This window comes from Pollutimonas subterranea (assembly GCF_002849655.1).
In the GTDB taxonomy this organism is placed as follows: domain Bacteria; phylum Pseudomonadota; class Gammaproteobacteria; order Burkholderiales; family Burkholderiaceae_B; genus Pollutimonas; species Pollutimonas subterranea.
In genome coordinates this window covers 115054-160606 of record NZ_PDNW01000011.1, presented here as the reverse complement: position 1 = coordinate 160606, position 45553 = coordinate 115054, and the positions used below count along the sequence as shown (strand labels likewise).

Sequence of the window (45553 nt, the reverse complement as noted above, 5' to 3'; positions counted from 1 at the left end):
CGTCAATTGCTGGAAAAGTCGCTCTTGACATGCTTGTTCCTGGTTATATGAGAGCTGCCTATTCGGCTCTCTCATCTTCTCAGGATGAGGTAAAGGCTGCCGAATCTCAAGGATTAGCGACCCTTGATGCGTATTCCGGTGAAGATGACCGCTGATTCCGGTCTATCGTGACCGCTGCGCATTCGATGATGTTACGCGTTCAGATTGTATAGGTAGCGGTCACGATAGGTCGGTGGTTTTCTCCTTTTTGCTTAATTTAGGCGGTTCCGCTCGTAGAGAGTCACCGGTCAGTGTGAATCGGTGGTTGCGTTGCATGATGCGGTCCAGGATGGCGTCGGCAATGGTGGCGTCGCCAATCCAAGCATGCCAGTGTTCAACGGGAAGTTGGCTGGTGATGACTGTGGCTTTGTTGCCAGCCCGGTCGTCGATGATCTCCAGTAGATCCGAACGCGTCATGCTGTCGATAGCGCCCATCCCCCAATCGTCCAGGATAAGTACGTCGGTCTTGGCCAGCTGCAACAGCCATTTGCCGAACACCCCGCTGCCGTGGCGGATGCGAAGTTCTTCCTGCAAGCGGGGTACACGTTGATAGAGCGCTGAGTGACCCCGCCGGCAGGCGTACTGCGCCAGGGCACACGCCAGCCACGACTTACCGGCTCCGGTGGGGCCGGTGATCAGCACGCTGTGGCCGGCGGTGACCCAGTCGCCCAGGGCCAGGCTCATCACCTCGCGCCGCTCGATGCCACGACCCGCCCGCGCATCGATATCTTCGATGGCGGCCTGTCCGTATTTCAGGTGTGCGTTCTTTAGCAGGCGCACCAGCTTACGGTCGTTACGCGCGTTGACTTCGCGGTCAATCAACAGCGCCACGCGTTCCTCGAAGCTTAAGGTGCCCATGATGGGCTGTGCCATTTGGTCTTCCAGGCCGGCGGCCATGCCGTCCAGTTTCAGTATGCGCAGCTGCGCCAGTGTGGTGTGCATCATCATTGTTTTCTCTCTCTTTTCTTATTGGTAGTAGCCAGGGCCACGCACGTGGGCATGGTGGGGGCTGACCCAGTCGCCGGCGACGACCGGCGCACTCTTGTCACGGTTATTGATCAGGATGTCGCGCACGTGGCGGTACTGGCAGGCGCCGATCTGCAAGGCCAGCATGCAGGCCGCCTCAAGGCGGATCTTGCCGTAGCGCTTGGCCAGCGAGAGCAGCCCCAGACAGGCGCGATAGCCATGCTCGGGATGCCGGTTCTCGGCCATCAACCGGGTCACTGCTTCGGCGGTGGCGGGTCCGATGCTTTTGCCCCAGTGGATCAGGCGCGCCGGGGTCCATTCCATGTGGGCGCGGTGCGCGGCCGGCATGTGCGCCGCCGTGGTGGTGAACCCACCGTGGCGGCTGTTGCGGGCGTGGCTGGCGACGCGCTGGCCGCGATGCAGGATCTCGACCACGGCAGTGGTGATGCGCGCTTCGAGCATCTGTCCGACCAGCGCATGCGGCACGCTGTAGCGATGGCGCTCGACCTCGACGTGGTAGTCGATATGCACCCTGACGCTCTTGAAGTGCGCCATCTCATAGCGCTGTAGCGGCAGCGCCAGCAAGGCCGGCGCATCGATCTCGGCGAAGGTACTGGCCCGGCTGCCGGGCAGCTTCTGGAACGGCTTGTCATTCAGGCGCGTCAGCAACGGCGCCATCGCCGCGTTGACCTCGTGCACGTTGGCAAACCGCTGGTGGCGCAGTCTGGCCATGATCCAGCGTTCCACAACCTGTACCGCCGACTCCGCTTTGGCTTTGTCTTGCGGGTGACGGGGCCGCGCCGGCAGGATCGACGTACCATAGTGGCGTGCGAAGTCCAGCACCGTGTCGTTGCTGCGTGGCTCGTAGCGGTTCGCCTCCGCGATCATCGCCTTCGGGTTATCGGGCACAATCAACTGTGGCACACCACCGAAGAAGGCCAGCGCTCGTGCCGTGGATTCGAGCCAGTCGACCATCGTTTCACGCGGCGTGGCGCACGCGTAAGTATAGCTGGAAGCGCCAAGAGCGGCCACGAAGATGTGGGCACGGCTGCCATCGGTCAGGGCAATGGTGGGGCCCGCGTAGTCGATGAACAGCTTCTCGCCGGCCCGGTGAATCTGACGCATCGAGCGCTTGAGCTGCTTGGCGAAGCGACGGTAATTCTCGCAGAATTGCGAGTAGCTGTAGGTCTGGACATCGGCGTGGTCGGCGCGATGTTCCTCCCACAACAACATCAACGTCATGCCCTTGCGGCGTAACTCCTGGTGCAGACGACCGTAGTCGGGCTGCACGTGGTCGCGGGGCTGTTCCGGCGCCACCAGCAGGCGCCGCTCCAGGGCGGCTTCGTCCAATGCCAGCACGGTCGACCAGTCCAGGCCAGCCGCTGCGGCCAAGCCGACATACTTGGTGACAACACCCTTTGAGATGCCCAGCGCCGTGGCGATCTGTTGGTGCGAGAGCTTGGCGTCCAGCTTTAAACGCAATACGTCTTTGATCTTACGCATAGTGATCCTTGATACCGGCACGCTGTCTCCAAGCAAAGGCTGGCAGCGTACCCGGTTGGTTGCTATATGCGTAACATCATTTGGGCGCAGTACGACGTCATTCCGGTATCGTGACCAGTGATTCCGGCATCGTGACCGCCGATTCCGGTGGCCCCGAAAATCGGTCACGATAGACCGGAATGGGCGGTCACGATAGGCCAGAACAACCGGTCACGATAGACCGGAATCACTGGTCACGATAGGCCGGAATACCCAGCTGTGATTCGGAGACTCGGCCCTTCCCTTGGCCTAAGTCCAATAGAAATCGCCTCCGTCCGCGTTAACGCAAACCTCCGAAGAAGCCTCGGCAGCAAACGGCCAGAGCCATTTGTCCACTGGTCGCCTGAACGCATCGCTGACAGTGACCTTGAAATTTTGAGGTTTGCGTAAACCGCCATCTTCCTCTCGTGCATTACTATGTTACGAATGGAAGCGAATCGATCCATCCACAGCAACCTGATTGGACTGGATTGTCTTCTTATCTTAATTAGGCCGCTTAAGGAGAGTTCAATTGGTGGACACTACAATGATTGCGTCAATTGCTGGAAAAGTCGCTCTTGACATGCTTGTTCCTGGTTATATGAGAGCTGCCTATTCGGCTCTCTCATCTTCTCAGGATGAGGTAAAGGCTGCCGAATCTCAAGGATTAGCGACCCTTGAGGAGGAGGCCAAGAAGCAGAGGGTCGTCATGGAGTTCCAAGCCCATCAGGCTCGCGTAGCTCAAGAGCTTGCCATCGCTGAGCGCATCGCTGCGTCGCATGAAGTTGTTATCGAGGAGTATTACGACGGCTCCGGAAAAGGTCACGCCGGCCTCAAGGCGGATGAAAAAACGATGTCTTTAGGTGTTAGCGGTGAAGGTCGGCGTGTAACTAAACGCGTGATTCGGTTTAGCGGCTGGACCGAGCAGCTCCTTCCCACGAACGAGGCCTAAAAACTCATTCAAGCCCAACCCGCTTCGCCGGTCGGCTTAATTTATGCGTGACAGGCTGCTTTGGGTCGCATCGAGACGCTAGTGATAGACTCAAAACGGCCTAAAGAGCTCCATCCATTTTTAGAGACCTTGCCTGCCTGCCTGCGGCCCACGATGCATTTGGTGCTTACCGATGCAATTAAGGCCTACTACTTTTGAGGATCAGCATGTCCTACCCGATGCATATCCTAGTCAACGACTTCGCACTCAGAAGTTTCCGTGAGACCGCAGATAAGGACTACATCACTGCACGGATGGCTTATCGAGCACGGCTGATTCAGCCGTTCCGGTGGTCGGCCCTGCACTGCCTGGAGAAGTATGTCAAAGGCATCCTTTTACTTAATCGCGTAGATACCAGAAAGTTAAAACACACAGTGCTTCCAGGCATCGAGAGGATGAAGCAGCATGGCAAATTCGAACTCGAGCTCAGTGCTGGTACCACCAAGTTTATTCAAAGACTCGAAGATGATGGGGCAGAGGATCGGTACTACTTGGTCTCCTACGACATTGAGGCGTTCGACATTGCCCGACTCGACCGCGCAGTTTGGGAACTCAGAAGGTACTGCCAGCCGCTGGACTGCGAAACCGTTGACGTGAACGGCAAGATGGTCAACTTGCTGCCCCTTGAGCTTGATCGCGTTCATCGGGCGAAGGAGAGGGAAGAGAAAGGCACATGCATTACGGGAGGCATCCTGGAAAAGATCGTCGAAAAGAAGGATCACCCAGCGCGTGAAGCACTGATCTGGAACAACCTGTGCTTCGGTCCGTCACGACGCAAGGCCGTGAAGATGCGACCGGACTGGGAAGCAGGCAACTCGCCGTTCTTCCTGCATCCCGAGATTATCGATGAGGTGGCCAAGTACGTGACCCTCCCGAAGGGTATGGCCGAGGGCGTACGCCAGTTCGCGAATCAGAAAGCGGCCGAGAAGGCGAAGGCAGAAAATGTTGCAAGGAAGGCAGCAAAGTCCGCAGTCAGGCAGTAGGGAAATACTGATTAAAGGGAAGCCAGAACGGCCCCTTCAAGAACAGCAGTTTGACTTACGTACGACCGCTCAGGGTCGACAGCGGCTGTTCGAGCCTACCAAGAGCGTACCCGATTAAACATTCCCACGCGTCAACACCGTCTTATATGCTCCACGGCAAATCACAAAATTCTGCCGCCGCATGGAAGGCATGGATATCGCTTAGCATTAGAGCGCATACCCTTCGGTAATTTGAAGCAACATCTCTTCAGCCAGGCGTGTTCCCTGTAACGTGAGCAGCATGGCCATCGGCGTTTTGCCATTAAATCGCTCTTTGGGCTTGTTTAGCCAGCGTCTGGCTTTCTGTGGGTCACCAAAAATAGCTTCAGCCATCGAAATGATGTGAGCGGCACGAAATAAGCGATCGCTCTCGTCTACGGTGAGGGGTTGCTCGTTGCTAAGGCGGATTTCCAGCGTGTGTAGAGCGATAATTTGATCACGCCCAGTAGTTGAAATGTCGCCTCTTTCACACATCGCTATGAGGCATGAAACCGGAAAACCCGCCACAATTTGTTGGTGGACCTGATTTTCGGTGGCATGTTCGGGAATCCTGAGCAAGGCGTTAAGACGCGAACGGTACTCGGCGTACAACGCATCGCCCATAATTTCAGCAAACATGGTTACCTTCCGTGTAAAGCGTGGCATCGGATGGGAGTTTTCGGACCACTCCGAGGTTCGGTCAGCTGGGACCAAGCTCATCATAGACAAAGGCAGGTAACTGTCGAAGTTGAATGCCTGTAATGGGTCGACAGCGCCAATTCGAGCCTACCATAGGACGTACGTTATTGAGTATCGCAATCGTGACAAACAAGACCCCCTCGCTCGCGAGGGGGTGAGCTAACAGGCGGCCTGCCGCATTTAGTGGACGGACCACGACTCCTGCGCAGCAAACATGCGTTCTTGCCACTTTCGCACAGCGACTTCAGACCAGTAGACATATTTCCCCACTCGCACCGGCGGTGGAAAGATACCCGCCTTCACCATATTTTCGATGGTGCGGGGGGAAACCTGGAGGCGCTCACACAGCCGCTCTTTTCCCAGCAGCGGCGCGATGGACCCAGAAAATGCGCTGTTTGTTCCTTGTGACATACCTATTCCTTAAAAATGTGGACCAGAGAATAGGTATAGGCACGGCACGGTGGGCACGAAGGGCTTTATCGCTCCGCCTTAAAAGAATTGCCCAGTCTTCTAAAAGCCGGAAGGCACTGTGCGGGAAACTTTTTAATTGCCGGCGATGGCAGCGTGACTGGCATTGGCTCGTGCGACCGTCGCAGTAAGGCCTCTGCCTAGGGATATGCTCTCTCTCACCTTCGAAATACGAACCTACCGATGGCCCGGATGAATCGGATCCTTTAAGTCCTGAATAGCTCCTAGACCGGAAGTGAGGCCCACTGCGGCTCTTTGGAGCGGCCTCGGATGAGCCCCCACCCTTATGTGTTGGTCGAAAAGATGAGCTTGCGCGGCGACTCGCGAGACATATCGTCGGTCCTCCGGTACACTTTCCTAAGATGTAAATCGTCTGTCACTTTTCTGTCAGTGCGATAAGAAACCGATTGCGCGTGACTGCGCTTCGTTTCGGTTAAGCGTTTGATTTTATTTATGTTTGCGTTTGGCTGCGGCGCCATTCCGGCCCTGGATCGAATTGAAAATCCTTGTGTCGGCGGTTCGATTCCGCCCCAGGCCACCAAATACACTAGTCTCAGCGCCCGCTGAGAGTGTGCTGTTAAGCATAAAACTGCCATGCAGCAACGTTATGCTTTAAATCTCGATCGGCGACATTATGCTTTATCGTGATCTGGGGCTAAGCTCAGAAGTTTTGCCCAGAGCGTCGGAGAAAAGCCAGTCATTTGACTGGCTTTTTTGTTGGTGCAGGTGCTTGGGATAAGTGCGAAGGTCCTGATAGACTGAGCAACTAATGGCTCCACTTTGGTAGGGCCTTACTCAAGTCCAGACCTTATAGCCCGGTACGCATGAACTTTTGATGTGCGGCGTTATGCCGCTTTTGCAACTCTTTCAAAGCGCTAGATGTGAGGCAATGTACCTTTTGTCCTGCTTTCGCTAGCTGCTCCCAAGCAAAATGTTCGTACTCTGGTGTAACGCCCATGGGCAAGTGTCGAACTTCCATTGGTTGATCACAGAGTCCTAAATTGTGTTGCGCGTCGAAGAAATCCGCAAGTTTGTCCCCGCTCTTGTCGAAAAGCGTCTTCAGATCCTCCCGGTTCAATGGAAGTTTCATACATTCGTTGTCTATCATGGAGCGTAAAACTATATTTGTAGGGAATCCGAAATACTCGGGGTGTCCTCCGGTAATACCGATGTATTGCGCCAAAGTGAGATCATTGGGTTCACAATGACTTGCCCAAACTGACGACATATCGCGAGCGATACGTCCTGGCGGAACGTCCCGCATGACTGCAATAAAATCCCTCGCCGACAGCGTGCCTTCAGTCACATACCAATCGCGATAGACGCCTCTAAGAAATTTTGTCCGTTGCTCAGGTGGTGACTGCTTCGCCTTGACCACCATTTCGTCGATAGTGATTCCACCATCATCGAGCTTCTCGAGTATTTTCTCTTGGTTGTCCGAAATTGCAATCAGGCGAGCCTGGATATCGTGAAGAGCCGGTACATGGCTGGCTAAGTACCCTTGACCACCGCCTGACGTGACGTTCAAGTACCAACACGCCGAGAACACCACGGAAACCATGCCCACTAGAAGCAAGGTGCCCCACCTCCAAGACTCCTGATAAAACTCTCTCACAGAAGCAACACGGGAGAAAATCTTCTCACGGTCCGCTAATTCAGCGTAGGTGGGGTATTTCATCGCCAAATAACTGTAATAGGCGAGGAGCGCAATGCTAGCAATGAGCAGGTACTTGCTAAATGAGAGGACTGGCGTCGCCAAGTCTACGACCGCACTTACTAGGGCCGAGATGCTTAAGACCCCCAGCGTCAATTTACGGAATACCGTTCCAACCACTTGATGAGGTGCTCTCATGCCCGCCCCTGTCTTGATATAAATTGTTCCGAATATTAACTATCGATACAAAAAATGACAATGCCGCCGCCCCAGCGTAGCAGGTGGCAGGTCGGAACGATTGGAAGACTTATTCGTTAAAAAACAACGGTCGGCGATGATATGCTTTATCGGGGGCCGGCGAGCGGCAGTGCCCCCATTGAACATCGGAAGTCCTGGCAGCCTTATGCTTTAATTCGCGGCACATTTATGCTTACCGGCACAGAAGATCACTTCCTTGGGTTTTTTTGTGCCTGCAATTTATGGCGTCTGTGTGCGTGGATTTTTGAAAGGACGCCAGTCGCTGCGTAACGCATGCCCTTGTGGGCAACGATACTCGTTTGCCTGCTCATCCCAAGCGAAGTCACTGCTTGAGAAGGTGCCGTCCTTGCGTTCTGTCTTATCCCAAACAGGAACGTGCGGTTCGATGCCCTTTTCCTGAATCATCCATCGGAGCATGGGACCCGTTCCATAGGCCGTATCGCCCACCAATCGGCGAGGCTTCAGATCGAAGCGTTGTGCGACCCGGTCCACCATGATCTTGGTCGACTCCACCTCTTGAGTGCGATATGCCGGTCGTCTTGACGCCAGTCGATGGCTTCAGTGCCGGGAGTACCACGCGCTCGGTTGGCGTCGGCCTTAATGACGCTGGCATCAATAGCAAACCCTTCGCCCGCCACAAGGCCTTCGGTTATGCACCAGCGCAAGACCGATTCGAACACATGGCGTAGTGCCTCACTATCACGAAATCGACCGTGTCGATTCTTGGAAAAGGTGGAGTGGTTGGGCACGGCATCGTCGAGCTCCAGGCGACTAAACCAACGATACGCCAAGTTCAGGTGAACTTCTTCGCACAGCCGACGTTCAGAGCGTATGCCCAAGCAGTAACCCACGATCAGCATACGCACCATCAGTTCCGGATCAATCGATGGCGTACCAGTGTGGCTCTAGCGGACGTTCATTACACAGCGACGCGCCGGCCCCTCTGTCCATACCATGGGCTGTCACCAACGTGGCTCGCAAGCCCCACCAACTGACTGATCTCAGCACATGTCGTCCGGCTGGCGACCGCGCAAACGGATCAATTGCCGAGCACTTCTCTGCATGAGCGTCGTGGCTAGCTGCACGGTGTTTCGTGTGCCGAGGTCGTCATGCACTCACCACATCCGCTTGAGAGTCTCGTCACGCCGGACGAAATGGTGGTACAGCGCCGCCCCGGCATGAATGACCAATAACGCGATCATCAGACGCGCGCCAAGTCCGTGCGGCCGACGCGGCAGAACCTCGTGGAAGTCGGACATTACTGCACCGGGCGCTCCGAAGACAGCCGGACCCGCGCCAGCCTGCCTGCCACGGTGGCATGGACGCCAACGGCGCAGGCTTGTGGTCGAAGCGCCACCACCAGAGGATTCGAAACGCTGTCAGCAGCAGGACGGTGATTGCGGTCGGGATATGCACGCGCAGCAGCGCGGCCTTGGCATGTGTAGCACCCCTCAGCGCGCCGCCGGCGGCACGGACCGCTTCGGCGACAGCCGACCGGTGAGCCGCAGACCGTCGCGCATGTTGAGCAGGAGTAACGTGATATTCACGGCGCCGGCCAGCAGCTCCACGCCTTGCAGCGCGTAGAACGCGCCGTCGAACCGCCCGGCGTTCGCCCACGATGCCAGTACAAAAGCGCTGGGCAGCAGCACCAGCAGGCCGTTGGCCGCCACGCCCTTCATCCGTCTCATCTTGACGTCGACGAGGCGGCCGCGGCGCCCCTTCGCGAGCGAGAAACCACTGCCCCCGGTAGCAGCCATCGCGGGGATCAGCAGCCACATGCCGGTCAGCACCGCGTTCTTGACGGCCACGACGCCCGCCTGAGTCAGGAAGAGCTCCGACACGACCGTCGAGAGCCAGAACGTGGCAATGCACAGGAGCGCCACGGCTCCGAAGATTCCATGCAACTTCGATTTCATGATTCGACCTTTGAGGAAAGATTGGGGGTATGCAGTTCGTGCAGCATCGTTTCGAGCGTCCCGGTGGCCGCGTGGGCTTGTGCGAACGGAATCAGTGCGGCCAACTCGATCGCCTGGGCGGCCCACAAGGCATCGGCTTGCCGGTACAAGGCGAGGCCTTGGGGCGTCAGCACATAGAGCGGCGAGCGCCGGTGCGCCGGGTTCGGGCGCGCCTCCACCAGCCCCTGTTCCAGCAGCAGGTTGAGCTGCTTCTGCGCGCCCTGTCGCGTAACGCCCATCGCCTCTGCGATCTGCGGCGCTGTCAGCGGCGTGCCGGCGAGCGCGATAGCGCCAAGCATTTGCCAGCGTGCACTGGTCAGGCCGAGCGGCGCAACCAACTGGTCGCCCCAGTGCAGCAGCACGCCATTAAGGCGGAACACCCTCAACACCAGTTGGGTGACGGCTGCGGCTCCGGGTTCCGGTGTTGTCGGGATGGGGTCTCTACGGTTCATGACAACCAGTTTCCATCATTGGAAACTGGTTGTCAATAGAAATGTGGAATTGGATCAAGATCGTCACCACAAGGTCTCGGCAGGTGCGGGCTCGATGGCGGGAGGCCGCCGTTCATCCTCGTGCTGCTGGTCCATTTTTTTGGTAATTTTTCGGTTAAACCGCTATAGCCACCTGCGAACGTTACTCTTGTAAGACAGGAACTTCGCCTGGAATTTTTCCTCCAGCAGACGTTCTTCAGGAATGATCTGAAAGCGCGTGATGTAGGCAATAAAGATGAATGTGCCGAGTATCGACAGTAGATTGCCTAAATAAAACATCCATCCAACAAGCACGAGCAGCACACCGAGATACATGGGGTTTCGGCTGTAGCGATAGATGCCTGAACTGACCAGCGAGGAGGATTCTGCCGGGCGTTTTGGATCTATGGTGGTCCGGGCACGCTTGAATGTGGCAATGCCCGTCAGGCTGACGGCAGTGCCCAGCAGAGCTATGGCGACTGCCGCCGCGACATTATGAAGCCAGGCTATGGTCAGCGCCGGAAAGAGCTCGGATGCCAACCACATGAGCAGCGCGCTGAGCAGCATGACCAGGGGCGGCGGAATGAGTAATTCGAATCGTTTCATGGCTATCCCCAATCAGCGCTATTCAACAAGCAAGAGGGCATCAAGGTCAAGAATGGTGACCTTGCGCTGCCCGGTCTGCAAAATCCATCCTGCTGCTTCAAATTCACCAAGCCTGCGGCTCACGGTTTCAGGTGTCGTTCCCAGGAAGGATGCGAGATGCCTGCGGCTCATGGGCAGGCTGAAGTTAGTAGAGTTGTCTTGTTCTGCCAGGTCGGTCAGGTACTGCGCCAGGCGGGCATTGATGGATGCCGTGGCGATTGCCGCAGTTTGCTTCTCGCTGGTACTCAGACGTCTTGATAGCTCAGCCAGCACATGCAGGCTGATTTCAGGGTATTGAAGCAGAAGCTCGCGCACGTCAGCCCGATAGATGGCACAGATCTCCGATGGCTGCATGGCCTCGGCGTAAGCGTCGTGGTCGGTGGAGGAAAACAAGGCCATTTCCCCGGCAAAATCACCCGATTTCAGGATACGCACAAGCTGTTCCTTACCAGTATCGGAAAGTCGATACACCTTGACCTTTCCTTTGTGAACGATATAGAGCTTATCGGATGGATCGCCAGCACGATGAATGAATTGCCCGCGTTCATACGTACGCATGGCTGCTTTATCGGCGACAACGGCAAGCACCTCGGAAGGTAAATGGTTGAAGATCGGCACCCGTGAAACGCAGAGCACGGGTATATGCTCGCAGCTTGCATCAGACGGTGAGGAAAGGGGCTTAGGGCTCATGCTGGATTGCTCATTTGGGAAGTCGCGTTGTAACTGACGCTCCGGGCCGATAGGCTGGAGCGTCTCATTTCACTGCAGCCTTGCTGAGTTTCAGGCAGTTTGGCAGCGCGTGCTGTGGCTTGTGGGCCCTTGGGCTTCGTTTTCGGATTTCCCACGTGCCCGATAGCGGATGAGTCTAACGGCATTAAGCGTCACCAGTAGTACGCTCAGTTCATGGACGAGCATGCCCGAAGCCAGGAATATCTTGCCCAGCAGCACGCCAGCGAGCAACAGAACCACAGTGCCCACGGCCATTATCGTGTTTTGCTGCATATTGCGCACGGTGGCCTTGGCAAGGGAATAGGCATGTGCGAACTGATCCAGCCTGTCCGACATCAGGACGATATCGGCCGCTTCCATCGAAATATCAGTACCGCCAACCCCCATGGCCAGACCGACATCGGCCGTCGCGAGCGCAGGCGCATCGTTGATGCCGTCTCCTACCATGGCCACGCGATAGCCTTGGCTCTTCAGCTCGTTGACCCACTTCACCTTGTCTTGCGGCAGCAGTTCAGCGTGCACGGCATCCAGACCCAGCTCGTCGCCCACCAACTGCGCCGTATGTCGGTTGTCGCCCGTCAACATGATCGCCTGCTTCACACCCGCACGGCGTAGTTGCTGGACGGCGCGCTTGGCTTCTGGCTTGATCTGGTCCGCAATCGAAATCACACCAGCCAACTGCTTGTCGATGGCGATCAGCACAGCGGTATTGCCCGCCTTCTCGCGTTCGGTGGCGTAGGCATCGACCGGCTCCACGATAGATACGCCATGGTCTACCATGAGTTTGCGATTGCCAATGGCCAGATGCTGTCCCGCGACGGTGGCGACCATGCCACCGCCTTTGACGATGGCGACATCTTGCGGTGCTTCGCTCAGGGCCAGTTCACGCTTTCTGGCTTCAGCCACGATAGTCTGCCCCAGATGGTGTTCGGAAAACCTCTCGGCCTCGGCCACCAGGCGCAGCAGCGTATTTTCTTCCATGCCCCAGCTTTTCACTTCGGTGACTTCGGGCTTGCCTTTGGTCAGGGTGCCGGTCTTGTCGAAAATGACCAGGTCGATCTTGGAGAGCTTCTCCATGATTTCGCCGCCCTTGACCAATACCCCGTTGCGCGCCCCATTGCCTATGCCCGCCACCATGGAAACCGGTGCGGATATGACCAACGCACCAGGACAGGCGATGACCAGGAAGGTCAGTGCCAGTTCCACGTTGCGTGAAAAGGCATACACCAGGATGGAAAGGACGACGATGGTTGGCGTATAGATATTGGCGAACCGGTCCAGGAATTTTTGCGTGGTGGTCTTGGATTCCTGAGCCTCTTCCACCATCTCGATGATTTTGGCAAAAGTGGTGTCATCGCCCACACGGTCGGCGATGACTTCAATGTAGCCGTTATCGATGATGGTGCCGCTGAACACGCGGTCGCCCATGGACTTGCTGGCCGGGACGGATTCACCGGTAATGGCCGCCTCGACAATCAACGCCTGGCCTGAAACGATGGCGCCGTCCACGGCAACTTTCTCGCCGGAGCGGATCAGCACTCTATCGCCTTTGATGACTTCTTCGACGGGCAGCTTGATGTGGCCTTCGAGGCGAATCACCGTGGCTTCGGTCGGCGTCTGGTCGATGAGGTTGCGCAGGGATGAACGCGTCTTTTCCAGCGTGCGCGATTCCAGATAGGCGCCAAAGATAAATAGAAAAGTTACGACTGCCGACTCGACATACTCGCCGATGATCAAGGCGCCGATGACCGCGATGGTGACCAGCAGTTCAATGCTGAAGGCCTTCATGCGCAGCGCCTTGAAGGCTTTGATGGCAATAAAGTAGCCCGCAAACAGCGAGGACGCGATCAGGACATAGTCCTTCCATTGCGCATGCCCGGCCCAATGCAGGCCAAAGGCAATCAGCAGCATCAGGCCGGTGATGCCGGCAATCTGGGAATTTTTAAGGTTATTCATCTCATGCTCCAATGCGCCCAAATTCAGGTGACCGGACATGGATCGCCAATGACGACCCATATCCCAACGTGTTTACGAGACCTTCTTCGATAACACCGGATAGCCGAGTCGTACGATCGTGCTCTCCAACGTATCGGCATTCGTCTTGGACTCATCGAATTCGGCTCGAACACGGCCTGAGTTGAACAACACTTGGACGTCGCTTACGCCGTCGACTTTCCGGACTGTATTTTCGATTTTCTTCACACAGGAAGGGCAGGTGAAGGGCTCCATGTTGAAAACGACTTTTTTCATTTCTTGCTCCTGGTTGATGACGTGATGACTTCATCCTAAGCGAGCAAGACACTTTCAAGCATTGATGGGTGACAAGTTTCAGAATTGAAAAAATCAATAGTGACGCAGGTCAATTTCATTTATGGCAGCGTTATCCGAACCCATATCGTGCGGGCGGAATATAAAAACTTTTTCTAGTTAAAAAATGACAGCCGTCAATTTGTTTATCTTCGAGGCTGAGTAGCATGACTACTGTTGATCGAATGTGTTGTTGCTACACACACGAACGAGCACACCCTTTAATTCAGTCTGGAGTTAATCATGAAATTACCTGCACACCTCGTATTTGCTGCTCTGTTGGCATTTCCCCTCAGCACCATGGCCGGTACAGCCATCGCTGCAGATACCGCACATAGCCATGGCCATGAGGTGCATGGCGCTATGGAGCTGAACCAGGGGCAAAAATGGGAGACTGATGCAGCGTTACGCCAAGGTATGGGCGCGCTGCATCAGATTGTTTCGAGAGGTCTGGACACAGCACACAAAAATGCACTGAAACCAGATGACTATAAAAAAATGTCTGGGGGAATCATGACGCAGTTCACCTATATCGTCGAAAACTGCAAGCTAGAACCTGAAGCCGACGCTCAGCTTCACATTCTGCTTGGCAATATCAGTCAAGGCGTCGATGTCATTGAGGGCAAGGTGTCGGGCGAGCAACCGGAAGAGGGGCTAATCAAGATGGCTCAGGCGCTGAACAGTTACGGGTCGTATTTCGACCATCCGAACTGGAAAAATTTTGATGTGTCCCACTAAGTACGTATGAACGTGCGTTGGGCATTGCCAGCGCCATCACCCAACAGGCCCTGTGGCAGCTACACCGACATTTTTAACAATAGCTTTGCCGTTGTGGCGCCACCGGTAATCGCCAACTCAATCACTTTACGACAATTTGGTTTTATCCAGTGCACGCTGCAGCCAGCCAAAAGATATGCGTTCCTGTTCCAGCCGCACGCAGAAGTCATTCTGCAGCCGCTGCCAGCGTATATCGTCATACACGCTCCGTTCTTCCGGTGTCAGGCGAGTCAACTCCCGTAAGGTCGGCGAAGGTTCAACACCCCATTGCCCACGGTGGGCCGTCAGGGTTTCGTTGTCCATCAGGAACGACATGACGTGCGGCATATGGCTGCGCAACTGATCCAGGATGGCGAAACCGTGCGTATCGATGTCCCCCCAGTAATACATGACCTTATTTTCCAGCCATTTCGCTTGCGCCAGCATGTCGAAACCGTAGCCTGCGCCAAACACCACCATGCTGTCCGCCAAAGCGGGAAAGGCAAGGAAATTCACCTCGTTTTCAGTAATAAAGACTCGCGATGCCGCGGGATAAAGCCTGGCAAAGGCGTCCTGCGTAATGGTAATGTCTTGATCCGTACCGCCCGGAAACAGGGCTTGCCGTGGATCCAGCAAGCGAAACCGCACACGTAGTGGTCTTTCGCGAAAGCCGTAGCGCGACAGAAAATTGCTGGTCCCGGTCACCGATGTGTCGATAGCAGACGCGGGCAAAATAATATCCAGCAGCTCCGACAGCACTGGGCGACGCCCTTCAATGAATTTACTGTGCATGCCAGGCAGATCAACCTGCCGCAGGTAAATGCCGGGGCGCGGATGGGCATGCAGCCAAGTCGCAATGTCCAGCAGACCGGACCAATCGTCGGCCAGCGCCAATCCTCGCAAAGGATACCTGGCCAGCCACGGCAACAAAGACGGCATCCGGGTACGAGTTTCGTCCACGATATCCGCAAACCGCAAAACCTCACGCCCCCGGCCTATCAGTCCAAACGCATCTTCGGGAGTGTCGACCCAGGCTTCATCCGGTAGAGCATTGCTGCCGATCACACGATGCCGGATAGTGCGCCAAGTCAGCCGATAGCTTTTTTTGGAATCGATTTTGGCCTGCGACTGCAAATCGCGTACCCATTCACGCACCGCCTCGAACCGTTCTGACATGTCGGTTGAGCTAGGCCCTTTTAGCACCAAGCGCAATGGAAACAAATCGGCAGGCTCGACCAGGTTGCGCAATAGCACGCCCTGACTCCAGCGCTTCTGTACCTGGGCACGCAAGTCTGCCGGCGTAGTCCAACTCAAGGCAACGCCCTGTCAAGATCGCCATAAGCCTGTTTTTCCCTATGATATTCCTCGATGCTGAGGTTGCGCAGGCAGGAGGTTCGCCCATCCGTATTGTCAACAAAGCCGACGCTGGATACGAACGGTTCGATGATATGAATTTTCTGCAGAGGCGTCACGATAAGCAGTTGCAAGTTCAGTTGCCGAAAAAGGTTCAGCCCATACTGGGCCGATTCGTCCGACCCGCGGCCAAACGCTTCATCTATAACGACAAAGCGGAAGGAACGCGACCGCACGGCGCCCCACTCCAGGCCGAACTGATAGGCTAGGCTGGCGGCCAGAATAGTATATGCAAGCTTTTCTTTTTGACCACCTGATTTTCCTCCAGAGTCAGAATAGTGCTCATGCTCGCTATCGTCTTCGCGCCAACGTTCGCTGGCGGCAAAAACAAACCAATTGCGTACGTCGGTTACCTTGCTCGTCCAGCGGCGGTCGTGCTCGGTCGTTCCTTCCCGTCCGCGAAAGCGCTCGATAATGTGCTTGACCTGCAGGAATTTGGCCTCGGAATACTGGGCATCGTCGGAACCGGTAAGCGCCCCTTCGGTACACGCGCGCAAGTCGGTCTGGAAGTCACGAATATCTGTATCGGCGGCAAGCTGCGCCTCCAGCACAATGTAGCGACCGGTGTTGTAGTCAATCTGTGTCAGCGATTCATTGATGCGGGCAATTCGTTCACGGATGGTTTCTCGTTCGCGGTTAAGTTGCGACTGGAAATTGGCCACTTCACGTATTGTGTTCTCGTTTAGAAGTTCCTTGAAACGGGCTTCGAAACGCGGCAAGTCATCGGCATGAAGCTGATCCAGCATGGCGCGGTATTCGTGACTAGCCTCAAGGCTAATGTCGACCTCCTGGGTCTCCAACCTATAGGCCTCTGTATATTCGGTCATAGCCCGGATGATTCCCGCGGCCAGGCGAGCCAGCCGTTTGTCGTCGGCGTCGATGCGCTCTTGCAGCCAACGGCGCATTTCCTGCTCACGGGGGTCGCAGGACTCGACACTGGATGGCAATTCGATCGCGGCTTCAGCCAGCATCGGCTCAATGCGCTCGAAATGGGACGCCTGAACGGAAAAATCAGCAGTCTCGCACACGGCCCTGACCTGATTAAGCAACGCCAGGGCATCGGAATGCTTCTGTTGCGCCCTTGACTGCGCATCCTTGCGCTTATCCAACTGCAGATCCGTGTCAGCCAGCACCGCCAGCAGCTCTGTCAGACGGCCGCTGAGTATGGCCAGTACGTCGGAGGCGGCTTCAAGTTCGCGCTTTTCGTTTTGCAGGCGAGTAATATCAAGTGCCAACGGTTGCCAATCGAGTTCACGAAAGTCACGATACTCGTCCAGCTTGCCCAAGGTTCCCAACTGTTGCTTCAGCGCAGCCTGTTCCTTCTGCAGCAAAGCAATACTGCCGCCCAGCTTCGAAATTTGCGCCTGCAAAGACCGCGCCTGGTTCTCCAGCGCGGCAATCTTGGCTTCATTGCTCCAGCCGAGCACGTAACGGCTGCGGTCATCGATGCGATGGCGATCATCCTTTTCGTGCCGCTCCCCAGGCGCCTTGATTTGCCCGTTACGAGTGATGGCCCTGGTTTCGCGACGGAACTGTTCTTGATTAGCGCAGCAGGCCACATCAAAGCGGTGACCTATTTCTGATTCCAGCCATCGATAAAAGCTCGAATCAGGTTTGATCGAAAGCTTGCGCACCAGCGAATCCGGATGCAAAGCAGGTTGATCGCCACGGGGTGACGTCCGCGCGGCGCGCACACGAAAATAGACCAGGCGCCCCTTTAGCCGGGTACGATCCACCCACTCAGCCACCTGAGGATAATGCGTATCGGGCACCAGCAAGGACAAACCAAAACTGCGCAACAGCCGTTCGGCAGCACCTTCCCAGTCCTTTTCATCATCGCGCACCTGGATCAATTCTCCGGCAAACGGCATATCGGCCTCTGACAGGCTTAACGCGGAGCATAATGCAGCACGCATGGCAATCTGTTGAGTCTCAATATTGCTGCGCCGCGATTTCAGGCTGTCGATATCCTGCGTCAGAAGCTCGTATTCCCGCCGCATCTGAGCAAAGTCGACCCCGGCTTCGTTCAGCTCGTTTTGCACCGTCGCCTCGCGCGCGACGGTCGTTTCGTGCATGCCTTGGCGCAGTCCGGCCTGCGCCAGAAAATCATCCGCATTCTGCAAGGAAGGCAAACCCAGTACAAGACTTAGTTTTTCATACTGTTGCCGCTTGACCAAGCGGCGCATGCGCTCCGCTTCTTTCTGCGTCAATTCGATTTCAAGCCGCTCGATCCGGTCGCCGCCATTATCGGCAATGGCGCGTCGTAGATCGCGTTCTTGCGCTCGTTGTCCATCGCGCGTTTCAGCAAGCTGCGCGATCTGACCGGCAAGGCGCCCGGATTCCTGACCCAGGGCTTCCAGGCGATTTTCCAGTAGACTTGCTTTAAGCCCGGCAAAATACGATCCGAGCGCATCGCGGCAGGCTCGCGACTGCCCTATACCGTCCAGTAGCGCTGCATGCCGCTGACAATCCGCCACCAAAGGCGTTAACAGCTCAACTTGGCGCTTAGCCTTCAGAACCGCCTCATGAGCCCGGTGCAAGTCATCGAAATGTGCGATCAGCGCCTGAATGCGCGGCACAACGTCGAACGGCTCCAGCATGTGGCTGCGGACGAAGTCAGTCAGGTTGCCCACCGACTTCATCGACACGGTTTGATGAAACAGCTCCAGTGCCTGGTCGTTGGCTATGCCAAATCGGCGTCGGAACGCCGCGCTATATGGGGGGAAGGAATCTTCGACGTCTGCCCCGCCCGCCCGCAAACGCTTGCGCAACTGGACGATATCGGTACCGAACTCCGCAAAATCGCCGGCGATCGACAGTTCGTTATCCGCCACGACATAAAAGCGCACAGGCTGGCCTTGAGGTTCCTTGAACCAGAACACTTGCGCCAGCGTCACTGTCTGATCATATCCAGCGTTATGGAAAACGCCCAGAATCACCGAGTAACTATTCTGATCGCGCAGCGCAACCGGCCGGCCCGCTCCGCCGACCTCGTTGCGTTCCGACTTGTAATGGCCCAACACGTACGAGCGCAGCGTTCGCTCGCGTGCTTCCGCACCAGCCGCCTTGTTGTAGGCAATCCGCTGAGCAGGAACCAGCAACGTTGTTACCGCATCGACGAGCGTCGATTTGCCCGAGCCGATGTCGCCCGTCAGCAGCGCATTATGGCCGTCGGGACGAAGTTGCCACACGCGGCGGTCAAATGTCCCCCAATTGAAGACCTCCAGCCGGGCAAGCCGGAAGCCGGAGCGCCCGTCGTCTCCTAGAAAATCCAGGCCCGGCATGTCATTCATCATTGGGTCCTGTTGGAAGAATGGCGGCCTGAGTTTGCAATGATGCCCGATAAGCCGCCAGATTCCGATCGAACTGGGCAAGCCACTGGGCATCGACAAACGCCTTCAAAATACGCTGTACCTCAATCATGCCATCTTGCCCGCGCAATTTGCGTACAAAACCCAGCTCGGCCACTTTATTGATATGCGTGTCGATTTGATCCACCAAACGGGTTTCGTTACTGCCCGCCGGTAGAAAAACGCGCATCAAATCGACTACATCGCTACGTGCCAGAATCAACCGGGTGTCGCTGCCGCTAGCGTCGAATTCAGCCAGTTTTTTACGTAGCAGCGCCAGCAACAGGCTGACGGGAAATGATAATGGTCGGCGCGCGACCAGGCGCGGCAACTTTGAGTCGTCTGACTCTTGCGTGTCGGCTTGCATTCGCAAGAACGCGTAGCCTTCCGTTTCGTCCAGCATCAGCGTCAAGCCCAGTACGCCAATGAAGTCGCGCACACGGCCCTGCAGCGTTAACAATGCGGCCCATTGCGCCGCGTCTTCGCGATAGACAATTCCTTTAAGTAAAGGAATCAGCACCCGGGCCAATTCTGGATCGCCGGCGGCGCTGGTGTCGACCAGCGACTCGGCCGGACTAGTCATATCTTGCATTTTTTTCGCACAGCCTATTTGTCGTAAAGTCTATTTGATATACACCACCCGCGGCATCACGGCCCGCTTCCAGCTCCCGTCGATGGCCTGCCAGGTAATGCTATCGTTTGCATCGTCATCCAGCATTACCTTGCCGTCTCCCCGTTCGCTAGCCAGCTGCAAATAAGCAATAAGCTCGGCAAGCCCCTGCTGAAGAGGATACTCTGCCATCAATTCCGCCAGTGTGATTTGAGAGCGGTTCTGCAAAGCCCGGCGCACGCGTTGCGACAGCTCCGCGCTATCGACCGTAAACTGGGAAAACAACGCCGTCGCATCGATATCCGTATCGCCCACGTCAAGTTTGCTGCTGCTAATCAGCGGTTTAATGGGAAGCGTATGCAACGGTCGCTCCATCGGCAATGCAACATCGGCAGCCGTATCGTCAATCTGCATGAAACTGCCGGAAGGCGCCACGTCTCGCACCGCCATCGCCTGGCTTTCAATGCCCCGCAGCAAATCCATAATGCGACGATTCTCCAGATAGGCCTGATCGTCAAGGAATCGGCGCAACTGCTGCGACAACAGGGCGACCGTGCGCTGCGTATGCTCGCCCGCTTCGAGCCAATCGTAATGCACGCGGCGCGTGCGAACATCGGGCTTAAGCTCAACAATGGGCGGTAGTTGCAAGACTTTGTCCAGCAGTTGAGTCAGTTCTTCCTGCCGGTCGTGAGACATCAGGAAATCCCAAAATGCCCGGAAGCTTCGGCCTTGGTCGGAATCGACAATCAAATCGCGCTCGCCAATGATTTGTGCCAGCAATTCGCCTTTACTGCCCTCCCACAACGCGATGCGCTCGCGGACGTGCCGATCAAGGCCACGAAAATTTTGCTCTACCTCGCGAAAGTCTCCCAACAGCTCGCGCGCCAGTCCCATGAATTGTTGAAAGCGATCCCGGATCGCCGTATCGTCCAGCAACGATAACTGCCCCTGCGAAACCAAAGCGATTTCCTGGTCGATTTCAGCGCGCTGTTTTTGCAGCTCCAACAAGCGTACTTCAGGATCAGTTTCGCTGCCCTGGCTCATTTGCTTGAGTAAGTCGAACAATGTAAGCAGACGAGACTCGGTACCCACAAAGCTGCGCTCGGTGAGGCTGGTTAGCCAGCCTATGGCTTTTTCCGTGGCGGGCATTAGGTCAAAATGAGGCTCATCGGAGTCGTTAGGGTAAAACTTGCGCAACCAACTGCGCTCGTTCGCGGCCCAGTCGTTCAAATAATCTTGCGCTCGTTTTGGAAACACCTCGGGGCCCAACTGCTCTCGCAGAGCAAACAACGTGTCTTCCAGTGCTTCGATAAGATCGGCCTGGCTTATGACCCGTACATTGGGCGCAACGAAAACGCGATGTAGAAAACTGGCTACTAAAGGAGCAGAGTCGGCGAGTAACAGACGCCATGCCGGATGCCGCCGTTGCATCGCCTCAAGGGTTGCATAGTCCATGGCCTACTTCAGTCTAATGTTGCAAAAGGGCAATTCCAATCAACTGAATATTACCGTAACCGCCAGAACACAGTGAAGCGCCAAAACACGGTTTTATCACCCTCGTAGCCTATGACCTGCCCTGGGCCGGTCCCTTAGCATCAAGACGATGAACACCACGCCGGCGCCCGCGGTGAGGCAACCGAACCATGCCACAAGACCCATAGACCATAAGGGCTGGCGCAGCGCGACGGCCAACGAACCGCAGAGCAGGACCCATCCCGCAGTGCGCAGCAGCTTCGTAACGCGCGAACTCAACAGGCGTCCAAACATGTCTTCCTGATGGCGTTCCATGGCCAACGCAAGGCAAGCAAAGGCCAGCACTGATAGCAACAGCATGCCCAGATAAGTCATCAGAGGGGCCCCGTGGCGGTGACTGACGGCGCAAGATCCAGGGAGGCGCCCGAAGCAGCAGTTCCAGGCGCACGCCTGGACTTGCGCGCGACCGGCCGCACTGCGGCCTTATGGCGCTTCACACGCATGGCCAACAAGGCATGCAACCCTCCGAACGCCAGCAGCGTCAGGTCGAATCCTGCGAACAGCCAATCACCGGTGGCGATGCTGTGCATGAGATTGCGATCGGTAGTGAGACCATTGACCAGCGGCAACAAGACCAGCAGCGCGGCGGCCAACCAAAGCAGTTCTATCCAGGCCCGCTTTGCCGGGCGTGCCAGCGCATAGGTCAAGGTAGCCCCCCAGACGATGAAGAGCAGATCGACCTCCCACACCTTGCGATCGGCCATTGCGGCCGGCAGCAGCCGGTTACCCCAGAAGAATGCAGCCATCGCCACAGACAGCCCTGCGATGGCCGCGATGTTAAGCCTTTCAACCAGGCGGAATCCGAAGTAAGGTCGCGCCGGATCCGGCAACCTGGCGCGCCGTTTCACCGTCCACATTACCAACCCTGTGCCAACCATGGCCGTACCCGCGAGGCTTACCAGGAAATACAGCCAACGCAAGGGGTAATCGGAAAAGCGACCCAAGTGCAATGCGTACATGACGCCACGTGTTTCAGCCGCCGCACCGACACGGTCTTTGGTCTGCAGCAACTGCCCAGTGGCGCCGTCGAACATCATGAACTGCGGGCTGGTCGAGACGCGCGCATCGTCGGCCCGCACGACAATCACGCGCGCCGACGCATCGCCGGGGTTATTGACGTTAACGCTGCCGACGCCATTACGGCCCCATCGTGCCTGCGCCTGTTCGACCATCCCGCCAACCGGCGCGAGCGCAGCCTTCTGTCCGCTCGGCTGGCCGGGGCGCACAAACGCGCTGAGCTCGGTTTGCATAGCCTGGCGCTGCGAGGCTTCTTTGAACGCGGCATCACTGCCCCACGGCATGTACATCAACATCAGTGTGATCAATCCGGTATAGGTGATCATGAGGTGAAACGGCAAACCCAGCACCGACAGCGCATTATGCGCATCGAGCCAGGAACGCTGGCCCTTTCCTCCCCGGAACGTAAAGAAGTCGATGAAAATTTTCTTATGCGTGATGACGCCGCTGACGATGGCGACCAGCATGAACATGCCGCAAAGTCCCGCAAGCCACCGGCCCCACAGGACAGGAAGGTAATGCAACTGGAAATGGAAACGATAGAAAAATTCGCCGCCGATGGATTCACGCACGCCGATCGCCTGCGCAGTAGCTGGATCCAGCGTCGCCCTTTTGAAGCGCTTATCATCGCGCCAAAATGCACTGGCCGTGTTGTTGCGTGCGTCGGGCAGACGGATGCCCCACTGCGTACTGGTCGGTGCCAGCGTCTGCATGGTTGCAATCAATCGTGGCGCCAAGTCGGCCGCATCGGCCAGTTGCAACTGGGCCGGGACGTCCGGCCGCATCCACTGCGAAATTTCATCGCGAAAGTAGCTGGCGGTACCAGTGAGGAACATGGCATAGAGCAACCAGCCGGCAAGCAGCCCCGTCCAGATGTGCAAATCCGACATGGTCTGGCGGATGCCGGGCGCCTTGGCAACTTTGCGCGCCGAAGCTCCGGCGGCGGCCTCGGTGGAGGTATTAGTTTGCATGGGTTTTATTGCATCCACACCGAGCTTGCGGCAATCGCAAGCGGCAAAGCCGCCACGAGCAAGCCGCCCCAGGCTCGCCAGGCCGACCTGACGGCAAACACCCACACAACAGCACTCGCGTAGACCGCAAAGCTGGCCAGCATGCCGGTAAGTACGGCTTCGCTGCGTGAGATAGGCAAGGCCACGGCGGCGACGCTGGCCAGTGCAGCAAGTGCGTAGCCACCAACTAGCGCTGCGACGATACGAGAGGCCAAAGGGCCTGCTGAATGGGTCAATCGAACAAGGGTATGCATGTCAGAGCAATGATTTGATGTACATAAGAGTCGAAGTTGACCCGATCGGGTTCACTGTTACCGCGAGGCGGTATGAATGAGAAGGATTCTCATTATAGTTAGTGAACTTCGAAAATTGCAAGAACTGCAGCGCTCCCCGCTATGGCTCGTCGTCGAAACATATGCTTTCAAATTAAATAGGATCGTTAATGATAATCATTCTTATTCCTGAATTATTATGCCCGCACTATAAATGCCAGGGAGAAGCACCAGATGTCGACGTCGTTCAACCAATCCAACCGGCCTGCGGCTTTGGCGGTCATCATATTCGCGATGGGGATGGCACCGTCCGTTTTCGCGCAGGAAGCCACCGAGGCGACACAGCTTGCGCCGGTAACGGTGGTCGGGTCCAGCGGAGAGGCCATCGGATACGTTGCGGAACAAACGTCGACCGCCACCAAGACGGACACGCCACTGATCGAAGTACCCCAATCGATATCGGTGATCACGGAAGACCAGATGCGCGAGCAAGGCGCGCAAACACTCAATCAAGTGTTGCGCTACACCTCCGGAATTGCACCGGAAACACGCGGCGCCACCGCGTCGCGCCTTGATCAATTCACTGTACGGGGATTTTCCGCCACCACACTGCTTGATGGCTTGCGCGTATTCGGCTCGCGCGACGCCCTGCCGCAAGTCGACGCCTACCGTCTGCAGCAGGTTGATGTACTTAAGGGACCGTCTTCGGTCATGTTTGGCCAGGGCGGGCCCGGCGGTGTAGTCAACCAGATCAGCAAGCGGCCAACGTCGGATGCGCGCAACGAGGTAGAACTGCAAGTCGGCAACTTCGACTACCGACGCGCCAATTTCGATTTCTCCGGACCCGTAGACGAGTCAGGCCAGTTCCTGTATCGGCTGACAGGGTCTGGTTATATGTCCGACGGCCAGCTCAACGAGACCGAAGAACGTCGCTATTTTATTTCACCGTCGTTCACCTGGCAGCCATCCAGCGACACCCGCTTGACGCTTCTTGCCAACTTGCAGCGTGATCCAGACATGGGCTCCTACGGCTCATTGCCCAGGGTACGCACGCTGGTCGACGCACCAGACGGCTACAGGCTCCCACCCGACTTCTACGATGGCGACGCCGGCTTCGAGACCAGCGACCGGCGCAATCATTCCATAGGCTACGATTTCGAGCACCGGTTCAACGATGCCTTTACGGTGCGCTCGAATGCGCGCTATTTGCATGCCGAAGGCGTCTACCGGTCGGTCTACTCCAACGGATACGTCCCGGGCAGCAATTATCGGCTACTGACGCGCAGCAAAGGCGGCACCGATGTGTCGATGGACACCTATGTGATCGACAATCACCTGCAGGGGAAATTCGTCTCCGGAGCGCTGGAGCATACAGTTGTCGCGGGTGTGGATTTTGCGCATCTGGACTCCGATACGCTTGCCAGCAGCTTCGATGCCACCCTGCCCCTGGATGTGTTCAATCCCAATTACCATCAGAATATCGGACAACTGAACTGGATCAGCGACACGAATCAGCGTCAATACCAGACCGGAGTGTATTTACAGGATCAAATCAAGATCGACCGCCGTTCGGTGCTGCTTGGCGGACGCTACGACTGGTCCCGCACGGTTACCAACGGCACCAACCTGACATCATCGGCCGCCACCTCGAGCGCAACACGCGCCGAGGCGTTTACAGGCCGTGTTGGCGTCATCTATAACTTCGATAACGGCATAGCGCCGTACATAAGCTATGCCGAATCATTCGAACCGCAATCCGGCACCGATGCCAACAACAAGCCCTTCGATCCGCTCGAGGGAGAACAATGTGAAATCGGCGTGAAGTACCAACCGCCGGGCACCAACGCCCTCTATTCCATGGCTGCCTTCGACACCCGTCGCAAGAACATGCTGACCACCATACCCGGCTGCGTGGGTTCACGCTGCCAGGAACAGACCGGGGAATTACGCACACAGGGCCTGGAACTGGAGGCTCGCAGCGAATTGGCTCGCGGATTGAGCGTGATCGCCAACTATTCATATATCGCCAACGAATACACCAAGGACAATGCCACAGCAACCCGCCCCAGCCTGGAAGGCACTACGCCTTATGGCATTCCGAAACACCAGGCATCCGTGTGGGCACGTTATCAGTTGCAGAGTGGCCCGCTTGCCGGACTGGGAATGGCTGCAGGAGCACGCTATCTTGGCAGCAGCTCTGGGGGCACAAACGATGCCTTCAAAGTACCGGCCGCCACATTGGTGGACGCCGCCATCGACTACGATCTCGGGCGCGCCAGCGCATCGCTGAAGGGCATGTCCGTAGCGCTGAACGTCAACAATCTGTTCGACAAGGAATACGTCGCTTCATGTTACTCGGAAGAATGGTGCTGGTATGGCTACCAGCGCAGCATACGGGCGAGCCTGCGGTATCGCTGGTGATTGATGCATTGCGGATCACGGACGCTTAACGTACCGGCACGACTAAAGCGCTAATAAAACCCTTGGCCTGGGCGGCGAGCCTGGACTGGAACTGAAAAATCCAGGCCCTTGACCGCCGCTTCAAGCTCGATGCCCGCGCCCAGGCGTCCCCATATCGTGCTCAAAATCGGATCCATGAACGGCTGCAGGCGCTGATTGATCGCCACGCCGACATCCTTCAAGATTGCACTGAAAAGGTCGCACAGCGTACTTTCGGACGGCATAAATTCGTCAATGATAAGATAGGCCGGATAGCCGTGCAGCGCGAGGGGTATCTCGACCTGGGAGATGCCGCCGAAGGCTTGTGAACCACCGCGTAGCCCCAGCAAGCCGGACGGCGCCGGGCGATTCGAGAACCATGCGACTCTTACGGTACTCAATACGCGCATGACTTTGCTTTCATGGTAGAAATGCTTGTCCGCATTAAAATAGTAAACCCGACGCTGCGGGCGGCCTGGCTGCGTCTCTAATGAAAACGCCGCTACTTCAGGTAAGGCTAATGCGGGCCTGTTACTTAATAAGCTTTCTTTCTTGTCTGCTGGATCAGTCATGTACGGCCAAGTCGCCATCAGTGGGCGGTAAATAAATCGAATGTTTGGAACGGTCGAGCGGCACTTTACACCCAAATCACTACCAACACTCGTGGCAGTCACTCGGTTGGCTCTGATAAAGCAGTTCTATTCAACTACTAGAACATACCGCCCATGCCTGTTCGCTCGGTCGTGTTGACCAGGAGTACCATATAAACTCCAAGCACTGCCACTTCCCCAATGCCGTCCAAGAAGAACGCCGCCACCCACACGCTGCCCACTCCCGCGGAGGGCCGAAAAGCCGTCGGTGTACGGTTACGTGCTACACGCAGAGGTTCAGCGCGCCATTTGCTGACCCGCTCACAGTTGCAGGAAAGCATGATCGTGGCGACACCACCACCGCTGCGCAACGCCTGTGTTGCCGGTTTCCAGGCCGCACTGGCCATACTCATCGCCCTAGCCCTTACGCACGTGTCGCCATGGCCGCAACTGGTCGGCTTTCCCGCCCTGGGCGCGCTTGCCGCTCTATTTGGACGCTACGCATCGCTGCAACGACGCAGGAAAATCGTATTCATTTGTGGCGCCCTATTGACCGCAGGCGTCTTTATCCCTTCATTGGTTTCCTTGGCGGGCGCCGCTCCGGCGGCAATGGTGGTGGTCCTGGCGTTGAGTGCCGGCGCTTTCACCATAGCGGTGTCGACATGGGGCCTGGGTGGCCCCGGGGCAGTTATTTTTGTGTTCGCCGCCGGTGCGGTAATGGGTCCGGTCGACGCGTGGCAGACGGTGGTCGAACGTACTGTGGCGACCGGCTTGGGAGCGCTGCTCGCTTTCACTATTTGCGCATTGACGGATCGCTTGCGATCACGAGAAGCGGCAGGCTCGGCCCCGCCGGCCTTGAAGCCACCGCCGATGTCACACCAGTTGGTTGTCGCCGGAAGAATCACCCTGGGCGCGGCCATCGTGGCGGGGATTTCTCATGCGGCGGGCTGGCATTATCCGGCTTGGGCCGCCATAGGCGCCACGGCCGTGATGCAGGGCACACACTTGCATGTAACCATGAACCGCTCTCTACAACGCATGGCCGGAACAGTGTTGGGCGCCTGCATCGTGTGGGCCATCCTGGCGCAGGACCCAGGCTTCTGGGCCGTGGCGGCGGCCATTGTGCTTTTCCAGTTCATTACTGAAGTGATCATCGGATACAACTATGCCTTGGGGCAAATTACCATCACGCCCATGGCCCTGCTGATGACCCACCTTGCCGCCCCCGTGGCCGCCTCCAACATGCCGGTCGAGCGTGTGTTGGACACAATCGTGGGCGCGGCGCTTGGCATTGTGTTCGCCTTGATTTTTTCAACGGTGGATGATCGCGCGTATCTGGCGAGGCGGCGCAGGAAGATGCAGGCTAGGCGCTGAATAGGTTCGTCCAGCCTAGCCCAAAATCCCATCAAGCAAGAGGTATCCTGGTAGCCAGCCCGTGAGGATGCCCTGAAGAATGGCCAGTACTCCGGTCATCCTTGCAATGGGTTTTTGCATTGCAAGCAGCAGGAAAAACAAAAACCATAGCAATGCCCAGGCCGCCCAGTTCAAGCCCAGCCAAATGTCCCAGGCCGTGGTGGAGTTTTGCAGGGTAGCAATGGAAACAGGAGTAATCGTGATTGCGACAAAAAGACTGAACCAACCCAGGCCGCGACCGTCTGCACCGTTGAACCGGTTGAAGGCCACCCACAGATATGTGAATGAGAACAATAGCGTAAGCGCTGCTGCCTTGATTGAACCAGCGTCGGCACCCGCTCCAAAGGCAAGTTGCAGTGCGACCAGTAAGGTGACCCCTCCTGAAAAAACGTTGATGACCCATATTTCCTTGTCACCAATATGATTAAGCAACCACAGTCCGTTGAGACTGAGCACGGCACCCACATAGAGAAGAGCAAGACCCAAGAGCATGGCAACTCCTTTGTTTCTTGTATTGGAACCAAGGTCGGTTTTATCGGGACGGTATAGCCGTCCTCATACCGGCGAGAAAGGATCAGCCTCGCCGGCATGCTTAAAAGCACCGCCCTTAGATGGGCTTTAGTGACTGATCATCCAGGGCCGTTTATCAGGAAAGGACCGTGTCTCGCCGGTACTGCCCGAGGCCGACTTGACCGTGGCCGAAGCGCAGCACCCACACCCGAAAGGGTGCGGCTTACTGGTGTAGGCCTTGGAATTTACCGGCTCGTGCGATGCTTTCTCGTTGACCGCCATGGCATGACGTCTCCCTCCTTTCATAATCGCCAGCCGGGGCGCATTAAGAAGAAGCCGCAATGACGGAGAAGCGCAAAACGGGCAGCCCACAACGGCATCACGCGCAGCAATACTGCTAAACGCTTCGAAGGGACCGCACTTGTTGCAAACGTAATCGTATGTGGGCATGGTCGTCCTCTGTTAAAGATCGGGTGAAAGAGGCATGTCCGCGCTTTCGAACTTCTGCACCACGGGACCTGCGGATCCGGGATTGATATCAAAATCAAATATCTGTGTTGGCAACCACAACGTTGCGCATGAGTTGGGAATATCGACAACGCCGCTGATATGCCCCTGGACCGGAGCCGTTCCAAGAATTGAATACGCCTGGGCCCGGCTATAGCCGAACTTGGTCATATATTCAATGGCATTCAAGCAAGCCTGTCGATAGGCCACGTTCACATCAAGGTAGTGCTGCTTGCCTTGTTCATCGACAGAAATTCCTTCAAAGATGAGGTAGTCGTTATAGTGCGGCGTGATCGGACTGGGTTTGAAAATGGGATTCTTGATACCGTATGCGGCCATGCCGCCCTTGATCACCGACACCCTCATGTGAACCCAGCCCGCCATTTCAATGGCGCCGCAAAAGGTAATCTCGCCGTCACCCTGGCTGAAGTGCAAGTCGCCCACCGACAAACCCGCCCCATCGACATAAACTGGAAAATAGATCTTTGATCCTCGTGACAGGTCTTTGATATCGCAGTTGCCACCATGTTCCCGCGGAGGAACGGTGCGTGCCCCTTCCGCAGCTGCTTTGTCCCTCTGCGCCCCGGTCAACTTGCCCATGTGGGCCGTCTTCTCGAATGGCGCGTTGGCCAATGGAGGTACGCGATTCGGCTCTGTCGCGATAAGCCCGACCTCGCGTTCGTTCCAGTCCGCCAGCATCTTGGGATCCGGCAAGCACCCTATCAGACCGGGATGAATCAGGCCCGCGAAGCTGACGCCGGGGATATGGCGCGACGAGGTGAACATCCCCTTGAAGTCCCAAATAGACTTTTGCGCCTCCGGGAAATGATCTGTCAAAAATCCGCCGCCGTTCTTCTTCGAGAAGAACCCATTGAAGCCCCACATTGAGTCCGACTTAGCGCCTATATCGAGGAGCTCGACGACCAGCAAGTCACCTGGCTCGGCGCCGCGCACGCCCACAGGCCCCGTAAGAAAGTGAACGATCGTGAGATCGATATCGCGGACATCATCGGCACTATCGTTGTTCTTGATGTATCCGCCGGTCCAGTCATATGTTTCAAGAATGAAGTCGTCGCCCGGCTTGACCCATGTTGCCATTGGAATGTCGGGATGCCAGCGATTGTGGATGTTCTCGTTTTCATAGGGCGATTGGTCTAAATCGACTTTTATCAGAGTTTCGGCCATCGTGATTTCCTCTCGAATCTACGTTTATATGGATGGAACTCGGAGCTTCCAACGTTCACTGGCCGGCCAAGGTTTGTACCGCTGCAAGCTGGCCGGATGCCGAGCTTCCTGAGGGGAATCATGTAGGCGCGGCCCTTTAACTCCAATACGTTAATTAACGTACAAACACACTGACCGCGAGGGATACGCCAAGGGTAAATCGCCTTGCGCAAAAATTTCAATTCGGGTAATTTGGCTTTGCGGATTTGACACTCTTCAAGAGTGTCAATATGCATCTGCAAGCGGCCGATAGAATAAGCTCATATTCAATGCGCAGCCAATGACTCCACAGAAAATCTTCCGTATTCGACGCGAATACAACCGATGGGTCGCCAATGAATCAATAGAAGATTATGCGTTGCGTTATACGCCGCGGAGCTTTCGCAAATGGTCCGAATGGCGTGTCGGCAACACGGCGATCGGTGCTGCGTCCTTCCTCGCACTCGAGGCGATAGGCGCAGCCATGGCATTGAGTTATGGTTTTTCCAACGCGCTCTGGGCCATTCTGGTCGTGGCTCTTATTACGTTCCTGACGGGTCTTCCTATCAGTTACTACTCCGCGCACTACAACATAGACATGGACCTGCTGACACGTGGCGCCGGCTTCGGATACATGGGCTCTACGATCAGTTCGCTGGTTTATGCAAGCTTCACGATCATTTTCTATGCGCTCGAGGCGGCTATTATGGCCGTAGCCTTGCAAATGTGGATCCCCTGGCCATTGGGTGTCTGGTACGTCATTTGTGCGCTGGTTATCGTGCCGTTCGTTGCGCGCGGGGTCACCCTGATTTCCCGCCTGCAGGTCTGGAGCCAGCCCTTATGGGTGGCCTTGCTGATAACTCCCTATGCCGCCATTCTGTGGAAACAGCCAGAAGCCTATTCGGCATTTACGCAGTTTGTCGGTTCAACTTCAAAAAGCAGTCAGTTCGATCCGGTCATGTTTGGACTAGCGGCCACGGCCGCCTTTTCTCTCGTTGCGCAAATTGGAGAGCAAGTCGACTTTCTGCGATTCCTTCCCGAACGGACTACGGCCACCCGGAGAAAATGGTGGACGGCCGTTATATTGGCGGGACCGGGATGGATCGTACCAGGGGCCCTGAAAATGCTGGGAGGCGCCTTCCTGGCACACCTGGTGCTCGCGTCGGGCGCGCCCGCAACCGACGCGCTGGAACCGACGCAGATGTATCTCCTGGGCTTTTCGTTTGCGTTCAGCGATCCAGGATGGATTCTCGGCATAACCCTGATCTTTATTCTTGTTTCCCAAGTCAAGATAAATCTGGTCAACGCCTATGCGGGCTCCCTGGCCTGGTCGAATTTTTTCGCGCGCTTAACTCATAGCCATCCCGGAAGAGTCGTCTGGCTGGTCTTCAATTGTTTGCTGGCCTTGCTGCTAATGAGCCTTGGGGTGTTCGAGGCGCTGGAAAATGTACTGGGCTTCTACAGCAATGTTGCCGTCGCCTGGGTCAGTACCCTGGTGGCGGACCTGATGATAAACAAGCCCCTCGGTCTAAGCCCAAGAGGCATCGAATTCAAACGCGCACATCTATATGACATCAATCCCGTAGGACTGGGGACGATGATTATGGCCGCAACGGCCGGCATTGCCGCTTTTTCAGGGTTGTTCGGAACGGAGCTCGCCGCATTTTCACCGTTCATCACCATGGTCGTATCCTTTCTGCTCTCGCCTTTGCTGGCATGGCTGACTGGGGGCCGCTACTATCTGGCACGAGAACCAATGGCCGCCGGTGAGCCGGGACGTATGATTGCATGTTCGGTTTGCGAAAACAGTTTTGAGTCGGAAGATATGGCGCACTGTCCTGCTTACGAATCAACGATTTGCTCGCTATGCTGCACGCTCGAATCGCGCTGTAACGATCACTGTAAAAAGCGATCGCGAACTGCAGAACAGGCACAGCAATTGTTATCCAGGATACTGCCTGCCTCACTAACCCATATGGCCAGCCACAGGGTCAGCCGTTACATAGTGGTCATGCTTTCCCTATGCACGCTCGGAGCCGTGGCTCTGGGCCTTCTTTATGCTCATCAGCTGACCATTGCGACAACGCTCGGAGCACGCGAGCTAACTGGCGGAATTTTCATCAAACTGTCGGCGGTATTGCTCATTATCGTCGCGGTATCAAGCTGGCTTATCGTGCTGGGCAGCGAAGGCCGACGCCTGGCTCAGGACGATCTGAATCGTCAGAACGAGCTTCTCTTGCGCGAAATACAAGCGCACGAACGCACGGATGCGGCATTGCAAAAAGCCAAGGAAGCCGCTGAGTCCGCGAACCAGGCCAAGACGCGCTATGTCGCAGGCATATCTCATGAATTGCGCACACCGCTCAACAGTATCTTGGGTTACTCGCAAATCCTGCTCAGGAGCGAGCATCTGCAACCCGCGGCGCGCGCCGCCATGCATACAATCCAGCACAGCGGCGAACACTTGCTCGGACTGGTGGACGAGCTACTGGACCTGGCACGTATCGAGGCGGATCGGGTACGGCTTGAGATGGCGGCTGTTTCGCTCGGCGAATTCCTCGACGAACTGCTGCTGATGGTACGTCCCCAAGCAGAAGCTAAAGGCCTCTTGCTGCTTCACACCCGTAGCGGAGAAATGCCGCCTTACGTGAAGGTCGATAGCAAACGGCTACGACAAATCTTGATCAATCTGCTCACCAACGCAATACGTTTCACCGATGCAGGATGGGTGAAGCTTCACGTGGAGTGCAGTACAGGCTCGGTATTGTTGGAGGTCGCCGACACTGGCATTGGCGTCGCAGAGCAGGATAAGCTGCGGATCTTCCTTCCTTTCGAGCGCGGCGCCGTCGGGCGCTTACGAGGCGAACCGGGCGCCGGCCTGGGACTTACCATCACTGAAAAACTCGTTCAGCTAATGGACGGTACTTTAACCCTCAAGAGCTCTCCAGGCATTGGCAGCTCGTTCATCGTCCGATTACCTGTCATCAAAGTGGAAGCCGGCGAACAGGCGCCGCATCGCGATGTCACGGGACACGCTGGAGTCCGGCGCAGACTGCTCGTGGTCGACGACCAGGCCGTGCAACGACATATGCTCACCGACATGCTGACTCACCTGGGTTTTGATGTTCTCGAAGCCGCCAGCGGTCAAGAATGCATTGAGGTCATGAAAACGCTATCTGTAGATGCCATCCTTCTGGACATCAGCATGGACGGACTCGACGGCTGGGAAACGGCAAGACATCTGCGCACCATCAATCGGGTAACGACACCTATCATTTTTGTCTCGGCAAGCGTATTCGGGAATGCTGACGAAAAATGCCGTCAACTGGGATGCCAAGGGATCATTGCCAAGCCAGTCATGGAATCCGAGCTGATGCAGACCTTGCAAAAGCAACTGGGACTGGAATGGATCTACGCACATCCCTTTGCGCAGAGCCAAGCCTCCAATGCGCAGATGATGAAGCTTACGTTTCACAAAGATACGTTGGCCGAGCTGCTACAACTGACGCGCATGGGGCACATAAGGGGCCTTTGCAGCGCGATTGAACATATTGCCGCCACGGACCCTGAGCTTTCCGAATCCTGCCAGAACGCCAAAGAGCTCCTCGATCGATTCGAGCTTAACGCGCTGGAGCACGCCTTAATGGAGAATGAGCATGACCTATCCTCTTCCTGACAATCCAGAAGGTCGCCTGATAGTGCTTGTTGTCGACGATGTGCCAGCCAGCCTGGGCGCGCTGTATGAAACGCTGGAAGCGGCAGGCTATATAGTCCTCGTCGCGTGTGATGGATATACGGCGTTGCAACGACTCGCGCGAGTTATGCCGGATGCCATTCTATTGGATGCGATGATGCCTGGCATATCGGGATTCGACACCTGCCGCCGAATCAAGGCTGACCCCGCCACGCGACATCTTCCTGTAATCTTCATGACCGGACTTTCCGAGACAGCACATGTACTCGAAGGCTTTGCTTGTGGAGGTGTGGATTATGTAGTGAAGCCGGTAGACGCTTCAGAGGTCCTTGCACGCCTGCACACACATCTTGGCAATGCACGGGCTTTCCAGTCCGCTCAGGTTGCGATCAATGCCTACGGACTTGGCGTGATCATGATCAACGATGAAGGGATCGTTTCATGGAAGTCGTCCTACGCGATTGAACTACTCATGCACTACGGCATTGAGCCGGAGTCGACCACGATACCGAGCGCATGGTGGTCTAAAGAACCGGGCACGGTGACAATAAGCATCACCGATCAGCCCACGGCCAGAAGCTTGGTGGTGCGCAATATGGGTGCCGCAGGCGTAAACGAAACCATGCTGCTGATTGAATCAAAGAATAGCCTGGATATGCTGCCGGACCGCCTCGCCAGCGCCGCGCTGACGCCGCGTGAGATAGAGGTGCTTTCCTGGCTGGCCAAGGGCAAAACCAACCGCGACATTGGAGACATCCTGGATCGAAGCCCGCGCACGGTAAACAAGCACCTGGAACATATTTTCGAGAAACTGGGAGTGGAAACACGCTCAGCCGCGGTGAACGTATGGTCGTGCCTGCGTGGCGGAGCTGCCGATATGCCAATAGAAACGCTCTACAGCCCCAACCACCGCAACACGCCCCGCCCCGCCATTCGGCCGCTCGCAAAGCAAGCCGTCAATAAATAGCCGCCGGTCGGGGCCTCCCAATCCAGCATCTCGCCTGCGCAGAATACGCCGGGCATATTCCTAATATGCGGGAATTATGCAAGCACAAATTTGTTTACTCGATAGCCGTCCGGATGATCGGTATACACCATATTCACCGGTGCATCGAGTGCGACCTTGTCCACGTTTTCATGATCCATGTAACTGACCATGATCGGCCCTTCTTCAAGCTGAACAGCCACAACCAGATGCGGCGCGGGATAGGCGGGCAGATACTGACGATGAAACACAGTCCACGAAATGATTTTTGCGCGACCTGAAATAGGCGCCCACTCGTACTCCATGCTCAGCGATACCGGGCATGCCGGCCCCGGCGGATAGCGAAAAACACCCGATTCCGGACAACGCTGGAGTTTCATCCGGCCTTCGGCGATGCTGTCCCACATGGGTTTGTCATACATGGAGTAATAACGCGGCGACTTGCTCATAATGCTGATTCCCCTTAAACACCATAAATTATGGACATGGCCTTGCCGGCGACATCCGACACATATTGCACATGTCGGCAATTTGCCACTTGCCTGGCGCCCAGGCCGCCGCGCAATTGACGCACCGCCTCTATCTGATGGCTCCACCCCTGCATGTAGGATTCAGACAAGTGCCCACCGTGCGTATTGATCGGAAGTCCGCCGCCCACGCCAATTCCTTTCTCGGCAATGAACTCTGCCGCAGCGCCCTGCCCACAATATCCAAAGCCCTCGAGTACGAAGAATATATGCGGGCTGAAGCTGTCATATACGAGCAGTGCATTGATATCCTTGGGTCCGACGCCGGCAGCTGCATACACTTGTTCGGCCGCGTTCAATTGCGCCGGTCGATAAAAATCGATCAACCTCGGCCCAAGACTGGTGGCATGATGATTAAGATCGGAACGCCCCAAACCGTTGATATAGACCGGCTGCTGTTTACAACGCTTTGCGCGTTCTGCCGACATGATAATAAGCGCGACACCACCGTCATTAATCAGACAGTAGTCATTCATGCGTAGCGGCGCGGCGATGTAGTTGCTCGCAAGGTATTCGTCGATCGTCAAGGACTTGTTTTGCATCAGGGCATTCGGATTCAGGTTTGCCCATTGACGCTGCCCAACGGCAACCTGTCCCAGATCCCTGTCTGTCACACCACATAATTCTTTATAGCGCTGAAACATCAAGGCATAGAGCGCACCTTGCGACGTCAATCCCCACGGGCTGTGATAGACGTATGACAAGAACGAACCACCCCCCATAGCCTCCGGCCCGCCGTATTGGACGGCAGCTGAACGTTGATCGTTTCCATATACGAGGGCCACGACCTCTGCCATTCCGGACTTGATGGCCAAAACAGCCTGGAATACCGATTGCACGGCGTCTGCCTGCCCACCCCACCTGGGATCAATGTTAAGAATCTCTCCCATCCGCTCGTAGGCGGTCGTCGGACCGACAATCAAGCCGTCAACTTCGTCACGTGAAATACCAGCGTCTTGCAATGCACGATTAAATGCCAACGTTGCATAGCCGTATGAGTCGTAAGGCTTTTCGCCGTTACGCACCCTTTTGTAATCTTCGACCCAATCCGTATGACCGATGCCGACCACGGCCGAAATATTCGATGTGCTGGTATCGACCTTTTCTGATCTATTTTCCACTGCCACATTCCCCGTCGATAGGTTTACACCGCATAAACGGTGTGCGAGCTCTTCGATAATGCGTCCCTGCAGCTCAATGCCAAAGGACGCGCGCGAGCGCTTAATAACTTTGCTTCGTAAGCTGATAGTTCAATATATGAACCAATGAACTCATAGCATTATGATTTTAGCTGACATAACTACAGCAATGTCCCATAAACAATAGACAACTAGTCCATATAATGAGATATGGCAAAACCGATAGCCAGAAATAGTGGTAGCCGTACGAATGTATTGATCCCGTTAGCAAGGAAGAGCGATCAGCAAATGCCGCTAATAGCCCTTTGAAAGATCGACTTGATTCACCAATGCATCAGCTTGCATATAGCGCCTCAGGTTTTCTTCGAACAGCACAATGCCCCGCTTCCAGTATTGTTCTGTATTACCGGCTGTGTGGCTGGTCAATACCACATTGGGGTGGGTCCATAAAGGGTGATTCGAAGGCAAAGGTTCCTGATCAACCACGTCCAGGCCGGCTCCAGCCAAGGGGCCATGATCCAGTGCATGCAATAAGGCGTCGGTCGACACCGTGCTGCCGCGCCCGACATTATAAAAATAGCTGCCGGTCTTCATTACTGAAAACACCGGCTCACCGATCAATGCTTCGGAGGCCTCCGTACCAGGAAGACAGGCAACAAGATGATCGACCTGGGCAGCAAGTGTAGAAAGCTCATCACTGCCATATACGATATCCACTCCCGGGACAGGACTTGGATTGCGCCGCACACCCATCACCCGCATGCCCAAGGCAACCCCTTTCTCAGCTAGCGCTTGTCCGATGGCGCCTAGCCCGACAATGCCCAGGGTCTGGCCCCGCAACTCAAACAGCCGTAACTCCTGACTTTTGGTCCAGACCTGATTGCGCTGGGCACGTGCCAACACAGGTAGCGCACGTGCAAAGCCGAACATCAGCGCCAACACATGTTCGGCAATGTTGGGAGCGGCAACACCCCTGCTGTTGGTCACCACAATGCCACGCTGTCGCACGGGCCCGGCATCAAAGCCGTCGGCACCGGCTCCTAGCAGATGCATCCAGAGCAGCGACGTACCAGCCTGAATAATCATGTCGGTCGGCCACCCGAAGAAGACCTCTGCATCATCAAGCATGGCCATCACATCCGCCCTGCTTCTGGAAAAAGCAAACGTCACATCGGGAAAGGCCTGTTGCAGGCTTTCCACGTAGGTCGGTTCAAGTCGAAAACCCACTACAACTTTAATGCGTTTCATATCGATCCTTGAGCGCGGATGAGGACTCATACGCCAATCAACAAGATGCCGCTGGACATGCTGACAATATGTCGCGGACCCGAATGCGCTGCATCGCAAACGCTGTATCGAAAAATGTTTCCGGCGATGCCTGGCAGCCGCCGTGAACGAAACAGTCGGCAGCCTTTTCCAGCAGCTCGGATTCGGTCAAAGGCGAATCAGGTCCGCCACGTAGCTGTGTCACCATTTTTTCCAGCGTTTGGCCCGATTTTGTCGAAATCATAATCCGATTCCACCGAGGGCTGGCGGCCCCGTTATCTTCCCTGGCATGAACCTTTTCGAAGAACTGCTGTATGGACGGACGCCGTACCGCCTCATCAGTAAAGCTGACCAACTTTACGTAGCCATCATGGATCGCCGCCGCGACGGCATAATGCATACTGAACTTCGCTTCAAGCCCCGTTTGCGGACGTGGGTGTATCAAAGGCACCATCGCGCGGTGGTTGCACGTCACATCGACGTGATCGATCTGCTCAAGAGCGAGACCATGTTCGGACTTGAGATCCAGAACACCATCGATGGTGCGATGTGTGGCGTAGCACAATGGATACTTCTTGATTTCAAGACCGCTATCGATAATTTCGAGAGAGCCGGAACCAAGGGTATCCATTTGGGCATGCAGGTCCTCGCCGTTCGCATAGAGGCTCATGTAACCATAGGAACCGTTGACCGCCATCGGGGAACTGTCGAAGCCTTTTTGAGCAAGCAGCACCGAACGCACGGCCGCCGCGCCGCAATTGCCCGCCTGAAACGACTTTGCCATGGTGCCAAAATTAGCCCGTGTACCACCTGATTGCGCAACAGCAAGGCCCAATGCGTTGGCGATCTGCTTGCGATCCAAGTTCAACAAATGTGCGCACGCTGCCGTCGCACCCAATGTTCCAACCGACGCTGTTGAATGCCATCCCTTTGCGTAATGATCGCCAACCATGGATTTGGCCAGTTTGATCATCACCTCGAATCCGGCAACAAAGGCAGCCGTCAGTTGAGCCCCAGTTTTATCGTAAGCGTCGGACAAAGCAAGCAGCGCCGGCAACAAGGCAATGCTTGGATGACCACGCATTGGCGATGTCACGTCGTCAAAATCCAGGACATGGCCGGCCGTTCCGTTGTACAGGGCGGCCTCTTCGAGGGGCAATCTTTCTCGCGTTCCCCATGCAACCGTTTCGTGCACGGCACGACGCCCACCAAGATAGTCCAGCATGGTGATCGCGGCTGGCTCGCGGCGGCCCGCATATGCAACCGATACAGTGTCGATAACGGCCCTGGCGGTCTGGTTGAAATGGGCCGCGGCAAGCGCCCGTTCATCAAATCCAAGAAGGAAATCGGCGATCCGGTAACTGATCGACCTCATCGCCTGCTCATCGCTGTGACAAGTGCTCATAAATGGTCGGCTCCTTTCTTCATAAAAACCCGCCCCTCTGCTATTCGGCGAGCGGTACGCCATATCGTGGCAGTAGTGACGCTGTACGCAGCGGATGCATTGGCACCGACCGCCGACTCAACATGAATGATTCCGCTAGGATGACCGATACGAATCGGCATGTCCGCAGCGACCGTCGCAGCAAGATAGCGGGCAGCGACCGTACCCGGGATGCGGCAGGCCACGCCAGTGCATGATGTCACGGTTGCCGCCATCGCCTTGCTGGTGGCCCCCGTCGAGTATTGGCGGCACAGCAAGTCGACCGATACGTCCTTGATGACTTCGCCGGTCGTATATGACTGATAAGTAAGCGGCCTTTGCACGATCACACACATTGGTGTGGACGGCACCCTACGTGAATTCCAGTAGTCGCCCAACCCGACGCTGTGTGCGACTGTGCGGCGAATGGCGTCCACCTTGGCGACAAGGGCAGCATTGCCGTCAATCTGCGCAGGCGTTTCGATACCTTCCATATCGAGCGTATCAGCAGACACAAATACGACCAGATTGGCGCAATCGACCACCGAGACCTCGATTTGGCCGTACCCAGGCACGTTCAATAGGACTGTCGGCGATCCCAGGGGCAAAAGCTGGCCGGTAATCGCCCCCGCGGCGCGACTGAAATCCAGTGCAATAGGCGCCCCTGTTCCTGGCACACCCCCGATGGCCAAGTTCCCTTCCACCAATGGTTCGCCGTCGCGCACCGGCACATCCGCAAACAGGATCTTGTCGGTATTGAGATTATGGATCCGAACTCGGGTGACGCCGTCCCGGGCGTGCACATACCCCTGCTGGATTGCATACATTCCGACGGCCGCAGTCAAATTGCCGCAGTTGAGATTGAAGTCTACTTCGGCTGCCTGGATACCGACCTGGGCAAACAGATAGGTCACATCGGTGTCCGGCAAAATCGGCCGTCCGATGATGGCGGCTTTGCTGGTCAGTTTTTCAGCACCGCCCAAGCCATCGATTTGGCGCGCATCCGGGGATCCAAAAATATCCAGCAGACAATTCGTCAATTGCTGGCGGTCCTGCGGCACTTCGTCAGCGCGCAGGAAAACGCCTTTACTGGTTCCTCCGCGCATCAACACGAAATCCAATGCTGCCGGTTTTGACATATGCACTCCTACTGTTCAACAGCCGACGCCGCAGGCCTGATGCCGACGCTCAGTACGTCGCTCATCGTTACCAAGCGTCATGCATAACGGCGCTGAGCAAATCACGGTGATTTGCCAAACGACGCTCCCGATCCGCATTGAAGTTTCGAAGCGAGAGCGTGACAATTTCTGCGATCTGCTCATTTCGAACGCCCAGGTCGCGTAAACGGCCTGGAATGCCCATGCCGCCAAACTCGCGATCAACCGCCTCGCCGACCACCTGCGGAGCGCCAGACTGATCACCCCGATCTTCTGGCCAGACATGAAGGGCCTTGCCCATTTCGGCTATGGCCTGGGGACACATATGTCCGAAGCGACGCACCGTGGGTCCAGTAAGTATGGCGCTCGCCGATCCCTGATCAACGTCTTCAACCAGATTGAATGTGGCCGCCGCCAGGGCGTATACGACTTTTGCGATCCAATGGACGTCAAAAGGTCGTCCGCCGTCATCTTCATCGCGATTCTGTAAAAGGGCCGCCGCACATATATCGATTCGAGCTTGAGAGTCGGCAGTATCAGTCAGCGAGTCAATTGCCCTGCGCGCCAGGAAAAAGGCCTGTTTTCGACTGCCCTGCACCAATGGATTGGCGTGTTCGACGGCTCCCATATTCATCAGTGCCCGCCAGTAAACGGCTACACCCGTGGACAAGGCCAGCGACGGCGGTGCCGTCAACAAGGCATCCGCGTCCCAGAAAACGGACAGTGGACGTGTTTTGGGATCAAAGAACTCGAGCCGGTATGATCCGTGCTGATTTTTCAAGGCGGAACCTGCCCGGTTCTGCGCTGACGTTCCAGCAGTCAGGATATTGACTATTGGCAGCTTGGGGGCATGCAGACGCGGGCTGACGGCACTTCCCTCCGCGGGGTAATGGGTAACCAGCCGGTCGACCGCGTCGGATTCGGCAAGCAAAATCGCGACGACACGAGTTGCCTTTATGACGCTTCCCGCCCCCACGGCGATCAGAATATCGGCTTGGCAATCCCGAGCTGCCTCGACGGCCTCCTGGACATCACTCAGCGGTGCGTCTTTCCCTATTCTGGAATAGAGGCCGGCGAAGCGATGACCCAATAGTGCGCGGATGCGATCAATCAGATCGGTTTTTTCAGCCACGCTTCGGCCGCAAATCACAAAAGCGCGACATGCCTCAACGCGGTCCAGTTCCGCCGGGAGCAGGTTCAATGCGTCCTTGCCCGCATGGACACGAACGGGATAAGCTACTGACGTAAATCGATCCATCCTTTCTCCCTCTTTTCCTGTTAGCGTTGAAGCCGTCGGCAAATCAGGGCTGCGGCATTCCGTTACGGAGCAAGTCGCGGGCGATTACCCAGCGATGCACTTCGCTGGGGCCCTCAACAATACGCAGCACCCGAACCATACGAGAGATGTATTCCAGTGGCAGCTCTTTGGAAACGCCCATGCCACCGAAAAGTTGAATCGCGCGATCGACCACACGACCGATCATTTCTGTGGCCTGCACCTTGACCATGGAACCGTCACGGCGCACATCTGTGATACCGCTATCCAGCTTCCACGCCAAGCGATAAACCAGCATGCGAACCATTTCAAGTTCCTGATAGCTGTCGGCGATCCACCACTGTATGGTCTGCCTGTCGGCCAGCAAGGAGCCGAAAGTAGACCGGGAATTTGCCTGTTCAATCATCATTTCAATACAGCGAGTGGCCAGACCGAGACAACGAGCCCCTATTTCAAGGCGGCGCACACCCAAACGCTGCGACATCGGTGCAAAGCCATTGCCCACTTCGCCGAGGACTTGATTGTCATCCAGCTCAACGTTGTCGAAGAACACCTCATAGGGATGATATTCGCCGATCATGGGATAGGAGGTGGGTACGCTCAGGCCCGGCGTTCCCTTATCAACCAGGAAAGCTGTGATCCCTTCGCGAGATCCTTTACTCGGATCTGTAACGGCCATCACGATCATGAAATCGGCACGGCGCGCATTACTGATCCAGATTTTCGAGCCGTTCAGTACCCACTTCCCATTTTTACGCTCCGCTTTCATTTTGATCGCCGCCGCATCAGATCCGGCTCCAGGCTCAGTCAGCGCCAAGCAGCTTTTCTTTTCACCGCGTGAATAGGGCAGCAGGTAGCGATCAACCTGGTCGCCCTTGCAAAGCTCTTTAAGCATAAACAAATTTGGACTTTCAGGAGGAAGAATGAACGGCACAATACTGTGCTTGAGCTCTTCAATAACGACACACTTGGCAAGCATGCCAAAGTCCTGGCCGCCAAACTCCTCCGGCACATCGATACCCCATAAACCAATATCGCGCGCTTTCTTTTGCAGTTCTGCATCGAGCTCGGCGGGAATCAGCGGGTCGTCCTTAAAGCCGCGTTCCGCCTCACGACGAATAATCAACTGTTCATGCGGTATTAATTCATTGCTGACAAAACGCGCAACCGTCTCGCGCACCATGCGCGTGCTTTCGGGTAATTCAAAATCCATGACTGTCCTTGGTTTATCCGGGGAAAGCAGACCAATCCGGCCCGCTATTCACCTATGACGTAATGATGTAAGGTTTACCGACCCTTATAAACGGGAGGCCTTTTCTCCTGAAAAGCCAAACGCCCTTCAAGGCGGTCCTCAGTGTCCCGGAGCAGTCCAAAGGCATAACGCTCTGCATCCATCCCCGCCTGCAGGGGAATATCCAGGCCCTGATATACCAAGCGCTTCGTCGCCCGTACTGACAAGGGCGCATTCCGGGCAATACGATTCGCAACTTCCAGGGCGGCCGGCAACAAGTCATCGGCCGCAACGACCTTACTGACCAGTCCCATCCTCAGTGCTTCCGCGGCATCGATGCGATCACCCGTCAACAAAAGCAACATGGCATTCGAGGCGCCGATGGCGCGAGGAAGACGTTGCGTGCCGCCCGCACCCGGAAGGCTCCCGATCCTGACCTCGGATAAAGCAAACTGTGCTGTTTCGGACGCTATTCGAATATCGCAAGCCAGCGCTATCTCCATACCGCCGCCCATAGCGTATCCATTCACTGCGCAAATCAGGGGTTTATCCGTTGTAAGCCCCACCAGCAGGTGATCAGACTCCGCCCGGCCAAAGGTCAGTTCCGCGAACGTTTCCTTCGGCGGCATGGTTTTCTTAAGATCGGCACCGGCACAGAACGCCTTTTGTCCCGCTCCGGTGATAATGGCCACGCGAATAGAATCATCTTCATGAATACGTCGCCATGCACTTTTCAGCTCGGCGCGCAGCTCGGGATCGATAGAGTTCATCGCCTCCGGCCTGTTCAAGGTAATTGTCGCGACGTTGTCGACCACTTCAAAAATCAAGCTCATGTTTACTCCTGTGAATACGCGCTCGATTAGACCAAAACGTCGGCGGCGATCAAGCGGGCAACATCCGTGCGACTCAAACCCAACAAGTCCTCACATACTTCGTGCGTATGCTGACCCAAGAGCGGCGCAGGCGACAACGGCGCTGACTCGGCATCTGAAAAACGAAAAGGGGCAGAGTTGTATGTACTGGGTCCCATCTCGGGATGATTCATTTGCACCCAATGGCGACGCGCCTGAAGCTGTGGATCGCTCTCGAGCACGCCTTTTGCATCATGTACGACACCAGCCGGGACACCTGCCTGCTGAAGCTCATGCATCAAATCCGACGCATCACGGCCGCGAGTCACCTGAGACACTGCGTCGTCAAGCAAGAGATACTCTGACAGGCGTCCTGCCGCGGTAGACCAGCGCGAGCGGTCAGGCAGTCCTAGCAATGCACGCAACGCCTGCCACTGATCGTCGGTTTCAACGGCAATTGCAATCCAGCGGTCTGCGCCACAACATGGATAGACACCGTGGGGTGCCATCTGCGGATGGCTATTGCCACGGCGATTATCAATATCACCGTTGACCAGATAATTCATGATGGAAGGGCCCAACATGGACATCATCGGTTCAGTCTGCGCAATATCGATCGCTTGCCCCTGCCCAGTGCGCCGCTGGTGCCGCAAGGCCGCAATAATTGCAAAGGCCGCATGAGTAGGATTGGGAATATGGTCGGGATAGTTCGTGCCGGTCCCAGCCGGCTCGTGATCGGGCAAGCCCGTCAGGTGCTGCAATCCGGTAACCGCGCCAATCGTCAATCCATAGCCAAGGTCACTGCATTCCGGACCTTTCGCGCCCTGCATTGACATGGCAAGAAATACGATATCCGGCTTGATTTCCTTGATTACTTCGTACCCTAAACCCAGCTTTTCCATGACGCCAGGCGTGAAGTTATTTGTTACCACATGCGCATCGGCAATCAAACGTTTGACAAGGGCAAGACCCTCTTCGTTTTTGACATTGACGGTAATGCTGCGCTTGCTGGAATTGCGGTCGGCAAAATATCCGCTGCGATTAATTCCGGGAATTTTATCTTTGTAAGGCTTGGCGACCCGCAGTGTATCGAGACGCTTTGATGTCTCGATCTTGATAACGTCAGCACCGAGGTCCGCGAGCATTTTGGTCGTATACGACCCCGCGCCAATCCAGGTAAAGTCTATTACCCTGATTCCCGTCAATAGTCGTTTCATCGTACACATCCCTTTCTCATGAGCTCCTGCTCATGCGCGTTATCAATACCTATATCGTTGAGAATTTCTCTTGTATGCTGGCCTAAGCGTGGTGCCCCACGCTGCACAGCACAGGGTGTTTGGGACAAGTGATAAGGCGCGCCAGGCATCACCAAAGGGGACCCATCCGAAGCCGTAACATCGATAAAGTATTCTCGGTACTTGCGCTGTTCGCTCTTGTTCAAGTCAGAGGTGTCGCATATTGGTGCAATCGGAATACGTCGGGCACGCCCTTTCTCCTGCATCTGTGCTTTGGTATGAGCCTGCGCAAATGCGGAAAATATTTCTGTAAACCGTGTCTTGGCGGGCGATGAAGCCAGGTAATCGTTGTCATGCCAGCAAGGCTCTTTAAGTTCCTCGGCACGCTCCAAGCCCTCGTCAATGAGCCACTGCGTTGTATCGGCCCAGAATCGATTCCCGCC

At 56.1% G+C, this 45553-nt stretch carries 40 protein-coding genes and 1 pseudogene (1 of these 41 cut by a window edge); 7 read left to right on the top strand and 34 right to left on the bottom strand.

What is annotated here, in order from left to right:
- Positions 1 to 219: 219 nt before the first annotated feature.
- Both istB and istA read right to left on the bottom strand, forming a co-directional pair.
- The gene (gene istB, locus CR159_RS13940) at positions 220 to 987 is read right to left on the bottom strand and encodes an IS21-like element helper ATPase IstB (RefSeq protein ID WP_102074555.1); all 768 of its coding nucleotides are present in this window, start codon (positions 985 to 987) and stop codon (positions 220 to 222) included.
- 18 nt (positions 988 to 1005) lie between these two features.
- Positions 1006 to 2529 (bottom strand): IS21 family transposase, encoded by a 1524-nt coding sequence (gene istA, locus CR159_RS13935; protein ID WP_102074554.1) that lies wholly within the window; start codon positions 2527 to 2529, stop codon positions 1006 to 1008.
- A gap of 544 nt (positions 2530 to 3073) precedes the next feature.
- Here istA and CR159_RS13930 point away from each other — a divergent pair.
- Both CR159_RS13930 and CR159_RS13925 read left to right on the top strand, forming a co-directional pair.
- Positions 3074 to 3478: a hypothetical protein gene (locus CR159_RS13930; RefSeq protein WP_102074553.1), complete on the top strand. Its 405-nt coding sequence runs from the start codon at positions 3074 to 3076 to the stop codon at positions 3476 to 3478.
- Positions 3479 to 3684: 206 nt separating this feature from the next.
- Positions 3685 to 4500 carry a hypothetical protein gene (locus CR159_RS13925; protein WP_102074552.1) on the top strand — a complete coding sequence of 272 codons (816 nt, stop codon included), beginning with the start codon at positions 3685 to 3687 and terminating at the stop codon, positions 4498 to 4500.
- A gap of 207 nt (positions 4501 to 4707) precedes the next feature.
- On the opposite strand, the gene CR159_RS13920 is transcribed toward CR159_RS13925, so the two are convergent.
- The 11 genes and pseudogenes from CR159_RS13920 to CR159_RS13870 form a co-directional block, all read right to left on the bottom strand.
- Positions 4708 to 5157 (bottom strand): antitoxin Xre/MbcA/ParS toxin-binding domain-containing protein, encoded by a 450-nt coding sequence (locus CR159_RS13920; RefSeq protein ID WP_102074551.1) that lies wholly within the window; start codon positions 5155 to 5157, stop codon positions 4708 to 4710.
- A 240-nt stretch (positions 5158 to 5397) separates the two neighbouring features.
- On the bottom strand, positions 5398 to 5628 hold the full coding sequence (locus tag CR159_RS13915; RefSeq protein WP_102074550.1) for a helix-turn-helix transcriptional regulator: 231 nt from the start codon (positions 5626 to 5628) through the stop codon (positions 5398 to 5400).
- Positions 5629 to 6493: 865 nt separating this feature from the next.
- Positions 6494 to 7537, bottom strand: coding sequence for a hypothetical protein (locus tag CR159_RS13910; protein WP_102074549.1), 1044 nt, complete (start codon positions 7535 to 7537; stop codon positions 6494 to 6496).
- A gap of 288 nt (positions 7538 to 7825) precedes the next feature.
- Positions 7826 to 8502, bottom strand: a pseudogene (locus tag CR159_RS13905) (transposase); the annotation flags it as partial.
- Positions 8503 to 8712: 210 nt separating this feature from the next.
- Positions 8713 to 8856, bottom strand: coding sequence for a cytochrome b/b6 domain-containing protein (locus CR159_RS21695; protein ID WP_199173325.1), 144 nt, complete (start codon positions 8854 to 8856; stop codon positions 8713 to 8715).
- A 192-nt stretch (positions 8857 to 9048) separates the two neighbouring features.
- The gene (locus CR159_RS13895) at positions 9049 to 9513 is read right to left on the bottom strand and encodes a hypothetical protein (RefSeq protein WP_102074548.1); all 465 of its coding nucleotides are present in this window, start codon (positions 9511 to 9513) and stop codon (positions 9049 to 9051) included.
- Entirely contained in the window at positions 9510 to 10004 is a 495-nt protein-coding gene (locus CR159_RS13890) for a MarR family winged helix-turn-helix transcriptional regulator (RefSeq protein ID WP_102074547.1), read from the bottom strand. Before CR159_RS13890 ends, CR159_RS13895 begins: the two co-directional genes overlap by 4 nt.
- Before the next feature lie 162 nt (positions 10005 to 10166).
- Positions 10167 to 10628: a methyltransferase family protein gene (locus tag CR159_RS13885; RefSeq protein WP_102074546.1), complete on the bottom strand. Its 462-nt coding sequence runs from the start codon at positions 10626 to 10628 to the stop codon at positions 10167 to 10169.
- 18 nt (positions 10629 to 10646) lie between these two features.
- The gene (locus CR159_RS13880; protein WP_102074545.1) at positions 10647 to 11357 is read right to left on the bottom strand and encodes a Crp/Fnr family transcriptional regulator; all 711 of its coding nucleotides are present in this window, start codon (positions 11355 to 11357) and stop codon (positions 10647 to 10649) included.
- A 90-nt stretch (positions 11358 to 11447) separates the two neighbouring features.
- Entirely contained in the window at positions 11448 to 13352 is a 1905-nt protein-coding gene (locus tag CR159_RS13875; protein WP_199173324.1) for a heavy metal translocating P-type ATPase, read from the bottom strand.
- A gap of 72 nt (positions 13353 to 13424) precedes the next feature.
- On the bottom strand, positions 13425 to 13646 hold the full coding sequence (locus CR159_RS13870) for a heavy-metal-associated domain-containing protein (RefSeq protein WP_102074544.1): 222 nt from the start codon (positions 13644 to 13646) through the stop codon (positions 13425 to 13427).
- A 300-nt stretch (positions 13647 to 13946) separates the two neighbouring features.
- Between CR159_RS13870 and CR159_RS13865 the strand changes: the two genes are divergently transcribed.
- Positions 13947 to 14441, top strand: a complete 495-nt coding sequence (locus tag CR159_RS13865; protein WP_233208318.1) for a hypothetical protein — start codon at positions 13947 to 13949, stop codon at positions 14439 to 14441.
- Positions 14442 to 14567: 126 nt separating this feature from the next.
- Here CR159_RS13865 and CR159_RS13860 read toward each other — a convergent pair whose 3' ends face one another.
- The 7 genes from CR159_RS13860 to CR159_RS13830 all read right to left on the bottom strand — a co-directional run bounded on the left by CR159_RS13860 (position 14568) and on the right by CR159_RS13830 (position 23646).
- On the bottom strand, positions 14568 to 15773 hold the full coding sequence (locus CR159_RS13860) for a DUF3322 domain-containing protein (RefSeq protein ID WP_102074543.1): 1206 nt from the start codon (positions 15771 to 15773) through the stop codon (positions 14568 to 14570).
- The gene (locus CR159_RS13855) at positions 15770 to 19165 is read right to left on the bottom strand and encodes an ATP-binding protein (protein ID WP_102074542.1); all 3396 of its coding nucleotides are present in this window, start codon (positions 19163 to 19165) and stop codon (positions 15770 to 15772) included. Before CR159_RS13855 ends, CR159_RS13860 begins: the two co-directional genes overlap by 4 nt.
- Entirely contained in the window at positions 19158 to 19805 is a 648-nt protein-coding gene (locus CR159_RS13850) for a DUF4194 domain-containing protein (RefSeq protein WP_102074574.1), read from the bottom strand. The genes CR159_RS13855 and CR159_RS13850 overlap by 8 nt, the downstream gene beginning before the upstream one ends.
- 39 nt (positions 19806 to 19844) lie before the next feature.
- Positions 19845 to 21287: a DUF3375 domain-containing protein gene (locus CR159_RS13845; protein ID WP_102074541.1), complete on the bottom strand. Its 1443-nt coding sequence runs from the start codon at positions 21285 to 21287 to the stop codon at positions 19845 to 19847.
- Between the two features lie 96 nt (positions 21288 to 21383).
- A complete protein-coding gene (locus tag CR159_RS13840) occupies positions 21384 to 21680 on the bottom strand; it encodes a DUF3325 domain-containing protein (RefSeq protein ID WP_102074540.1) in 297 nt (98 codons plus the stop codon).
- On the bottom strand, positions 21680 to 23353 hold the full coding sequence (locus CR159_RS13835) for a PepSY-associated TM helix domain-containing protein (RefSeq protein ID WP_102074539.1): 1674 nt from the start codon (positions 23351 to 23353) through the stop codon (positions 21680 to 21682). Before CR159_RS13835 ends, CR159_RS13840 begins: the two co-directional genes overlap by 1 nt.
- Before the next feature lie 5 nt (positions 23354 to 23358).
- Positions 23359 to 23646: a DUF3649 domain-containing protein gene (locus CR159_RS13830; RefSeq protein ID WP_102074538.1), complete on the bottom strand. Its 288-nt coding sequence runs from the start codon at positions 23644 to 23646 to the stop codon at positions 23359 to 23361.
- 312 nt (positions 23647 to 23958) lie between these two features.
- Here CR159_RS13830 and CR159_RS13825 point away from each other — a divergent pair, with 312 nt between their 5' ends.
- Positions 23959 to 26085 carry a TonB-dependent siderophore receptor gene (locus CR159_RS13825; protein ID WP_233208325.1) on the top strand — a complete coding sequence of 709 codons (2127 nt, stop codon included), beginning with the start codon at positions 23959 to 23961 and terminating at the stop codon, positions 26083 to 26085.
- A 50-nt stretch (positions 26086 to 26135) separates the two neighbouring features.
- Here CR159_RS13825 and CR159_RS13820 read toward each other — a convergent pair whose 3' ends face one another.
- Entirely contained in the window at positions 26136 to 26513 is a 378-nt protein-coding gene (locus CR159_RS13820; RefSeq protein ID WP_143705465.1) for a hypothetical protein, read from the bottom strand.
- A gap of 519 nt (positions 26514 to 27032) precedes the next feature.
- On the opposite strand from CR159_RS13820, the gene CR159_RS13815 reads away from it, so the two are divergent.
- Positions 27033 to 28067 (top strand): FUSC family protein, encoded by a 1035-nt coding sequence (locus CR159_RS13815; protein ID WP_233208324.1) that lies wholly within the window; start codon positions 27033 to 27035, stop codon positions 28065 to 28067.
- 15 nt (positions 28068 to 28082) lie between these two features.
- Here CR159_RS13815 and CR159_RS13810 read toward each other — a convergent pair whose 3' ends face one another.
- From CR159_RS13810 to fmdA, 3 genes are all read right to left on the bottom strand, one after another.
- Positions 28083 to 28598: an AmiS/UreI family transporter gene (locus CR159_RS13810; RefSeq protein ID WP_102074534.1), complete on the bottom strand. Its 516-nt coding sequence runs from the start codon at positions 28596 to 28598 to the stop codon at positions 28083 to 28085.
- A 126-nt stretch (positions 28599 to 28724) separates the two neighbouring features.
- A complete protein-coding gene (locus CR159_RS13805; RefSeq protein WP_102074533.1) occupies positions 28725 to 29066 on the bottom strand; it encodes an FmdB family zinc ribbon protein in 342 nt (113 codons plus the stop codon).
- Positions 29067 to 29078: 12 nt separating this feature from the next.
- Positions 29079 to 30308: a formamidase gene (gene fmdA / locus CR159_RS13800; RefSeq protein ID WP_102074532.1), complete on the bottom strand. Its 1230-nt coding sequence runs from the start codon at positions 30306 to 30308 to the stop codon at positions 29079 to 29081.
- Positions 30309 to 30627: 319 nt separating this feature from the next.
- Here fmdA and CR159_RS13795 point away from each other — a divergent pair, with 319 nt between their 5' ends.
- Positions 30628 to 34002 (top strand): ATP-binding protein, encoded by a 3375-nt coding sequence (locus tag CR159_RS13795; RefSeq protein ID WP_102074531.1) that lies wholly within the window; start codon positions 30628 to 30630, stop codon positions 34000 to 34002.
- The gene (locus CR159_RS13790) at positions 33977 to 34987 is read left to right on the top strand and encodes a response regulator (RefSeq protein WP_102074530.1); all 1011 of its coding nucleotides are present in this window, start codon (positions 33977 to 33979) and stop codon (positions 34985 to 34987) included. Before CR159_RS13795 ends, CR159_RS13790 begins: the two co-directional genes overlap by 26 nt.
- A 74-nt stretch (positions 34988 to 35061) precedes the next feature.
- Here the strand turns inward: CR159_RS13790 and CR159_RS13780 are convergent, their stop codons facing one another.
- From CR159_RS13780 to CR159_RS13735, 10 genes are all read right to left on the bottom strand, one after another.
- Positions 35062 to 35454 carry a Zn-ribbon domain-containing OB-fold protein gene (locus CR159_RS13780; protein ID WP_102074529.1) on the bottom strand — a complete coding sequence of 131 codons (393 nt, stop codon included), beginning with the start codon at positions 35452 to 35454 and terminating at the stop codon, positions 35062 to 35064.
- A 14-nt stretch (positions 35455 to 35468) separates the two neighbouring features.
- Complete coding sequence (locus tag CR159_RS13775; RefSeq protein WP_102074528.1) at positions 35469 to 36653, bottom strand: thiolase family protein; 1185 nt, start codon at positions 36651 to 36653, stop codon at positions 35469 to 35471.
- Between the two features lie 312 nt (positions 36654 to 36965).
- The gene (locus CR159_RS13770) at positions 36966 to 37919 is read right to left on the bottom strand and encodes a D-2-hydroxyacid dehydrogenase (RefSeq protein WP_158238547.1); all 954 of its coding nucleotides are present in this window, start codon (positions 37917 to 37919) and stop codon (positions 36966 to 36968) included.
- Between the two features lie 37 nt (positions 37920 to 37956).
- The gene (locus CR159_RS13765; protein ID WP_158238546.1) at positions 37957 to 39342 is read right to left on the bottom strand and encodes an MmgE/PrpD family protein; all 1386 of its coding nucleotides are present in this window, start codon (positions 39340 to 39342) and stop codon (positions 37957 to 37959) included.
- Positions 39339 to 40499, bottom strand: a complete 1161-nt coding sequence (locus tag CR159_RS13760) for a PrpF domain-containing protein (protein WP_102074573.1) — start codon at positions 40497 to 40499, stop codon at positions 39339 to 39341. Before CR159_RS13760 ends, CR159_RS13765 begins: the two co-directional genes overlap by 4 nt.
- 67 nt (positions 40500 to 40566) lie before the next feature.
- A complete protein-coding gene (locus tag CR159_RS13755; protein ID WP_102074525.1) occupies positions 40567 to 41775 on the bottom strand; it encodes an iron-containing alcohol dehydrogenase in 1209 nt (402 codons plus the stop codon).
- A 43-nt stretch (positions 41776 to 41818) separates the two neighbouring features.
- On the bottom strand, positions 41819 to 43006 hold the full coding sequence (locus tag CR159_RS13750; RefSeq protein ID WP_102074524.1) for an acyl-CoA dehydrogenase family protein: 1188 nt from the start codon (positions 43004 to 43006) through the stop codon (positions 41819 to 41821).
- A gap of 74 nt (positions 43007 to 43080) precedes the next feature.
- Complete coding sequence (locus tag CR159_RS13745; protein ID WP_102074523.1) at positions 43081 to 43857, bottom strand: enoyl-CoA hydratase/isomerase family protein; 777 nt, start codon at positions 43855 to 43857, stop codon at positions 43081 to 43083.
- 26 nt (positions 43858 to 43883) lie between these two features.
- Positions 43884 to 45092, bottom strand: a complete 1209-nt coding sequence (locus CR159_RS13740; RefSeq protein ID WP_102074522.1) for a CaiB/BaiF CoA transferase family protein — start codon at positions 45090 to 45092, stop codon at positions 43884 to 43886.
- Positions 45089 to 45553 carry the end of a CaiB/BaiF CoA transferase family protein gene (locus tag CR159_RS13735; RefSeq protein ID WP_102074521.1) on the bottom strand. The gene runs 792 nt beyond the window's last position, so 465 of the gene's 1257 nt are visible here — the last part of the coding sequence; its start codon lies off the right edge, out of view; it ends in the stop codon at positions 45089 to 45091. Before CR159_RS13735 ends, CR159_RS13740 begins: the two co-directional genes overlap by 4 nt.

Bases quoted from the DNA above. Each gene is read 5' to 3' on its own strand.
- istB (WP_102074555.1), bottom strand. From the start codon at position 987: ATGATGATGCACACCACACTGGCGCAGCTGCGCATACTGAAACTGGAC.
- CR159_RS13930 (WP_102074553.1), top strand. From the start codon at position 3,074: ATGATTGCGTCAATTGCTGGAAAAGTCGCTCTTGACATGCTTGTTCCT.
- CR159_RS13925 (WP_102074552.1), top strand. From the start codon at position 3,685: ATGTCCTACCCGATGCATATCCTAGTCAACGACTTCGCACTCAGAAGT.
- CR159_RS13920 (WP_102074551.1), bottom strand. From the start codon at position 5,157: ATGTTTGCTGAAATTATGGGCGATGCGTTGTACGCCGAGTACCGTTCG.
- CR159_RS13915 (WP_102074550.1), bottom strand. From the start codon at position 5,628: ATGTCACAAGGAACAAACAGCGCATTTTCTGGGTCCATCGCGCCGCTG.
- CR159_RS13910 (WP_102074549.1), bottom strand. From the start codon at position 7,537: ATGAGAGCACCTCATCAAGTGGTTGGAACGGTATTCCGTAAATTGACG.
- CR159_RS21695 (WP_199173325.1), bottom strand. From the start codon at position 8,856: ATGTCCGACTTCCACGAGGTTCTGCCGCGTCGGCCGCACGGACTTGGC.
- CR159_RS13895 (WP_102074548.1), bottom strand. From the start codon at position 9,513: ATGAAATCGAAGTTGCATGGAATCTTCGGAGCCGTGGCGCTCCTGTGC.
- CR159_RS13890 (WP_102074547.1), bottom strand. From the start codon at position 10,004: ATGAACCGTAGAGACCCCATCCCGACAACACCGGAACCCGGAGCCGCA.
- CR159_RS13885 (WP_102074546.1), bottom strand. From the start codon at position 10,628: ATGAAACGATTCGAATTACTCATTCCGCCGCCCCTGGTCATGCTGCTC.
- CR159_RS13880 (WP_102074545.1), bottom strand. From the start codon at position 11,357: ATGAGCCCTAAGCCCCTTTCCTCACCGTCTGATGCAAGCTGCGAGCAT.
- CR159_RS13875 (WP_199173324.1), bottom strand. From the start codon at position 13,352: ATGAATAACCTTAAAAATTCCCAGATTGCCGGCATCACCGGCCTGATG.
- CR159_RS13870 (WP_102074544.1), bottom strand. From the start codon at position 13,646: ATGAAAAAAGTCGTTTTCAACATGGAGCCCTTCACCTGCCCTTCCTGT.
- CR159_RS13865 (WP_233208318.1), top strand. From the start codon at position 13,947: ATGAAATTACCTGCACACCTCGTATTTGCTGCTCTGTTGGCATTTCCC.
- CR159_RS13855 (WP_102074542.1), bottom strand. From the start codon at position 19,165: ATGAATGACATGCCGGGCCTGGATTTTCTAGGAGACGACGGGCGCTCC.
- CR159_RS13850 (WP_102074574.1), bottom strand. From the start codon at position 19,805: ATGACTAGTCCGGCCGAGTCGCTGGTCGACACCAGCGCCGCCGGCGAT.
- CR159_RS13845 (WP_102074541.1), bottom strand. From the start codon at position 21,287: ATGGACTATGCAACCCTTGAGGCGATGCAACGGCGGCATCCGGCATGG.
- CR159_RS13840 (WP_102074540.1), bottom strand. From the start codon at position 21,680: ATGACTTATCTGGGCATGCTGTTGCTATCAGTGCTGGCCTTTGCTTGC.
- CR159_RS13835 (WP_102074539.1), bottom strand. From the start codon at position 23,353: ATGCAAACTAATACCTCCACCGAGGCCGCCGCCGGAGCTTCGGCGCGC.
- CR159_RS13830 (WP_102074538.1), bottom strand. From the start codon at position 23,646: ATGCATACCCTTGTTCGATTGACCCATTCAGCAGGCCCTTTGGCCTCT.
- CR159_RS13825 (WP_233208325.1), top strand. From the start codon at position 23,959: ATGGGGATGGCACCGTCCGTTTTCGCGCAGGAAGCCACCGAGGCGACA.
- CR159_RS13820 (WP_143705465.1), bottom strand. From the start codon at position 26,513: ATGCGCGTATTGAGTACCGTAAGAGTCGCATGGTTCTCGAATCGCCCG.
- CR159_RS13815 (WP_233208324.1), top strand. From the start codon at position 27,033: ATGATCGTGGCGACACCACCACCGCTGCGCAACGCCTGTGTTGCCGGT.
- CR159_RS13810 (WP_102074534.1), bottom strand. From the start codon at position 28,598: ATGCTCTTGGGTCTTGCTCTTCTCTATGTGGGTGCCGTGCTCAGTCTC.
- CR159_RS13805 (WP_102074533.1), bottom strand. From the start codon at position 29,066: ATGCCCACATACGATTACGTTTGCAACAAGTGCGGTCCCTTCGAAGCG.
- fmdA (WP_102074532.1), bottom strand. From the start codon at position 30,308: ATGGCCGAAACTCTGATAAAAGTCGATTTAGACCAATCGCCCTATGAA.
- CR159_RS13795 (WP_102074531.1), top strand. From the start codon at position 30,628: ATGACTCCACAGAAAATCTTCCGTATTCGACGCGAATACAACCGATGG.
- CR159_RS13790 (WP_102074530.1), top strand. From the start codon at position 33,977: ATGAGCATGACCTATCCTCTTCCTGACAATCCAGAAGGTCGCCTGATA.
- CR159_RS13780 (WP_102074529.1), bottom strand. From the start codon at position 35,454: ATGAGCAAGTCGCCGCGTTATTACTCCATGTATGACAAACCCATGTGG.
- CR159_RS13770 (WP_158238547.1), bottom strand. From the start codon at position 37,919: ATGAAACGCATTAAAGTTGTAGTGGGTTTTCGACTTGAACCGACCTAC.
- CR159_RS13765 (WP_158238546.1), bottom strand. From the start codon at position 39,342: ATGAGCACTTGTCACAGCGATGAGCAGGCGATGAGGTCGATCAGTTAC.
- CR159_RS13760 (WP_102074573.1), bottom strand. From the start codon at position 40,499: ATGTCAAAACCGGCAGCATTGGATTTCGTGTTGATGCGCGGAGGAACC.
- CR159_RS13755 (WP_102074525.1), bottom strand. From the start codon at position 41,775: ATGGATCGATTTACGTCAGTAGCTTATCCCGTTCGTGTCCATGCGGGC.
- CR159_RS13750 (WP_102074524.1), bottom strand. From the start codon at position 43,006: ATGGATTTTGAATTACCCGAAAGCACGCGCATGGTGCGCGAGACGGTT.
- CR159_RS13745 (WP_102074523.1), bottom strand. From the start codon at position 43,857: ATGAGCTTGATTTTTGAAGTGGTCGACAACGTCGCGACAATTACCTTG.
- CR159_RS13740 (WP_102074522.1), bottom strand. From the start codon at position 45,092: ATGAAACGACTATTGACGGGAATCAGGGTAATAGACTTTACCTGGATT.